Source organism: Paenibacillus methanolicus (assembly GCF_008124765.1).
GTDB lineage: Bacteria > Bacillota > Bacilli > Paenibacillales > Paenibacillaceae > Paenibacillus_Z > Paenibacillus_Z methanolicus.
Map to the genome: position 1 here is coordinate 346,029 of NZ_VNHS01000008.1, position 57,671 is coordinate 403,699.

Genomic DNA, 57,671 nt, shown 5'->3' on the forward strand with positions numbered 1-57,671 from the left:
TGGATATGCAGGTCGATTGCGTTCTGCACGTCCAGCTTCTCCGACTCCTCGATGAGCGGGCAGATAAAGTATGCTTGCCGCCCGAGATCTGTCTCCTGCCTAATAAAGCCGAGCACCCGGTCAAGCATGCTATGCTTCACCCAATAGGTCTTGATCGGCTTCCGCCCCTTCGGACGTTCGTTCAGCGTGGAGACGTCCATATCGCCGAAAGCCGTGATGGCGAGCGTGCGCGGAATCGGCGTCGCCGTCATCGTTAGCACGTCCGGGTTGAGGCCTTTGCGACGGAGTACGCTCCGTTGATTGACGCCGAACCGATGCTGTTCGTCGGTGACAACAAGACCGAGACTTTGGAAATGCACCGTATCTTGAATAAGCGCGTGCGTACCGACGATGATCTGAATGAGTCCCATTTGCAAACCTGCGAGTACGTCGCGTTTGCGGCGCTCGGTCATGCTCCCGGTCAATAGGCCAACTTCAACGCCTGCCGGCGCGAACAGCTTTTGCAAGGATCGATAATGCTGTTCCGCCAAAATTTCCGTCGGCACCATCAACGCGCCTTGATACCCCGCCGTCACGGTGGCGAATAAAGCTACGGCCGCGACAACCGTCTTGCCTGCGCCCACGTCGCCTTGCAGCAGCCGGTTCATGCAGCCGCTTGACCGCATGTCGATCAAGATTTCATTCACGACTTTCTTCTGCGAGTCGGTCAGCTCGAACGGCAAAGTCGCCGCGAATTGTCGGATGGCCTCCGCACCCACGACATGCGAAAGCCCCTGCACCTTCTGGCGTGTCAGCGCCCGGTAAGCCTGCAATTTCAGTTGAAATAGAAAAAGTTCTTCATACACGAGCCTTCGTCGGGCAGCTTGTCCCCTTTCGGCATTTTCCGGTTGATGCACGATGGCGACAGCCTCCTTGCGCGCCATTAAGCCATGTTTCTCGATGAGAGCGAACGGCAGTACTTCTTCGATCAAACTGCCGTATTGCGTCAGCGCCTGATGAATCGTCTTGCGTATCCATGACTGCGTGAGGCTGCCGCCCACAGAATAGACCGGCTGGACCGAGCCTGATCTCGAGGCGCCTCGGTCCGGAAATTCGGATTCCGCGACCGTAATTTGCAGCCTGCGCTGCTCCCACTTGCCCGTCATGACAATCTCTCGACCGGCGGTCAAGCTATCCTTCAGGAAATGCCGATTGAACCAGATCGCGTTCACCAGCACGCCATCGACCGCCACCCGGCAATTCAGCCGAGACTTGCCTTTACCAAATCGCGACAATAACGCATCGCTCATAATCTTGCCTTGAATGGTTACTTTCTCTCCATCCTTGGCTTCGCCTAAACCGCGAATGCGGTAATCTTCGTAACGAAACGGAAAATAGTCCAGCAAATCAGCCACGGTATGGACGCCAAAGGCGTGAAGCTCCTGTTCCTTCTGAGCACTCACGCCTTTGATTTGCCGGACTGATAGTTCATCCAGCTTCATGATAGCTAACCTCGCACTCGATTAATAAATATCGCCGCTGCGCCGGGACCGACGTGGGCGCCAATGACGGGACCGATCCACGTGTGATGAACGGCGCGAACATCCAGCTTCTCTTGCACGAGCCGGCCTAGTTCTAGCGCCAAATCCTTGACGTTCGTCCACGCAATCGTAAGCTCGACCGGATCGCGTCCGAAATCGCGCTCTACCAGTTCCAGGATCCGGGCAACCGCCTTCTTCTGGCCTCGAACCTTGTCGATGGCCGTGACTTCGCCCTCGTTGTCAATGCTCAAAATCGGCTTAATATTCAGTATAGAGCCGATGACTGCGGAAGCTTTGCCAATCCGCCCGCCCTTCTGCAAATACTCCAGCGTATCGACGATAAAATAAAGTTTCTTGTCCTGGTTTAGCTGCTCGATCTCATCCAAAATCTCCGCCTTCGACTTCCCTGCCTGCGCAAGCTTCGCGGCATGCACGACGAGGAGGCCGATGCCGTAAGTCGCGGATTTGGAATCGTATACGGAAATGTCGGCATCCCGCTCCAGCATCGATTGGCCGATCATGGCCGATTGGAACGTTCCGCTAAACTTAGCCGACAGGTGTATCGAAATAATCGATGCGCCCGGGTCTTCGTTCAGAATTCGTGCATACGTCTCCATGAACTCGATCGGCGATGGCTGTGACGTCGTCGGCAGCGATTGCGCGCGCTGAAGCTTTTCATAGAACTGTTCCGGACTAAGGGTAATGCCGTCCAAGTACGTTTCCTCGCCGAAAATGACTTTGAGCGGGACAAGATCAATGCCCAATTGATCGCGCATCTCGGGCGGGATATCAGACGTGCTGTCGGTTACGATTCGAACTTTGCTCACAACGCCACCCCCTATTCAACGGCAAACAAATATGGATACAGCGGTTGGCCGCCGGCGTGCACTTCCAGTTCCGCGTCCGGGTACTGCTCCATGATCCAATCCGAGAGCGCTTCGGTCTGCGAGTGATCCGCCTGTTCGCCGGTCAGAATCGTAACAAGCTCGCCCCCGTCTTCCATCATACGCGCCAGGAGCGCTTGACATGCTTGGGTCAAGTCCGGCAGCGCCGTGACGATGGATTTCTCGAGGATTCCGATATAATCGCCCTCGCGGATATCGATGCCGTCGATCGACGTATCGCGCACGGCATGCGTCACTTGGCCCGACACGACCTGCTTTGCCGCCTGCTGCATCGCTTCCGCGTTCGCCTCGGACGACTCTTCGTCGCGGAAGGCAAGTACGGCGGCCAGCCCTTGCGGAATCGTCTTCGTCGGAACGACGGTGATGCTGCGTTCGCTTAATTCCGCGGCCTGCTGTGCGGCGAGAATGATGTTCCCGTTATTCGGCAGCAAGTAGATATGTTCGGCGGCGAGCGTATCGATCGCGTTCACGAAATCTTCCGTGCTCGGGTTCATCGTTTGACCGCCGGAGAGCACGATATCGACGTTGTTATCCAGGAAAATGTTCTTGATGCCCTCGCCCATGGCGACCGCGATAATGCCGAACGAAGCCCATTCGTGCGCTTGCGATACGGATAACGAATCGATGGAAGCGCCGGTCAATACTTCAGGTACCGCCTTGCCAAGCTCTTCGTCCGCCACGCTGCCGAATCCGCCGTGCGATCCTTCTTCGAGAATATCGCGGTGCTGCTCGCGCATGTTCAGAATATGCATGTCCGTTAATTCGCCGTATGGCAGTGCCAGATTGAGGACGTCTCCCGGTCTGCGGGAATGGACGTGCACCTTGATAATTTCGTCGTCCGTGATGACGAGAATCGAATCCCCGTCCTTCGCAAGCGCCTTCTTGAACGCTTCTTCGTCGAATGGAAGCACCTTGCCCCCGCCGAGCTTGCGGTTAATGAAAAACTCCATATCGTATAAAAACTCGATCGCTTCCGTCGACAGACGGGACTGCGCGCTCGAAGGCTGAGTCGGCACAACCGGCTTAACCGCGGCGCGTTCCGCGCCAAGCGCCCCAACCTCCTCGGGTCTTGCCGCCTCCGTCGCGCCCCAGCTTTCAGACGCGATGTCGCTCGTCAACGCCCGCACGAAGCCTTCGTAGATAAACACGAGCCCTTGTCCGCCGGAGTCGACAACGCCTACTTGCTTGAGCACGGGGAGCAGATCCGGCGTACGCTGCAGCGCCTCATGCGCCTTGGCATGCACCTCTCGCATAAACTCCGTCACGTCCGGCGTTCTGCGCGCGATGGCGACCGCATGCTTGGCCGCTTCCTTGGCTACCGTCAGAATGGTGCCTTCCACCGGCTTCACAACGGCCTTGTAAGCCGCGTCGACGCCATGTTGGAAAGCCGCGGCGAGTTGGAGCGAGTTTATCTCCTCCGCGCCCGCGACGCTCTTGGAGAAGCCCCGGAATAATTGAGAGAGAATGACGCCGGAGTTGCCTCTTGCTCCCATCAGCAGCCCTTTAGAAAGCGCTTCCGCAACTTTGCCCACCGCTGGCGACGGTTTGCTCCGAAGCTCTTGTACCCCCGATGTCATGGTGAGATTCATGTTTGTGCCCGTATCGCCGTCCGGCACCGGAAATACATTTAAAGCATTAACGTGGTCCACGTTGCGATGCAAGCAATCGGCCCCCATATTCACCATGCTCGCAAAGTCTGAACCGTTTATATAACGTTTACTCAACGTTGATTCCCCTTCCTACCGAGATACCCGCACGCCCTGGACAAGAATATTGACGTCATCCACCTGAAGGCCGACGACATCGTTCAGCACATATTTCACTTTCGTTTGAATGTTATGCGCGACTTCGGATATTTTTGTTCCATAGCTAACGATGATGTACAAGTCTATAAGCAAGCGTTCGTTCTCCCGGCGCACTTCCACGCCGCGCGTCAAATTATCGCGGCCGAGAAGTTCCGTAATACCGTCTTTCAGCTGCTTGCGAGAAGCCATTCCAACCAGCCCATAACATTCCAGTGCCGCTGAGCCGGCAAGTACGGCGATGACGTGATCGCTAATGACGATGGTTCCTTGTTCCGATTGAAGCTGCAGAGGCATGGAAATCCACTCCTTCGTTTATGTATTATGGACTAAACAACATTGTACTATAAATATTGAAGATATTGAAGTCCGATCGTCGAATTTCGCCGATTTTCATCTCATTTCGCCCCTTTTGCAAGTCTTGATTGGTTGGGCGAACTATGTTATTATGTTTGAGTATGTTTATTTGCAACGGTTTTCAAGGAGGTGTATTCCATGTCTCGCAAATGTTACATCACGGGTAAAAGCCCAAGCACTGGCAACCATGTTTCTCACGCTAACAACAAAAACCGCCGTACTTGGGGCGTCAACGTTCAGAAAGTTCGCATTCTGGTTGACGGCAAACCAAAACGCGTATACGTCAGCACTCGTGCACTGAAATCCGGTAAAGTTACTCGCGTGTAAGTATCTTTCGCCATGGACAAAAGCACCTGATCCCATCAGGTGCTTTTTTTCATCTGCCCGCGAATGTAGCCGTCCACGTCCTCCGCAGGCGGCTGTATGGTTCCCGAGGCGGGATATGCGTCTATGCCGAGATTCGGCCCCGCAGCACGCGTTAGCTTTTTTGAAAGGTATTCAAAATCGCCTTGACAACCCCGCCCAAAAATTTTGGAAGCTTAATCGTATAAAACTTCATCCTCCACCCCTCCTAAGCATGCTCGACATCGCTCCGTCCCGTGTATTATACGTGATACCTTCCGCAGTGTGCGCGTTAAAGCGTTAGCGGCCCTGCCAGCTCTTTTCGAGTTGCTGGCAAACAAAAAAGGCTACAGGAACCTTCGTTCATGTAACCATCCTATGCGGGGGCCCACCCGCGTATTCCAACGCGAGAGCGCCCGTTAAATGATGTTTTGTAGGATCAGCAAAGCTGAAGCGCCCGCTCCATCCTGCTGCTGGCGGGCGTACTCCGCGACTGCCATCGTCAAGACGCCCATGAAATAGAAGAAAAGCGCGAGCGCGACGAACGCGATCCGTAGACCGAGCTTATGAAACTTGCGGAAGAACAACACGCCTAGCACGATCGCTCCAATCGAAAACAACATGCTGACGGGGAATCCAAAAAAGGTGAACAGCGACAGCAAAGTGCCGCTCCCCCAACTAAACAGCAGCAACAACAGCAGCGTTTTGATTCGCTCTCCCATGAGCTGACCCTTAGCGAAGCGCCGTTATTGCGGCCGCCCGGTCCTGCTCAGTGAAGATCGCATTGCCCGCCACGAGCACGTTCGCGCCCGCGTCGCGCACGAGCGGCGCCGTAACGGCGTTGATGCCGCCGTCGACCTGAACATGCATCTGGCTCAAACCGCGCTGCTCCAGCAGGCCTCTGAGCGCTTGCAGCTTCTGCACGGAGCCTGGAATGAACTTCTGCCCGCCGAAACCCGGATTCACGGTCATGATGAGTACCAGATCCAGATCGTCCAGCACATGCTCGAGCACGGAGATCGGCGTAGCCGGATTGAGCGCGACGCCTGCCGGCAAGCCGGCTTCTTTAATGAGATGGACCACCCGATGCAAATGCACGCAGGCTTCAGCATGCACCGTAATGCGATCCGCGCCGGCTTTAACGAATGCCGGGATGTATAGTTCCGGCTTCTCGATCATCAGGTGAACGTCGAACGGCAGCTTCGTTGCTGAACGAACAGCATCCACGATGAGCGGGCCGAACGTTAGGTTCGGAACAAAATGGCCGTCCATCACATCGATATGGATCCAGTCGGCTCCAGCGCGCTCAACATCCCGAATATCGTCAGCTAATGCGGCAAAGTCCGCCGAGAGAATAGATGGTGCGATGATCGACATAATTAGTACCTCCGCTTTTTCTCTTTCATCTCCGCCATGAACAATTTGTAATGCTCGTAACGGGTTGATTCGATCTTCCCTTCCGCTAGCGCATCTCGTACCGCGCATTCCGGTTCGTGAATATGAGTGCAGCCCCGGAATTTGCAACTTCCGGCCAGCTCTCGCATCTCTTTGAAGCAGCTGCCCAGTTCTTCGATGCCCAATTCAACGAAATCGAGCTGGCTGAACCCGGGCGTATCGGCAACGAACCCTCCGCCGACTTGGATCAACTCCACATGCCGGGTCGTATGCTTGCCTCGACCAAGCCGATTGCTGATGGCGCTCGTCTCCAGTTCAAGTCCGGGAACAAGAGCGTTCAACAGCGACGACTTGCCTACGCCCGATTGGCCCGCGAATACCGCCAAATGGCCTTGAAGCCGATCCCGGAGCGACTCGATGCCACCGTTCTGACGCGAGCTCGTCGTATAGACCGCATATCCGAGCGGCTCGTAGATCCGCTTGACCGCGTCCATCGCTATTTGAGCCTCTTCGCTATCCGGACCTTCCTCGGCCAAATCCGCTTTGCTCAGACAGAGCGCCGTAGGGATGCCGGCGTGTTCGATATGTACGAGGAACTTGTCCAGCAGCTGCAAATTCAGCGTCGGCTCCGTGACGGAGAAGACCAGCACCGCCAAGTCGATATTGGCGACCTGCGGCCGAACAAGCTCCGAAGAACGGGGGAGGATCGCATCGACGGTCCCCTCCCCGTTCTCCGTTGTACCGTAGCGCACGCGGTCTCCGACAAGCGGCGATTCACCGCGTTTCTTGAAGATACCTCTTGCCCTGCATTGAATAGGCGTAAACGATCCGTTCGTCTCTTGTCCTTCCGGAACGACGAAATAATAACCGCTGAGTGCTTTGACGATTCGGCCGACCGTGTCGTTATGGTTGTTCTCCTGCATTCGCGCCCCCGTTGTCGTTTGCCGTACCTTCTGACTGCTCTTCCGTGGTTGACTCATTGCCCGAATTCTGCTGGCCATCCGGGTCGCCCGTCGGCTCCTCCGACGACGGCGGCTCCGTGCCTGGCACCGTCTCCGGCGAGGATTCCGTGCCGTTCTTCACATCGTCGTACGTCTTCGAGAACGAATCGGTAAATTCGTTGTCGCGGTAGATCTTGACGATCGCTTCCGTATTCGGCCCCAAGACGACCTTGATCTGGAAGTTTCTCGTTTCGTTGATCGTCTTCTGTCCCCACTCTTGATCCTCGCCCCGCGCGTCGCTGTACACGATGCGAATTTTGCTGGACTTGCCCGCTACAGCAGGCGAGATTTGAATATTGTACGTGTACTCGATCGCTTCCTCCGGCAGACCGTCGCTGATCGTCAGCGTTACGGAAGCGCCTTTCGCGACCGGATCATTCGGATTGTAAGGATCCTGGCGGATGACCTTGCCCTTCTCGCCGTAGCTCGGCTCCCGCACCGTGTTCGCCGCATTGAATACGAGCCCTTTGTCTTGCAGCGCTTTGATGGCCTCGGACTCCGTATAGCCGATCAGATTCGGCATAGGGAACGTCTCTTGCCCTTTGCTGACGACAAAGTGGAATGTCTCCTTGTTCGGATCGAAATCCGTGTTCGGCGCCGGCGTCTGCCGCAAAATCGTCCCAGCTTCTTCGTCGCTGAATTCCGGATCGGAAGTGATCCGCTCGCTGGACACGCCAAGATCCACGAGCGCCGATTTAGCCTCTTCGAACGAGCGGCCCTTATAGTCGATCATTTTCTCCAACTGAGGCCCGTTGCTAACATACAGCACGACGAGCGATCCGACTTTAACCGTCTGATTGGTCGGCGACTGATTGTACACCTGGCCTTTCGGCACTTTCTCATCCATTTTGTAGATGACCGGATCTTTGACCTTCAGCCCCAACGCTTCGATTTCTTTGATGGCTTCCGTCTCGTCTTTGCCGACTACGTAAGGCACGTCGACTTCTTCGATTTCGAACCAGCCAAGCACGGTTCTCGCGCCCCAATAGACGAGCCCGATGATGATCAAGGTCGACAGCACCACGATCAAAGGCTTCACCCATTTGCGCTTGGGCGGGTCCTGCAGCCCTTTGCCATTCCAGCGGTCGGCCTTCTCCTCTTGAGCTTGCTCGCCTCTTCCCAAAGCTGGCGCGGCGCCGAGCGTGTCGCCCGCGATGCTCCCCCGAATGGCAGGCATGACGCGGGTCTCATCGAAATCGGCCGCATGATCGCTCGCGAACGTAATCTTCGGCTCATTTAACCGCTCCGGCTTCAAGCACGTCTCCAAATCCCGCAGCATCTCCGTCGCGCTGGAATAGCGGTCGGCCGGGTTTTTGCGCATCGCCTTCATAATGATGTTCTCGACGCTCTGCGGAATGTACGGATTGACCATGCGCGGTTCTTCGAACGTTTCTTGCAGATGCTTGAGCGCCACGCTTATCGGGCTTTCACCCAAGAATGGCAGCCTGCCGGTCAACGTCTGATAGAGAACGATTCCGAGCGAGTACAGATCGGATTTCTCGCCCGTGCTGACGCCCTTGGCATGTTCCGGGGAGAAATAATGAACCGAACCGAGCACGGAACCGGTCTGGGTAATCGTCGAGGAAGTCACCGCCCTCGCGATGCCAAAATCGGTCACCTTCACGCGACCGTTCTTGCCGATCAGAATATTGTGCGGTTTAATATCGCGGTGGATAATTTGATTGTGATGGGCATGTTCCAGCGCATCGCAAATTTGAACGGCGATATGCACCGACTCCTCCACCTGAAGGGGCGCGCGTTCTTGTATGATTTCATTTAAATTATGGCCTTCGATATATTCCATGACGATATATTGCGTATCGCCCTCTTCCCCAACATCATAGATGCTGACGACATTCGGATGCGATAAGGCTGCCGCGGACTGGGCTTCGCGCCGAAACCGGCGGATGAACTCCTCGTCGTGCGTATATTGCTGGCGCAGTACTTTTACAGCCACCTTGCGGTTTAGCAAAATGTCGTGGGCTTTGTAGACGAGCGCCATGCCACCGCCGCCGATGCGGGTGATGATCTCATAGCGTCCGCCTAATTCGTGTCCAATCATGTCGCTCACCCCTCTTGCTCCGTGTCACCCACATGGTGCAGCAGAACGACCGTAATATTGTCGTCCCCGCCTGCTTGAAGCGCCAGTTCGACGAGCCGCTCGGCTTTGGCGTCCAAGTCGTGATCGCCGCCTGCCAATATCGCGCTCATATCGTGATCCGCCACCATCGTGCTTAGCCCGTCGCTGCATAGCAGGAGCAGGTCGCCGTGTTCCCAATCGAAATCGATCAGGTCCACCTCTACCTGCTCGTCCGTTCCGAGCGCGCGCGTCAGCACGTTGCGGCGCGGATGATTCGCGGCCTCTTCCTGACTAATTTGGCCATGCTTGGCCAATTCGTTGACCAACGTGTGATCCTCGGTAAGTTGAACCAATTGTCCCTTACTCCATATGTATACGCGGCTATCGCCAATATGTCCGATAATACCGCCGTCTTGCCCGGCGAGCACCGCCACGACCGTCGTACCCATGTTATGGTACTGGTCGTTGCGGGACGCCATATCGTATACGACTTCGTTCGCCTGCAAAATGGCGCCGCGCACCAATGTCCGGCGCTCTTCGAGACTGAGCGTCGGCAGTTCGATGCCGCCGAGCGATTCGCGGAACGTATCGACGGCCAATTGGCTGGCGACTTCGCCAGCCAAATGACCGCCCATGCCGTCGGCCACGATGGCGACGGCACAGCCGTTATTTACATGTTGCGCCCAAGCGCGATCTTCGTTCACTAGCCGGATTCGCCCGATATCGCTGCGAAACGCGATGTTCATTCAACAATCACCCCGTCGTAGACTCCATATGTTTGGCCCGAAGCTGTCCGCACGCTGCCGCGATATCATGTCCTTGTTCTCTGCGGATTGTTGCATTTATGTTGTTGCGTTCCAGAATACGTTGGAATTCGAAAATTTGGTCGCGGGGCGTACGGACGTACCGGCGTTCCGGCACGTGGTTGACCGGGATCAAGTTGACGTGGCACAGCATATCCTTCAGGACGCTGGCCAGTTCCTCCGCATGCTCGTTCTGGTCGTTGACTCCGCCGATGAGCGCGTATTCGAACGTGATGCGGCGCCCCGTCTTCGCGAGATAATAACGGCATGCTTCGATTACATCCTCGAACGGGAAACGGCGGTTAACCGGCATCAGCTTCGAGCGAAGGACATCGTTCGGCGCATGAATGGAGATTGCCAGGTTGATCTGAGTGTTCTCTTCCGCGAATTTGTACATGCTCGGCACGATGCCGCTCGTCGATACGGTAATATGGCGTTGGCCGATGTTCAGCCCCTTCTCGTGGATCATCGTTCGCAGGAAGGTCATCGTCGCGTCGTAGTTCTCGAACGGTTCGCCGGAGCCCATGATGACGATGCTGGATACGCGCTCGTTCGTCGCGTCGAGCATCTGCTGCGCCACGACGACTTGCGCGGTAATCTCGCCGGCCGTCAAGTTGCGCTTCAACCCGCCGAGCGTGGAGGCGCAGAACGTGCAGCCGATTCGGCAGCCGACTTGCGTCGTGACGCAGATGCTGTTGCCGTAGCTGTGGCGCATGATCACCGTCTCGATCGCATGATTGTCATGCAGGCCGAACAGAAATTTGACCGTGCCGTCCTTCGATTCGAAACGCGTGATTTCGCTCAGCGTGACGAATTGGAACTCGTTAAAAAGCTTCTCGCGCAGCGGCTTCGGCAGGTTCGTCATTTCCTCGAAGCTGGTGACGCGTTTCACATACAGCCAGTCGAACAGCTGCCCGCCGCGAAATACGGGTTCACCGTTCTCTTTCATCCAATCTTGGAGCTGTTCGAGCGTATAGTCGTAGATGAATGGTTTCATCGAATTCACACCTATTTCTTTGCTTTTTTATTGGCCGCATTGCCGGCGGCCGCTATCGTTCTATATTACCACAAACGCCCATGACAGGCTACAAAGCCGGCACGGGCGCTGCAAGACTCGGTTATGGATGACTTAAGCTTGCTTGCGTCTCAGCTTCGCAATGTAGAACCCGTCGCTGCCAAAATGCTGCGGAAGCAGCTGCAGTTCGCCGCGGAAGTCGTCCGCGATAACGCCGGCCTCGCGCAGCGAGGACATTACGTCCGCCGGCCAGTCTGGGTCAAACTCGAATTCGGGCTGCTCGGCTAAAAACGCGGCCACTTGGTCTTCGTTCTCTTCGCGTGCGATCGTGCACGTGCTGTAGACCAGGCTTCCCCCAGGCTTAACAAGCTGGGCGGCTTCCCGCAGCAGCCGGCGCTGCACGCCCGCGATCTCGCCGACGTCGCCAGGCGACTTGGTCCACTTAATTTCGGGTTTGCGCCGAATGACGCCTAATCCAGAGCACGGCGCGTCAAGCAGCACCGTCTCGAACGAAGCGAGTTTATACTGCTCCGTCAACCGCCCGGCGTCTCCCGTCACGGGCTGCACCGATCGCAGACCCAAGCGGTTCGCTTGCTCTTCTATTAGCTTCCGCTTATGTTCGTGCACGTCATTGGCGATGACTTCGCCTGCGTCGCCCATCAGTTCCGCCAAATGCGTCGTCTTTCCGCCCGGTGCGGCGCAGCAGTCGAGCACGCGGGTCCCCGGCCGAGGCGCGCACACCTCCGCCACAAGCATCGAGCTTTCGTCCTGCATCGTCCACGATCCCGACGTATATCCATTCGTCAGCGCAAGATTGCCACCCCCGCGAACGACGATTCCCGCCGGGGCGAGCTTGGATGGTTCGGCTTCGAAGCCTTGCTCGGCCAATTCGCGCAACGCGTGTTCCCGCGATCCTTTGACGGTATTCACCCGGATGCTTGCATGTGGCGGCTCGTTGCCGGCCGCGCATATTGCTTCGGTAGTTTGAACGCCGTAAGCATCGATCCATCGGCTTACGATCCAATCCGGATACGATTGGCGAATGCCGATATCCGTTGCTGCTCCGCCCGATTCGGCCGGCCGCATGAGCTCCTCTTTGCGCCGAAGCAGATTGCGCAGGACGCCGTTAACCATCCCGGATATGCCAGAGTGTCCGCGTCGCTTGGCGATGGTCACCGCCTCATTGACGGCCGCGTGCGGCGGAACCCGATCGAGATAGCAGATTTGATAAGCGCTCATCCGAAGCAGCTGAAGCACCCACGGAGCGAGCTTGCTCCAACCTTTGGTCACAAGCCGCATCAGGATATCGTCTATCGTCCGCTGCCGTTGAATCGTTCCGTATACGAGTTCCGTCGCGAGCCCCGCATCCGGCCGGGACAAGCCCGCGTCCTGGAGCGCGCGGTTGAGCTGCAAATTGCTGTATGCTCCTGATTCGGCTACGCGGACAAGCGTCTCCAGCGCGACTTCGCGCGCGGTAAGCTGCCGCTTCGGCTTCGCGTCCGACTTGCCTTGTTTCGCAGGCGGCACGGCTTTGGTCGCGGATCCCCGTTGAGACTGATTCAGCGTTTGCGACGGCTTATGCCCTTGACGGCTGTTCTTTACGTTTGCGGCCCGGTTCCCGGTCCCGCTTTGCTTGGTGCCGCTCATGCCTGGTCACCGCCGAATACGGTACCCGGCGCGAGTTTTGCGCCTTTCAGCCACTCGGAAGCCGCCATCGCCTTCTTGCCCGCGGGCTGCACGGTCGTCAGCAGCAAGATGCCGTCGCCCGTCGCAACCTTGATCCCAAGTTCGTCCGCAGCGACAACATTACCTGGCGCGGCATTGCCGCCTCCTGCCGCAAGCGGATGGCACGCCCATATTTTGAACGTTTCGCCGCCGAGCATCGTGAAGGCGCCCGCCATCGGGGATAATCCCCGCACCTGATTAAAGATTTCGCGCGCGCCGCGGTTCCAATCGATCCGCTCGTCGTCCCGCTTTAAGTTCGGCGCATAGGTCGCTTCGGCGTCATCCTGCTTCTCCGCATGCGCTTCACCCGACTCGATCGCCGGCAGCGTGCGCATGAGCAGCTCCGCGCCAATCACGCTCAGTTTCTCGAAGATCGTTCCCGCGTTGTCCGTATCCGTAATCGGCAGCTCCGCCTTGCTAATCATATCGCCGGTATCCAAGCCTTCGGCCATATACATGATCGTGACGCCGGTCATCGCTTCCCCGTTCATGATCGAACGTTGGATCGGAGCGCCGCCCCTGTATTTCGGAAGCAGGGAGCCGTGTACGTTAATGCAGCCCAGACGGGGAACGTCCAGTACCGATTTCGGCAAAATTTGCCCGAACGCCGCCGTCACGATCAAATCCGGCTGCAGCCGAGCGATTTCCTCTACCGTATCCGAGGTGCGGAGGCGTTCGGGTTGATGAACGGCAAGCCCATGCAGAAGCGCCGCTTCCTTGACCGGAGGCGGCGTCAGCGTCTTCTTGCGTCCTTTCGGACGATCGGGTTGAGTCACGACGGCCAGAATCTCATGGCCCGCCGCGATCAACGCTTCCAGCGAAGGCACGGCGAAGTCCGGCGTGCCCATGAATACGATGCGCATGGGATCACTCTCCGCGTCCGCGCGTGCGCTGGGAAATGTCGTATATCGATTCCGCGATATCCGTGAACAGCACGCCGTTCAAATGATCGACTTCATGCTGGAACGCGCGTGCCAGGTAATCGTCCGCTACTAGTTCGAACGGGTTGCCGTTGCGATCTTGGCCTTTCAGCTTGATACGCTGCGATCTTTTCACTTCGCCGTTCAGGTTCGGGATGCTTAGGCAGCCTTCCGGACCGAGCTGTTCGCCGCTGCGTTCCACGATCTCGGGGTTCACCATCTCGATCAGGCCCTTCTCGTCCCCGACGTCGACCACGATCACGCGCTTGGAGATGCCCACCTGCGGCGCGGCCAATCCGACGCCTTCCGCGTCGTACATCGTAAGCGCCATATCGTCGAGCAATTTATGCAAATTGGAATTGAATTTCGTAACCTCGATCGCGCGCTCGCGCAGAACCGGATCGGGATCTTTCACAATAATACGGATAGCCATCAGTTGTTCCCTCCTGAATATGAAGACATGTCTAACGCCGATTTATAAAATGACTTGCGGATCGACGTCGACGCTTATTTGAACGCTTGCCTTATCCTGCGGGCGCGCAACGGCCGCGACCGCCACTCGCACGATGCCGACGGCATCGACATTTCCACGATATTTTACCATACATTGAAACCGATAGCGATCCTTGATGCGCGGGATCGAAGAAGCCACGGGGCCGAGAACTTCGATGAAGCGCGAGTTGAAACCGCCGCCCCCCGCCCCGGCTTCTTCGGCGGATTGTCGCAGCAAGCCTGCCAGCTTGTCGCCCGCGTTGATCACCTGCGGCAGTTGCTCATGCGACAACGTAATCAGAATGAGACGGCAGTACGGCGGATATGCCATTTGGCGGCGATGGCTTAGCTCCTCCTTGACGAAGGCATCGTAGTCGTGATGCTGGGCGGTCGTGATCGCGTAATGCTCGGGGTTGTACGTCTGTATGATCACCTCGCCCGGCAATCGATGTCGTCCCGCGCGGCCGGCGACTTGAGTCAGCAGCTGAAACGTCTTCTCCGCGGCGCGGAAGTCCGGCAGGTGCAGCGACGTGTCCGCCGCGATAGCCCCGACCAGCGTTACGTACGGAAAATCGAGCCCTTTGGCGACCATCTGCGTGCCAAGCAGCACGTCGGCCTTGCGTTCGCCGAACATCGTCAGCCATTTCTCGTGCGAACCTTTCTCGGTCGTCGTGTCCACGTCCATTCGAATGACGCGTATGCCCGGAAACAGCTTCGACAGCTCTTCCTCCACGCGCTGCGTCCCAGTCCCGAAGAAACGAATGTGCTCGCTCTCGCAGCTCGGGCACGCGGTTGGCGATCCTTCGGCATGGCCGCAATAATGACACCGCAGCACGCGCGACTTCTGATGATACGTAAGGGCGATGTCGCAGTGCGGGCATTGCGCGGTATACCCGCATGCCCGGCACATGACGAAGGTGGAATACCCTCTTCGATTCAAAAGCAAAACCGACTGCTCGCCCCGCTCCAACCGCAGCTTCAAGCCTTCATATAGAGGTCGGCTGAACATTGCCCGGTTGCCGCCTCGGAGCTCTTCCCGCATATCGACGATCGTCACCGGCGGCATCGGCTTGCCGCCGACGCGTTCGGGCATCGGCAGCAGCGCCGCGCCTCTGCCATCGCTCGATGCGTTCGTCAGCGCGGCGGCCGTATAGCTCTCGAGGGACGGCGTCGCCGAGCCGAGCACGACGGCGGCGCCATGCTGTTTAGCCCGTCTTACGGCAACGTCGCGGGCATGATATTTCGGACTTTCCTCTTGCTTATAGGAAGATTCGTGCTCTTCGTCGATAATAATCAACCCAAGCCGCTCGAAAGGCGCGAAGATCGCGGAACGCGCGCCGACTGCGACTCTGGCCCGCTTCTCCCGGATTTTGCGCCACTCGTCGTACCGCTCGCCGCCCGAAAGACGGCTGTGCAGCACGGCGACTTCATGACCGAAACGACCTTTGAACCGTTCGACCATCTGCGGCGTAAGCGAAATTTCCGGAACGAGGACGATTGCCTGTTTCCCTAGATCCAAACAATGCTCGATCGCTTGCAAATAGACCTCGGTCTTCCCGCTCCCCGTCACGCCATGAAGCAGGAATACGCGCGGTTCCGCGACGTCCAATGCATCGGCGATCTGGTCATACACCTTCTGCTGCCCTTCCATGAGCGTAAGCGGCTCCGTGCGGCGGAATGACCGGCCGGCATAAGGGTCGCGATTCTGCTCGACCTCTTGCATGACAAGCAATCCTTTGTCGGCCAGCGCTCGGACGGTAGACGATGTTGTCGACAACGTCTCGATCAACGCTTGCAGCGGAATCGGGTCTTCTTGCCCGATCATATAGCGCAGCACTTCGCGCTGTTTGGCCGCGCGGGCTGGAATAGCGGTTAACGCAAGTTCCGCTTCCTCCCGGTCGGCGGGAGGGAACACGGTGAGCACTTTGCGCACCGACAACCGGTCTCGTATCGCCGCCCGTTCAGTCAAGCGCCCTTCCGCAATCGCCGCCTTCACTTCGCGAGCCGCATCCGGGAATTTGGCCTGCAGCGACGCCAGCTTCGTCTCGCCGCCTTGCTGCCGAATGTAATTCATCCAGTCCGCTTCGAACAACGCAGCCTCCGCTTTGTCCGGCGCGATCGCGACGTAGGACTCCGCCTTTCCCTTGAGCGCGGACGGAAGCATAGCTTGCAGCGCGACCGTCATCGGACAGCAATATTTCTCGCTGATCCATTGCCCTAATTCGATCAAGTCGGGCGATAACGGAGGCATATGATCGAGTAGTTCCGCGATCGGCTTCAACTTCGAGCGGTCGACATCGGCCTGCTCCGCGGTCGCGATCACGAAGCCCTGGACGACGCGGCCACCGAACGGAACGCCTACCCTGCTGCCCGGCTCGACCCAACCTGCGAGTTCCTCCGGCACTTCATAGTCGAACGGCCTGTCGGTCTGCCGGCTCGGCACATCGACGATGACCCTGGCTATCATGCCCGTGCCTCCTTACCGCCCGCCCGCGCCACGATGTGGTCGATAATTCGCTCGGCAACCGCGCGTTTGGCGGATACGGGCATCTTGTCGACGAGCCCTTCCGGCCCATAGATGGCGACCGCGTTCGTGTCCACGTTAAATCCGGCGCCTTCCTGCGTCACATCATTGGCCACGATGAGGTCTAACCGTTTGCGCTGCAGCTTATCCATGGCGTAATGCTCGACATTGTCCGTCTCGGCCGCGAATCCGACCAGAAACTGCCCGGTCTTCCGCGACCCGAGCGTGGCCAGAATATCCGTCGTGCGTTCCAGTTCCAGCGTTAGCTGCTCGCCCTTCTTCTTGATCTTCGATTCGGACCGATGAACCGGACGGTAATCCGCGACCGCAGCCGCTTTAACGACGATGTCCGCATCCGGATACCGGGCGGTTACTTCGCGCAGCATATCCTCGGCCGACTCGACCCGGACGAGCCGAACGCTATTGTCCACAAGCTTCGCCGTCGTCCGTCCGGCGATAAGCGTCACGTCCGCGCCTTCTGCCCGTGCCGCCTCCGCGATGGCGAACCCCATTTTGCCCGACGAATCGTTCGTCAAATAACGGACCGGATCTAATCGTTCGATCGTGCCGCCCGCCGTAACGACGACCCGCTTGCCCGCAAGCCGTGGTTTCCGGCTGAACCACGTTTCCACCGCATGGACGATATCTTCCGGTTCGGCCAACCGCCCTTTGCCGACGTATCCGCAAGCCAGCTGTCCCGTTCCCGGTTCGATGAATCGTACGCCTCGATCGGCGAGTACCTGCATGTTACGCTCCACCGCGGGGTGGGCATACATATGTACGTTCATCGCCGGAGCCGCCAGAATCGGGGCCGTCGTCGCGAGCAGCGTCGTGCTTAACATGTCGTCCGCGAGTCCGGTCGCCAGCTTGGCCAATATATTCGCGGTCGCCGGCGCGATGACGACGAGATCCGCGCTGTCGGCCAAATGAATATGCGAGACGACCTCCGGCTCGAATTCATCGAACGTATCGAGGTAAACCGGATGGCGCGACAGCGTCTGAAGCGTTAGCGGCGTAATGAATTTTGTAGCCGATTCCGTCATAATGACGCGCACGTGCGCGCCGGCTTGAACGAGCTTGCTGCAAATGGATGCGGCTTTATACGCAGCGATGCCGCCCGAAATTCCAAGTACTATCGTTTTTCCCCTCAGCACCACATTTCGTCCCCTTCCGTTTGGAGGATGAATCGGCAGATGTATGCTTCTCTCTTTCGCAGCACGCTTGAACGAATTGACCGCGTGCCCGCGAGAAAACATGCCGCAATCCGGTGAAACGGCTGTCACCGTCCCTTGCGGCGAAGCGCGTTTCACTCTGGAGAATTCTAAACTCGTTTATAGACGCGATGCTTGTAAAGTCTTAGAATTCAAAAAAATAACAACCGCGGCGGGTTGTTATTGGTCTTGCTCATATCCAACTGTTACTCTTCTTTCTCCGGCACGTTCTCCACTTGCACGTAGTCGCTGTAAATCTCTTCCAGCGCTACGCCGACTTGCTTATGCGATCGCGGTCCGCGAAGGTCGGACTTGACGCCGTCGCGCAGCATGCGCGCGCGGCGGGAAGCCGCCACGACCAGGGAGTATTTGCTATCGACTTTCTTCATCAATTCGTCAATGGACGGATATAGCATCGATTCACCTCATTCATGCTTTCTCGGACGTGGTCTGCATCTCTTCGAGACCGGCCAAAAACCGATCCTTCCGGCAATGCTCCGCCGTTATGATACTCTGTATGCGATGACAAGCAGCGTCAATCTCGTCGTTGACGACCGCATAATCATAATACCGAATCAAGCTCATCTCTTGCTCGGCGACCGTCATGCGGTGGTTGATTACCTCGGCGTTCTCGGTGCCGCGGCCAACGATCCGCTGCTTCAGCTCGTCAAGCGAAGGGGGAAGCAAGAAAATAAAGACGCCTTCCGGGAACTTCTCTTTCACTTTAAGCGCGCCTTGCACCTCGATCTCCAAGATGACATCCTTGCCGGAAGCCAGCGTGCGATCGACGAAGTCGCGCGGCGTGCCGTAGAAGTTGCCGACGTATTCGGCGTGTTCGAGCAGCGCGTCGCGGGCGATCATGTCCTGAAACTGCTCGCGCGTCTTGAAGAAATAGTTGATGCCGTCGATTTCGCCTTGACGCGGCGTGCGCGTCGTGGCGGACACCGAATACACCAGGTCGCTTTGCTTATGACGCAGAACGGAACATACGGTTCCCTTGCCGACCCCGGATGGGCCGGATAATACGATTAACAATCCCTTATTCATAATACTCCCCGTCGCTATTCGTCGTGATCGTCGTCCTTGGTGGACAACCGATGCGCAACCGTCTCCGGCTGTACAGCGGATAAGATGACATGATCGCTATCCGTAATAATAACCGCGCGCGTGCGGCGGCCATAGGTTGCGTCAATCAGCATGTGGCGGTCGCGCGCCTCTTGGATGATACGCTTGATCGGCGCCGATTCCGGGCTCACTATCGAAATGATACGGTTGGCGGACACGATGTTCCCGAAGCCGATGTTGATTAATTTAATCGCCATGTCAGGTTCCCCCTCCGGTCTTCCTCCAGCATAATGGCTGCAAAGAAATAATTAAAGATACGCAAGAATGATAAGAAGCGGCGAATCTGCCATATGATAGAAAAAGCAGAACCATTGCACTATTCTTGACGAAAAAAGTCCGGAGCATACGTTCGACCTTCCGGCTTATGCGCAGCCCGCAAACGGACCGTTTGCCTGTCCAGGACATGGCTATCCCCGGAAGCGAGTGCATTCATTGATCTATCATAATTCATTTTCGGATGTTGAACAAGTGTAAAAGCGCTTGAAGGAGAAAAAACGAGCTCGCGCGATCGGCGGCCCGTTTCACTTCTTCTCTCTTCCTTATCAAGACACCGTGCCGCGGTATACTTCCGCCGCCGGCCCCGTCATATAAACGTGATTATTGTCTTCGTTCCACTCGATCAGCAGGTCGCCGCCCTTAAGCGAGATGACCGCCTTGCGGTCCGTATAACCGTTCAGCACGGAAGCGACGAGCGTCGCGCAAGCGCCGGTGCCGCATGCCAGCGTCGGGCCTGCGCCGCGTTCCCATACGCGCATGTCCGCATAGTCCCGAGAGCGCACGGTCGTGAACTCCACGTTGATTTTGCGCGGGAACATCGGATGCGCTTCGAGCTTCGGTCCCCATGTCGCCAAATCGAACGTAGACGCGTCATCCACGTAGATTACGCAGTGCGGGTTGCCCATCGATACGGCGGTGAAGCGAAATTCCCGCCCGTCGACCTCGATCGCCTCGTCCAGCACCGGGCTCGCGTCCACCGTCGTCGGGATCCGCAATCCGTCGAGGACAGGCTGTCCCATATCGACGCGAACTTGAACCGCCTTCCCGTTCTCCACCGTCAGCTGTACCTTTTGAACACCGGCTCCCAGCGTCTCGACCGTTATTTCTTCCTTGTCCGTCAGTCCGCTGTCATAGACGTACTTGGCGACGCAGCGGATCGCGTTGCCGCATTGCTCCGCCTCGCTGCCGTCGGAATTAATGATACGCATTCGGAAATCGGCCGACTCCGAAGGAAGAATATAAACCATGCCATCAGCGCCGATGCCGAAATACCGGTTGCATAATTCTTCCGCCAGCGCTGCCGCGTTAACTGGGAGCTCGGTTTCGCCGGCAATGACGATAAAATCGTTGCCGAGTCCATTCATCTTCGTAAAGTTCATCGTTTGCACTCCTTCAAATGTTGCGCGGTCGCTCTAATTTGCTAATAGCATATCGCAAAGAAAGTCGAAACGCTATTCATAAATTGGCGCATTATTTGCACTCTGTTACCGCGCTTCGCCATACGCCGTAACGCGGCAAAGCCGTCCCGCGCGCGGAACGGCTTTGCCTGCAAACTTAAGCGGCAGGCTTTGAAGGCGCGAACGGCCGCCCTTGGCTGCGATTGTTCTTTTTCTTCTTCTCCGTCGTGCCGAGCACGCTGCCGATGCCCATGAGGAATGTTGGGATGCCGGCGGCGACCAGGACAAGGCACCATTCGCGCAACCCGATCGGCACCGTCTTGAAGATCGGTTGGAGCGCCTCGATGTACAGCACGCCGATCATGAGGAGCAGGGAAGACAGAACCGCCAGCACGAGATATTTATTTTGGAAAATGTTGCGGTGGAAAATCGAGCGCGAGCTTCTGCAATCGAACACGTGGATCAGCTGAGCCATAACGAGCGTGGCGAACGCGACGGTCTGCGCTTCCACGAGCTTCGCCGGATTGCCCGGATCTTCGCGCAGCGTAAGCCAGAAGGCGCCAAGCGTGCAGACGCCGATGAGAATGCCGCGGCTGATGATTTTCCAACCGAGCCGTCGGGCGAATATATTCTCCTTGGCCGAACGCGGCTTGTGCTGCATGAGATCCTTCTCCGCCTGGTCGACGCCGAGCGCCATCGCGGGCAGTCCGTCCGTGACGAGATTGACCCACAAAATTTGGATCGGCACGAGCGGAAGCGGGAGACCGGCCATCATCGCCAGGAACATCGTCAAAATTTCGCCGACGTTGGACGCGAGCAGATAGCGGATGAATTTGCGGATATTCTCGTAAATGCCGCGTCCTTCTTCGATTGCGGAGACGATCGTCGCGAAGTTGTCGTCGCTCAATACGAGCGAAGATGCTTCCTTCGAGACGTCCGTGCCGGTAATCCCCATCGCGATGCCGATATCGGCTGCTTTGATCGCGGGAGCGTCGTTCACCCCGTCTCCCGTCATCGCCACGACATGTCCTTTGCGCTGTAGCGCCTTGACGATACGCAATTTATGCTCCGGCGACACGCGCGCGTAGACGTACACATTATCCACGACGCCGTCGAGCTTCTCGTCGTCCATCGCGGCGAGCTGCTGACCGCTGAGCGTCTGACCGCCGCGCGGGATGATGCCGAGCTGCCCGGCGATCGCTTCGGCCGTCAGCTGGTGATCGCCCGTGATCATGACCGTCTTGATGCCGGCTCTTCTGCAGGTCGCGATCGAATCCCGCACCTCTTTGCGCGGCGGGTCGATCATGCCCGTCAATCCGACGAAGATGAGCTGGCATTCCACGTCTTCTTCGGACTCGTGGCGATCGGTCTGGCGCAAATCCCGGTAAGCGAAGCCGAGCACGCGAAGCGCCTGCTGGGCCATCGACTCGCTCGCCGCATTCACTTTCTGCTTCAGCGTCGGCGTGAACGGAACCACTTTGCCGTCCCACAGCACGTAACTGCACTGCTCCATCAACACGTCCGGCGCGCCCTTCGTGCATACCAAGCGGCCGCCTTGATGGCTAACGAGAACCGACATCCGTTTGCGCTCGGAATCGAAGGAGAATTCCTTCTCGCGCTTGTACAAGCTCTCGAGCGACTTCGCCGACACGCCGAGCTTCGCCGCCAGCACGGTCAGCGCGCCTTCGGTCGGATCCCCTTTCAACGTCCACTCCTCGGCCGCGACTGCAGGCTGGCCTCGCTTGCCGCGCTTGGGCTCGTTGTCCGGCTCGTTCTGGATCAGCTGCGCATTGTTGCAAAGCGCCGCGACCTGGAGCAACCGGCGAAGCGATTGATCCTGCTTCACGTCGACCGGCTTGCCCGCTTCATAGACTGCTCCTTGCGGCTCGTAGCCTTCGCCCGTCACGTCCATTTCCCGGCCGCCGATCCACATCTTGGTGACGGTCATTTTGTTCTGCGTTAGCGTGCCCGTCTTATCCGAGCAAATGACCGACGCGCAGCCTAGCGTCTCGACGGAAGGCAGTTTGCGCACGATCGCCCTGCGTTTGATCATCCGCTGCACGCCGAGCGCAAGAGCGATCGTCACGATTGCCGGCAAGCCTTCCGGTATGGCGGCGACGGCAAGGCTTACTCCCGCCAGGAACATCTCGTACGGCGGCTGACCGTGCAGGATGCCCGCCGCGACGACCATGACCGTCAATCCGAGCGCGACGACGATGAGGATTTTGCCCAACTGTTCCAAACGGTGCTGCAGCGGCGTCTCCATCGATTCGGTCTGCTGAATGAGTTCCGCGATTTTGCCCATTTCCGTGGACATGCCCGTTCGGATGACGATCCCCTTCGCGGACCCCCTCGTTATCATCGTCCCCATGAAGCCCGTGTTCTTCTGATCGCCCAGCGGGATGTCGTCGGCGGCGATCGGTTGGCTATGTTTATTGACGGGCACCGATTCGCCGGTCAGCGCGGATTCCTCCGCATAGCAGCTGCTCGTCTCGATCCATCGCAGATCGGCCGGAATCCGGTCGCCGCTTTCCAAGAAGACGATATCGCCCGGCACGAGCTCGCTCGCCGGAATCGCCTTCACCGTGCCGTCGCGGAGCACTTTGGCCGCCGGCGCGGACAATTCCTTGAGCGCCCGCAGCGACTTCTCGGCGCGGAACTCCTGGATAAAACCGAGAATGGCGTTAATGACGATGATCGCCACAATCGTGATGGCGTCCAAATACTCGCCCAGCAGACCGGATACCAGCGTCGCTCCAAGCAGGACCAGCACCATGAAATCTTTGAACTGATTGAAAAACAACGCTACCGGCGAAACTTTCTTCCCTTCGGAAAGCTCGTTGCGCCCCCCGCTGACAAGCCGCTCCCCCGCTTCGGCCTGCGAAAGCCCGGAGTCCAGCGAAGCGCGCAGCGTCTGCGCAAGCTCCTCCGTCCCCAATTGATGCCACTTCCGTTGTTCCATGCCGCGTCTCCCTCCCGTTACTTGCCGCCGCTAGGACAGCCTTCATGCCTAAATCTATTCGGACAACCCGCAAAATATCCCAGACCGGCCTTAAGTTTTTGGCCAATCTATGGCATGATAGGGAGATGACATACGGTTAAAGGAGAATTCAAACGCCATGGCACTAGACGGAATCGTAACACGTGCCGTCGTGCGCGAGCTGCAAACGCTCGTCGGCACGCGCATTCATAAAATACATCAACCGACCGACCATGACCTCGTGATGCAAATACGAGGCGGACAGACGCCGGGCAAGCTTCTGATCTCGGCCAATCCGACCTACCCGCGCATGCACTGGACCAACCAATCGTTCATGAACCCGCTGGAAGCGCCGATGTTCTGCATGCTGCTGCGCAAATATTGCGAAGGCGGCCAGATCGAAGAGGTGCTGCAAATCGGCACCGAACGCATCATTCATATTCGCGTGCGCCAGCGCGACGAGCTCGGGGATATCGCGCTCAAGACGATCGTCGTCGAGCTGATGGGCCGGCACAGCAACATTATCCTGCTTGATCATGCGACCGGCACGATCCATGACGGCATCCATCACGTAACGCCCGCCATCTCGAGCTACCGGATCGTCATGCCTGGGGCCGCGTATACCGCTCCGCCGGAGCAAGGGAAAACCGACCCGTTCGCCGTGCAGGACGAGACGTCCTTCTTGGCCGCGCTAGAGCGTCCGTTGGCGCAAACCAAGGATGATGAGGAGGCGCCGAAGCCGCCTTCGAACTTGGAGCAGCTGCTCGTCGCGGCATTCAGCGGGGTGAGTCCGCTGCTGGCCAGAGAGATTGTGCATCGCGGCGGAGCGTCTGGCGCGACGGATGCGCCGGACGCCGAGAGCGGCAAGGCCGTGTGGCCAGTCTACCAATCGATGATGGCCGAATTCGCCGCTCATCGCTATTCGCCGAACATCGTGGAGCCCGGCGAAAGCGGACAGCCGCGCAAGTCCGTCTTCTCGGTCGCGCCGCTCACGCATCTTGCGCATGGCAACGCGCAGACGTTCGATTCCATCAGCGGCTGTCTGGAAGCCTATTACGGAGACAAAGCCGAGCGGGATACGGTGAAGCAGCGCGTATCCGATTTGATTCGCTTCCTGCAGAACGAGCGGAATAAGAACGCCAAGAAGATCGAGAAGCTGCAGGAGACGCTGGTCGAGGCGAGCGGAGCGGACAAATACCGCATTCTCGGCGAGCTGCTAACGACTTACATGCACCAATTCCAGCGCGGGGACGCGTCGGTCGAAGTGATCAATTATTACGACGAAGAACAAAAACCCGTCGCGATCGCGCTCGATCCGCAGCTTTCGCCTTCGGAGAATGCCCAGCGCTACTTCAAACGTTATACGAAGCATAAGAATTCCTTGGAAGCCGTCGCCGTTCAGATGCAACAAGCGCGCGAAGAAATCGTCTACCTGGACGCCTTGCTTCAGCAGTTGGAGAGCGCGTCGCTAGCGGACATCGACGAAATCCGCGAGGAACTCGTCGAGCAAGGTTATTTGCGAGACCGGGCCAAACGCGGCGCCAAGAAGCGCAAGAACGCCAAGCCGGCGCTGCTGTGCTACACGTCGAGCGAAGGCATTCCGATCTACGTCGGCAAGAATAATACGCAGAACGATTTTTTGACGAACAAGACGGCGGGGCCGAACGAAACGTGGCTGCATACCAAAGACATTCCGGGTTCGCACGTCGTCATTCGGGCCACCGAATTCGGGAACGCCACGCTCGAAGAGGCGGCCATGCTCGCGGCGCATTACAGCCAAGCCCGCTCTTCTTCCCTCGTGCCGGTCGATTATACGCTGATTCGCTACGTCAAAAAGCCAAGCGGCGCCAAGCCCGGCTTTGTCATTTACGATCATCAGAAAACGTTGTTCATTACGCCGGACGAGCAGCGCATCAAATCGTGGCCGTCCGTGACCAAGTAGCCATCGCCTAGATTGTCCCAAAGACAAACAAGGCTACCGTCTCCCTGTTCGGGAGCGCGGAAGCCTTGTTTGTCTTGCTGTTATTTCGCGCTGCATTCTCATAATCGCTTAGACCCGCCAAGCCGGGTTCAGCTGCTTTAGCACGGCCGCATCCACCGTACGGTGGCCGATCGGTCCATGGAAAACGTCCTCGCCGGCGCGAACGCCGTGGAAATCGGAGCCGCCCGTAACAATGAGTCCGTACTGGCTCGCAAGCTTGACGTACTTCGCTTCATCCTCGGGGGCGTGATCGGAGTGATAGGCTTCGATGCCTTCCGCCCCGGCGCGGATGATGTCTTCCACTAGCGAGTCGTTGCCATAGAGGCCGGGATGCGCAATCACGCTCGTGCCGCCCGCCTCCCGAATCCATTCCAATGCCTCGAACGGCGACAAGCGCGAAGCGCTCGCGTATGCCTGAGCTCCCGCTGCCAAATACTTCTCGAATGCTTCCTGCGTGGAACCGACCGCGCCTCTAGCCACGAGCACCGCAGCGATATGGGGACGTCCGATCGTCCCGCTGTCTTTCCCCGCGCGGCGCGCCTCGGCCATCACGTCCGCCATCGTGATCGCGATGCCCAGCTTGCCTAATTTCTCCAATATCAGCTCGTTGCGCCTGTTCCGGCCGTTCAACAGCGTTCCGAGCTTCTCCCGCCAACGGTCGCTGCGCCAATCCGTGTAATACCCGAGGATGTGGATGTCGCAGCCTCCGGCGTACGTGCTGATCTCGACGCCCGGGACGACCGCGATGCCAAGCCGCTCCCCTTCGTTCACGGCTTCCTCGACGCCATCGACCGTGTCATGGTCCGTTATGCCAACAGCCGCCAGCCCTGCGGCTTTGGCCATTCGCACATTGTCCGCCGGACGCTGCAAGCCGTCCGATGCGGTCGTATGCGTATGCAGATCCGCCAAGTTTACAGCCATTGCTTCAAATCCCTCTCTCTTAAGAAAGTCAAGAACGTGACGGCCGAGATCGGCAGCAACGCCGACTTCAAGTAGATCGAATAAAATTGCCGCTTGAACGTCATATCCGTGAGCGGAATCGTGTGGATCAACCCGAGCGCGATCTCGTGCTTGACCGAAGAAGCAGACAGAAACGAAACGCCGAGCCCTGCTTCGACGGCAGATTTGACCGCGCCGGTACTACCCAGCTCCATGACGATCTTCAACTTGGACGGATCGATATCGTGTCTGCGCATTTGCTCCTCCATGACTAGACGCGTGCCGGAGCCTTGTTCGCGAAGTACGAACGGGTATGCAATCGCGTCGGCGATCGACACCTCCGCGGCCTGCGCCAACGGATGCGATTTGTCCACGACAAGCAGCAATTCGTCGCTCATGACAGCTTCCGTATGGATATCCGTATGGTTGACTGGTGCTTCGACCAGTCCAAAATTCAACTGGTGCCCCAAAATATCTTCCAAAATTTGAGACGTATTCATGACTTTCATGCTAATGGCAATATGCGGAAACTCCTGGCCGAAAGGACCCAGCAGTCGCGGAAGGATATATTCGCCGATGGTCAGGCTGGATCCTAGCTGCAACCTGCCTTTCAGCTGTTTCGTGAATTTGGACATATGCGCGTCGGTTTCCCGGATCAGCTCAATGCTCCGCAAGGCGAAAGGCATCAGTGCGCGGCCGGCTTCCGTCAGATCGATCCTCTTGGTCGACCGCTGAAGCAGCTTCGTGCCGAAATAGTCTTCCAGCGATTGAACCTGCATCGTGACGGCCGGCTGAGTCATGTGCAGCGCCTGAGCGGCTGCGGAGAAGCTCCCCCGTTCGGCGACGGTATAGAATATATGCAGCTGGTGAAAATTAAGGGCCATCGATGCTACCTTCCTTCCTATCTATGCCCTCCATTATACAGGCTGACCGAAAAGTAAAAAAGCATGCGTCACGATCCTAACGCATGCTTGTCCGTTATTTCCGTTTTCGGCTATTCTTGATCAGCGTCATTCTTCTAGAATGGCGAAGCCACGAATAATAGGATTTGAGATCCCGCAGTTCGATCGTCTCGGACATCCGTCCGAGGAACGTCACGACGATCATCTTATGCAGCGGGTTGCCGGCAATGTCCGTCTCCTTCTCCAACGTGGTGAATTCCGCGACGAATACCAGATCATCATCAATTAAATATACATCCTGCTCGTTTCGGTAATACGGCTCGATTCTTCCTTGTTTCAAGCACTGCCATAAAAAGCCGGCAATGTCCTCGAATCCCGTCTTCTCGCTCTCAACACGGTCGGCCCAACGGCTCTTGGCATGGTTCGTGATGACAATATCTGCAACTTTCTTGTCGCCGAGAACGACGTGAAAAGGTTCGTACGTGCTCCATCTTTCCGTCATCTTATCTTTCATCGCGATCCACCCCTCCTTAAGAAGCAGGCCTTATTATCTATATTTATACACGATTTCATTTTATCATGCCTGTCCAAGATTTCAACTCAAAAATAAAGTTAAACCAATATTGTAATAATATGGATTGATGAGGAAAAATAGACTTCCGCTTCCTAAAGAGGCAGCGGAAGTCTATCAATAAGAGCCGCTATCGGGCTTACAGGCTGTAAAACCGGGTCTTGTCCGGTACGCCTTGCGTATATTCGGTCTTAATTTCATTGCGATACGAACGTTCAATCCTTCTGACGAAGGATAGGCGCTGCATGTTGCGGACGGTTTCATCCGCTCGGTCGGCGTTCATGTACATGACCACGTAATGCATCTTGCGGGACATATAATGGACGCTACCGTATTTCTCGAGCGTACGGGCAGCTTTCAAATCGCTAACCCATACGATATAACCGACTCGCTCTGAAAACTGCATTCTCTTCCCCCCATGTTCCCCGCGTTAACCGCAGCCTCCCGAGCCACAGCCGCACGACCCGCCGCTACCGCAGCCGCCGCCGGCCTTCTCGTTGCCCGGCACCTTGATCGTCTCCGAGATCGAGCCGGCTAATTGGGTGGCCACCTCATGAAGCAGCTCGTCCAACGCCTTCTCGGCAGCCTTGAACCGGCTCACGCTCGGAATGGCGTCCAGCTCTCGCTGAATCGACTTCACCTTATCTTTGGCGGCGTGAAAATCCGGATGAAACCGGCCGAAACGCTCCGTCTCCTCGAAAGCTTCCTTCGCTTTCGCAAAACGCTTCATTTCGCGTTGAATCTGCTCGTCTTGCTCGACCAACGTTTTCAAATATAAATATTCGGCCATTTCGGCCGATTGGTTAATCATATCGCCAAGCTCGTATGCATCAAGCATCATTCGACCCATGTCGTATGCTTCTACGCGGTGATCGGCGTCGTAGAATGGCTCGCTCCATGCCAGCTGCGCATGCTCATCCGTTGACATTGCTTGCATTTCCCGCCCACTCCCTTCCTCGTTGCCGCCGGCCTCGGAACGGGCCGGAACAATCGAACGTTATCGCAGGTTTACAATACGATAAACTTCTATCATCATACCATATGACCGATCATGAGAGGAAGCACTACCGGCCTCAATATTTGGTAAACTCCGGGATAACGAGCATCATTTCGTCCCACATATGGGGCGCGAGCAGCGTTCGTTCCACTTGGCCGTCCAAGCTGAGATCGCCGGTAACGCGCCATCCCTCCTCGTCTTCGACGAGCTTGTCCGGAATGAACGGCACGGCTTGCCCTCTTATATTAAGCTTAACCGCCGTACGCCAAATTAAAGCGCGTTCCACCAGTTCCCTGCGCGTCGAAGGATGATATTGCCTCATCTGGCTTCGCCATGTGACCGGCACGCTGTCGAGTCCCTGGAAAAGGGCCGCCGGATCGGAAGGTCTGAGCTCCGTCATCTCTTTAGTATCATGCGGAAGCACGACCGGTCTGTCTTCGGGCGCAGCCGGCGCCGGACATTCTTTGTTCTCGTTCTTCGAGAGCAGAGCATCGAATGTACGCGACTTTGCCGTTTCGCGCATTTCCCCCGAACCTTCGCTCATCCAACCCTCGATGGCCATGACCAGCGCAAGCGGGACTGCTTCGCCGTTGATTTGGTTTAGAAAGGTAAAAATCCGCTCGCCCGATATGCCCGATTCCGCCGCCTTTCGGAGCGGATCCGCCTCTAGCCGGTAGACGCCGACGACGTCCGACGACACGCGCCTTGCAATCAACTCCAAACCGAAAGCCGCGTACTGCGGGCCTTCCCGAGGAACAAACACATCTCCGTCGGGCGCGATTTGCGCGTACGGCGGTCCGGCCGAATCGCTCGTAGCTTCGCCCAAGTCAACGACCCATCTGTAGACATGTTGACCGCCTAAAGTTACCGCCTTCTCCATCCAGCCCAGGCTAGTCATCAGGCGGCACCAGTCGAATATCGCCATCGCGAACCGTTCCTCGAGGTGTGCCGGCGAACACCATTGCAAGGCAGGCCAGCCGAAGACAAAAGCAGCCGCATTGGCAAGCGAAGGTACTGCAGCCGCATATTGATCCGTCCAAAAGGCGACTAGGGCGGATTCCCGTTTCGCTTGCGTTTGATTCAACCATGAAAGCAATCGGCGCGTTTCTAACCGACAATCTCGACCTTCAAGCACGAGCCACCCTTCATGCAAGGCAAAATCAAGAAACAACGCATATGGGAGCGGGCAACTCGGTTCGCGGGCGGCCAGTTTGAGCTGCGCAAGGTCATACTCCTTCATGGCGAGCGCCCGGACTACCTTCTCGATCGTGCGTTTCGGCCAACTGCCCTTGGACGTTTGCGCAAGCCCGCAATTCACAAGTTCCGCCACGCCGTGCATCAGTCGTTCTCCCAGCGGCAGAGGCGATTCTTCTTCGATGGCGTCCAGACTGAATTGCAGCGTGCTCTCGTCCACGGCGATCGGGTGCAAAGTCGGGTACACCTCCCTCCAACAACGCCGGAATTGAGCCCCCGGCATCATAAACACCTTGTCTCCCCAGCCCTTGCGATAACTCTTCAGCAGTCCGGCCAGCTCCAGTTCGATCAAGCCAAGGCGATATTCCGCCCCGGAACAGCCCGGATGGACATGACGAAGCAGCTGCTCGTCGCGAAACGGCAGCATGCCGAATTGCTTCATAAGGGATTGCAGCGTCTGTCTTCCGTTCGGACTCAAACATTCGATGCGTTTCCTTGTTTCGTCCACCTTCAATTCGCTCCCATTCCTTCCAACTCGCCGCCTGCCGTGCCCAAGAGCGGCTTCTCCCACTTCGTCACCTCGTATTGGTACCCTTGCTCCAAGAGGAACAACTGCCGCCGGCGCGCGAATTGCGTTTCTTTCGTTCCATCGGTCACCAAGGTATAGAACCAAGCGGCATTCTCGCCCGTCTTCGGCCGCAAAATACGTCCGATCCGCTGCGCTTCCTCTTGTCTGGAGCCATAGCTCCCCGATACTTGTATGGCTACGGCGGCATCTGGAAGATCCACCGCGAAATTGGCGACCTTGGAGACGACGAGCACCGGAATATCTCCCGATTTGAAGCCGGCATACAGCCTTTCGCGTTCGGCATGCGGCAGCTCGCCGCTTAGAACGGGCGCGTTCAGCCTCTCGCCGATCTCGTGCAGCTGGCGCAAGTATTGACCGATTACCAGCGCGGGTTTGCCCCGGTGCCGCTCAAGCAGCCTTGAGACGGCTTCCGTCTTCGCCTTGTTCTCCGCCGCGATTCGAAGCTTCTCCACGCCGGCCGCCTCCTCGTAGGTAGATCGCTCTCCATCGGGGAGCGGGAGCCGGATTTCCGAGCAAGTAACCTCCGCGATCCACCGCTGCTCCTCGAGCGCTTTCCACGGCATGTCGTATCGCTTCGGACCGATCAGCGAGAACACGTCGGTCTCCCTTCCATCCTCGCGGACGAGCGTTGCGGTTAGTCCAAGCCTCCGCGTCGCCTGGAGGTCCGCCGTCATGCGGAAGACGGGAGCGGGCAGGAGATGCACTTCGTCGTATATAATCAGTCCCCAGTTCCGCTCGTTAAAAAGTCGCATATGCTCGAATTCATCGGTTTTCTGCTTGCGGTGCGTCAAAATTTGGTACGTGGCGATCGTGACCGGCTTTACTTCTTTCGCCTTCCCCGCGTATTCGCCGATGTGCTCGTCCCCGAGCGTCGTCTTGTCCAGCAACTCCTGCCGCCATTGCTTGACGGAGGTAACGTTGGAAGTCAGGATGAGGGTGTCGCAATGCAGGCGGCTCAACGCCCCGATGCCGATCAGCGTCTTGCCTGCGCCGCACGGCAGCACGAGCACGCCGCTGCCGCCGTCCATTCGCTCCTCGCAGTAGAACATGTCCACGGCCCGCTTCTGGTAGTCCCGCAGCCCGAACGCTTTGCCCCCTCGCGTCACCTCCCGCATCTGCACGTTTAAGGATTCGCCGTGCCTATATCCCGCCAGATCGATGACCGGATAGCCGATCCTCGTCAGTTCTTGTTTAAGCGCGCCGCGCATTTCCGGACTCGCTATGCGCTCCCCATCGCCGGATTCGTTCAGCATTCCTGCCAGATAGGGGATTGCCATTAGCTGCTCCATCAGTTTTTCCTCTCCGCGCAGACGCAGAAGGCCATCTTCGCCGCGGATGAGTTTCAGTTGGCCGTATCGTCCCATCAACGTGCGGATATGCGACGTTACTTTTTGCGGAAGCTCGTAACAGTTATAGCGGCCAAGCTCGCCGATGACTTCATCGGCCGACATGCCGGCTACCGCCGCGTTCCAAAGGGACAAGGGCGTAATTCGGTATGTATGGACGTGGCCCGGTCTTTTGGTCAAATCCGCAAACCGGGATAACGATTGGCGGGCGGCCTCGGCGTCGCGGTGCCGCTCGTCCAGCAGAACCGTCGAATCCGATTGCACGATAAAAGGCCGGTCTTCGCGCTTCAGCACGTTTCATCCACTCCTTATGGGCACATTCGCTCCATCTTTTCTAGTCAGTATGAAATGAACCGTCCGGTTTTATTCCTTTTAGAAGCATAAAAAACGCATGCCGTCTCGGCATGCGTTCATTTAGCGCGCTTACTCATTCACAAGGAATCGTTACCGTATACTCGCCGGTTCGCGGTGCTGCTGCTCCGATATGCTGCTTAGCGCCTCGCCCGCTTCGTTCACGAAAATTTCGCGAACCGCCAAATCGCCGATCGACACGATGCCGAGCAGATTGCCGTTCTCGACGACGGGCAGCCTGCGGATCTGACTGGTTGCCATAATTTTGGCGGCTTCATCCACGGAGATGTCCGGCTGAATGGAGCGAATGTCCGTCGTGATCACTTCGGAAACGGCCGTCGAGCCGGAATGTTTGGCCGCATATCCGCGGATGACCAGGTCACGGTCGGTCACGACCCCGATCAGCTTCTCGCCTTCGACGACCGGCACGAAGCCGATATCGTGATTTTTCATAATCGTGGCCAGTTCGAAAATATTATCTTGGGTCGTCGCGGTCACGACGTCTTTGGACATGATCTCCCGTACTTTCTTCATTGCGATGGTCCCCCTCGTCAGCAGGTGGCATGCTTCTGCCCCGAACGTTAGCTTGAACCGGGCGGGCATTCGCCATGCATCGACGGGCGGTGGGAGTTTTAAGCTGGCTTGGAGCCCGCGAAGTCTTCCGCCATCGCGATCATGAGTCGGGCGGATACGAGCATGGCTCTTTCGTCCACGTTGAATCTCGGATGGTGGTGGGGGAACGTTGCGCCTGCCTCTTCGTTGCCGGCGCCAACGAACATGAAACAGCCTTTGGTCTCCTTCACGTAATACGCGAAATCCTCGCCGGCCATAATTAATGAAGACTCCCGAACGGCCTCCTCGCCGAATTGCTCGTGCGCAACGCGGAAAAACCGCCGCGTCTCTTCTTCGTTGTTCACGACCGGCGGATAGCCCATCCGATAATCCATCTCCGACTTCGCGCCATACAGCTCGGCCGTGCGAGCCACCACTTCTTCCAGACGCTTGCGGATGCCATAGCGCGCCTCTTCCGTAAAACTGCGGACCGTCCCCTTCAAGTGGCAGCGCTCCGCGATGACGTTTGCGGTCGTACCGGCTTGTATGGAACCAACGGTCACGACGGCCGGTTCTAGCGGATTGACGTTGCGGCTGACGATCGACTGCAGCGCCTGGACAAGCGCCGAACCGACGAAGACCGTATCGACCGTCTCGTGCGGAAGTCCGCCATGCCCGCCTCGGCCGACAAGCTCGATATCGAATTCGTCCGCGGATGCCATGAACGGGCCGCTGCGGGTCGCGACGGTTCCGTACGGGAACGGCGTCCACAGATGTACGCCGTATATGGCATCCACGCCATTCAACGCCCCATCCCGAATCATATCCAGCGCGCCGCCTGGCGTGACTTCCTCCGCGGGTTGGAACAACAGTCTCCGCTCGCCCTCGAAGTCGCCGTCCAGCGACGCGTAATAGGAAGCTATACCTAACATAGTCGCCGTATGGGCATCATGTCCGCAAGCATGCATAATGCCGGGCACGGTCGACGCATACTCGCATGTTTTCTCGTCTTGAATCGGCAGGGCGTCAATATCCGCCCGAAGCGCGACTACCGGCCCTTGCCGCTTGCCGCGTAGCACGGCCACGATGCCGTAACCGCCGACGCCTTCTTTGAATTCGCAACCGATTGCCCGCAGCTGCTCCGCGATCCATGCCGACGTCCGGCTCTCTTGAAAGGAAAGCTCGGGATGGCGATGCAGGTAACGGCGCCACGCGACAATACGGGGATAGACGGTTTGCAGATATTCCTCCACGGGATTAACTTCGCTCATGCCTACAAACCTCCTCGCCCTGTCTTTCGTTTGTCCTCTATTGTACCAGATGCCCGTTCGCTCTCGAAAGTTGTTTTGGGCGATCGGCGTTCCATTTTTCGTTAAACTGTCACTTTTGCCCTATTTCGAGCGTTGGCGCAAGGCTTGCACTGGAAAAGGAAACATACTATCATGGATAAAGAAACCTGCCCTGAAGCCGGAAAACGCTTCACTGCGCTCTTGGCTTAACTTTAAGGAGGATCATCCATGATTATCGAGAATACAGGACTTAACGGCCTGACTAGCGACCTTGCTCACCTTGATGAATCCGCGGAGAAAGTCGGGTTTGTCCGTTGGCAATGGGAATATTATCGCGCTACATACGACTTGAAGCTGGAAGACCGCGCGAACCACGCCGAGTACTATCTGCGGATCAGCACGCGCGCGATCGAAGGCAAATTGGAATCGGCGCATGCCGTACTTCAGCTGGAATCCGTCTACATCGGACGAGCTACTTTCCCGCACGGCCTGGAATACGAATCTCCGGTGCCTCAACAGATTCTTAACGCGGCTACGCAGCGTTTGCAAGAACTGAAGAAGCTCCTTGCCTAGTCGCGAGACAACATTATGAAGACAAAAACGAACGGCCTGCGCGGCAGGCCGGATTTTTTGCTTCTCGTCCTCATCCTCCTGCTCGTCGGGTTTGGGCTGGTTATGGTATTCAGCGCAAGCTCGAACATGGCACTGATCAACTATAACGACCCCTTCTATTTCGTGAAGATGCAGTTCTTATGGGCTGTTCTTGGCACGTTCATGATGCTGTTCATCATGAATATCCCCTATATCGCCTTTAAGAAAGGCTTCCTGCTTTATTTCATTCCGGCGTTCATCATGTTGATTTTGGTCGCGATTCCCGGTATCGGCGAAATACGCAATGGCGCGCGCAGCTGGTTCGGCATCGGCGGACTCGGGGTACAGCCGACGGAATTTATCAAGCTGGGGCTTATTTTATATTTAGGGGCGCTGATCGCCAAGAAGGGCGAGAAGATTCGGGATCTCAAAAAAGGCCTCTTTCCGATTTTCATTATCGTCGGCGCGATATGCGGCTTAATTATGCTGCAGCCCGACTTAGGCGGATGTATCGTAATAGCGGGTACTTCGTTGCTTATCATCGTGGCCGGCGGAGCAAACCTAAGACAGCTAATATTCGCCTTGACGATCATCTCGCTATTCGTTGCGGTCGTCGTCAGTATTTCGATGATGAGCAACCCCGAAGGATGGCAATATCGAATCGACCGTTTCACCGCGTTCCTCGACCCGACATCCGACGAGCAGTATACGACGTTTCATCTCTCGCGTTCCCTGCAAGCATTGGGACACGGAGGGGTGACGGGAACCGGATTCGGCCATAGCGTGCAGAAGCTCACGTATTTGCCTTATGCCTACAGCGATTTTATCTTCTCCATCATTGCCGAGGAGTTCGGCTTTATCGGAAGCACGCTGTTCCTAATCGTCTACCTGCTATTCATTTGGCGCGGTCTCATCGTGGCGGTACGCTGTCAAGATTCCTACGGTACGATCGTTGGCGTTGGCATCGTGAGCTTGATTGCGATTCAGGCCATCGTTAATATCGGCGGCGTTACCGGCGCGATGCCGCTCACCGGGGTTACGCTGCCATTCATTAGTCACGGGGGATCGTCTCTCCTTGTCACGTTGATATCGATGGGCGTGCTGCTTAGCATTTCGCGCGACCATAACAAGCCGGATCGGCAGACAACGCGTACGACCAAAAAGTCGCGCACAACCGATTCCAATCCGCAACGAAGAAACCTCCGTCCTTTATAGGATCGGAGGTTTCTTCGTTTGTTCGCTTATTTGACCCGATTCAATTCGTCGAGCTCGTCGTCTTTGAACGCGACGCCATCGACTTTCACGTTCACTTCCACGACATTCAATCCGGTCATGTTCTCCACCGCTTCGCGAACGTTGTCTTGCAAGACGCGGCACACTTCATGAATAGGAATGCCGTATTGCACAATAATACGCAGATCGATCGCCGCTTCCAACTGGCCAACTTCTACGGATACGCCCTTCTGCACGTTCTTTCCGCTTATCCGTTTGGCAAGCCCTTCGGAGATCCCGCCCGACATAGCGGCGATACCCGGTGTTTCCAGCGCTGCAAGTCCCGCGATGGTGGCGACTACGTCATCTGAAATACGAATAATGCCCGTCTGAAGATCCTCTGTCATGCCACACACTCCTCTTTCGCCTTATGTTACCATTGTAATGGAATAAGGGAGCCTTAAGCAAGCGGCGAGCGGCTGAAATGGAAGAGTTTACATGCAAATCGATTTTGGTTATAGTTTAAAAAGGTTTCCCTAAAACTGGAACGGGGGGTTCGATTATGAACCAAAAATTGTTTTTCACGGCGCTGATTGTTCTATTCCTCCTTAGCGGGGTGAGCCACTATGGACATTGGGGAACGATTCCCGAGTTTATTCTGTCCGCGCTCGCCATCTTGTTCGTAGCCGGCTTCCTCGGCAAAGCGACGGAGAGCGTGGCCCATTACGCCGGCCAACGGCTTGGCGGATTCCTGAATGCGACATTCGGCAACGCCGCCGAACTGATCATCGCGATTTTCCTTGTTCGCGCAGGCGAATTCGAGATGGTCAAAGCTAGTATCACCGGCTCGATTATCGGCAACTTGCTGCTCGTCCTAGGACTTAGCGTCTTGCTTGGCGGTCTGAAATACAAGGAACAGACGTTTAACGTCCAATTGGCCGGGCATAACTCCTCGCTCATGATTTTGGCGGTCATCGCCTTGTTCATTCCGGCGATCTTCGTATCCGCCGAGCATTTCACGATCGATCAAGACCGAACGTTGAGTATCTCGATCGCAGCCATTCTGATCATCGCGTATATCCTGTGGCTTATCTTCTCGATGATTACGCATAAATCCATCTTGGCGGACGAAGAAGTGACGACGCCGGATCACGGCGAAGAACCAGCTTGGTCCAAAACCATGTCGATTGTCTTCCTCGTCGTCGCCACCGCCATGACCGCGCTCGTCAGCGAATGGCTCGTGCATACGCTGGATTCGTTCAGCGAACGGTTCAGCCTCTCCGCCATCTTCGTCGGTGCCTTCCTGATCGCGATCGTCGGCAACGCGGCCGAACACAGCGCCGCCATCTTACTCGCGATGAAAAACAAAATCGGCGCGGCCGTCGAAATTGCCGTGGGCAGCAGTCTTCAGATTGCTTTGTTCGTCGCACCCGTTCTCGTCTTCGTCAGCATGCTGTTCGGGGAGACGATGGACCTCGTCTTCACGACAATCGAACTGGCCGCCATTGGCGTCGCCGTATTCATCGCGACCTCGATCTCGCGGGATGGACGGACGAATTGGTACGAAGGCGCGCTGCTGCTGTTCGTTTACGTCATCCTTGGCTTTGCCTTCTATTTGGTCTAAGCCTAGAAATTTAAAGCCGTTCCGATATGGAACGGCTTTTTGCGTATCAAATAAAAAAGGCAGTCCTTGCGACAAGAGTACTGCAGCTGATGAACTCGCAGTACTCTACACGTCAAGAACTACCCTTTATTGTTCAGCGCCTCGTACAGCACCGCCAAATTCCGCTCGAGCTTGCTGATAATTTCTTTTCCTTCCGCTTCCCCTACCAAGCCGGCGCGAACCGCAAAATCAACTTCGCGCGAAAACCCGTACATCTGGGTGTCCAATACTTCCTCGTACAACGGACATTTGCGCGTCGCCAAGTTTTCCATCTGGACTTCAATCAGCTTTTCGATTTTATAGGCATCTTCCTGAAGGAGATTGAGCGCTTTTTGGTTCAAATGGATAATTACCTCGGATGAAGACATCGTACTCCCCCTTGTGCATGTATTGCTCGCCGTCTTCTATATCTTTTATATTAAACAAAAAGTACCTTTTGCACAAGGACAAAACAAACAAAGCGCCCGGCAGTAGTTCTGCCGAGCGCCGCAATCTGGCGAATTGATTATTCCGAGACGACCGTTACGTTCAGGTTATGCTTCGCGAACACTTCGGCCATTGCGCCTTTCGCTTCATCTGCGTCCGGACCGTGAACATGAAGTTCATATGCATGGTTGCCAACCAAAGTCGTGAACAAACCGAGGATGCTCTTCACATCGATATACTTATTCTCAGCTTGAAGTACGATGGATGACCGGAATTTATTAGCCGTTTGGGAAATGTCTACGATCGCTGCATTATTGGACATGCGAATCCCTCCATGATTAGATACTAAAATTCAAACGCTTTCTTTCACTATACCCTTATTCTGGATTCCGTTCAAGAGGGCCCTGCAATTACTTCAAATTTTCCGGATTCAGCCCTTCTAGCTCCGGAACGACGAAGATACCGTCCTTGCGGATGAGTCGATCGTCAAAGTAGACCTCTCCGCCGCCGTAGTCCGACCGTTGGATGAGCACCAGGTCCCAGTGGACGGCCGAACGATTGCCGTTATCCGTTTCTTCGTACGCTTGGCCTGGCGTAAAATGCAGGCTGCCCGCGATCTTCTCGTCGAACAGGATATCCTTCATCGGATGCAGGATATGCGGATTGAAGCCGAGGCTGAATTCCCCGATATAGCGCGCGCCTTCGTCGGTGTCCAGAATTTCGTTCAACTTGGCCGTATCGTTCGCCGTCGCCTTCACGATTCTGCCATTCTCAAAGGTGAAGGAGACGTTCTCGAACGTAACGCCGGAGTAGACGGATGGCGCATTATATGTAATCGTTCCCTGCACGCTGTCCCGAACCGGGCAGCTGAATACTTCGCCGTCCGGGATATTTCGGTGGCCGGAGCATTTCTTCGCGCCAATGCCGTTGATCGAGAAGGTAAGATCCGTGCCCGGCGCAACGATGCGAACCTTATCGGTCTTGGACATGAGTTCTGCAAGCGGGTCCATCGCTTTGTCCATCTTGGCGTAATCCAGGTTGCACACGTCAAAATAGAAATCCTCGAACGCCTCGGTACTCATATTAGCGAGCTGCGCCATCGATGCATTCGGATAACGGAGTACGACCCACTTCGTGTGTTTGACGCGCTGCTCCGAATGTACCGGGTGACGGTAAAGCTTCTCATAAAGCATCATATTCTCGCCCGGCACGTCGGAGAGTTCGTTGGCATTGTCGCCTGAACGGATCGCGATATATGCTTGCATGTTCTCCATCCGCTTCAGGTCGAAGGATGCCCACAATTCGATTTGTTCTTTCGTCGCGTGCTTCAGCAGCGTGCGGAGAACAGAGCGATCGCTCGTCTCCACGAATGGCCGACCGCCTCGCTTCGCTACTTCTTCGATAAGCAACTTCGCGAGCTCACGCTCCGAGCCGATCATATCAATCAATACATTGTCACCCGGCTGTACGTCAATGGAGTACCCGGCCAGGTTCGATGCGAGTACCTGTAAACGGCTGTCGCGCATAGAAGTCCACATCCTTATCCAACAATTTAACTCCTATATCCTATCACGTTTGAATGCCGGATGCACTTACCTGCGCAGGTCCGGCTTGATCTCCATCGTGAGCTGGCGCGATTCCGAATAGGTCCTGCCTTCTCGCTTATAATGAAGCACCGTATCCTCCGTTAACTTCCCCGGCAGCAGCTTCTTGCGGTCAATAACGAGCCGGTAAGTCGTTTCGACGGACAGCGACTGCAGCATCTCGTTCATCTGCCTGCGCAAGACGCGAATCTCCTCTTCGGTCTTCGGCGGCAGCGTACTTCCTCCGCGGGGGCCGTCCAATCGGCGTACTCCCGAGCGGATCGCGTCATCGAAAGCGGCCTTGAGCGTGCGTACCCACCGTTTGCGCGCTAACTCCGAATCCGCATACATGACAAGCATCGTGGATCGCGCGTCGGACTCCGCCTGCTTCACCTCCGTCCTTCTCGCTTCCGCTTGGACTTGGCTGAGATAAGCCATAGGGTCGCGTACCGTATACTGCTCGACTTGTTTAACCGAAGACGCTTCCAGCCGAATCTGATCGTGGTGTTCGACCTTCCCACCGAAGCGAACGATATCCGTCACGCGTTCTCCGGTCTTCATCCCGCTTTGACCGCTGAAGCGGTATGCGTCGATGCCGGACAATCCCGACACGGATAAACGCAGCAATTCCTTCGGTTCCTTCTCCACAAGCGGCCGCTCGCCGCAAGCCGGCAGCAAGAGCGCCGCAAGCCAAATACCGATCGCCGCCGCGACATATTTTCGGCTATCCCTCATACGCATCGAACCTTTCCTGTCGAATGACTGATCGCACATAGCGTCTGTATCCAGGTGGTTCCTTATGCGGGAATGCGCGCTGCCGCTGAAATGTCCTCATAAAACACAAAAACACGGGCGCTTAGGGCCGTGTTTATCGATGTCTGACTATGAAGCGACAATAATCCGGTTTCTTCCGCTGTTTTTTGCTTCATATAAGGCCATGTCGGCTTTATAGAAAAGCGACTCTACGCTAATTTTTTCATCTTCGAACGTCCATTCCGAAATGCCGCACGATACGGTAACGCTCGGATGCGTCCCCTGTTCCACCCTCGTTCGAATGCGTTCGGCGATGCGGAAAGCCTGCTCGGAACGGATCTGAGGCAAATAGACCGCCAGCTCTTCGCCGCCCCATCTCGCCGCGATATCGCTTTCGCGTATACAGGAGCGAATCACGTCGCTGACGCCGATCAGAATTTGATCGCCGACCAGATGGCCATACGTATCGTTGACCTGCTTGAAATGGTCAATGTCCACGACGACGAGCGAGCCGCAAGGATCTTTGCGCTGTTTCGATTGGATCCGTTCGTTCAAATAATGACGGGCATGCAGTCCGGTCAGATTATCGGTGATGACCATGCGTCTGACCTCGGCATGAAGCGAAGCGTTCGATATGGCAAGTCCGATATGCGTCGTCAATACTTGGAGGAGTTTGTAATTATCATACGAGAAGAAGTTCGGCGACGTGTGAGTCACGATTATGACGCCGACGATCGAAGCGCCGTCCATAATGGGCGCCGCGATAATTGATCGCGATCCGGTCTCGTCCATGAATTTGGAAGCCACCAGTTTTGTGTTCCAGTAATCGGACGTGATGACCGGTTCCTTCGTCCGGTGCACAATGCCGGCGTATCCATAGTCGAGCGGCACCGAATCTTTCATTAGGTAGGGCAAGTTGCTGGCCACATATTGGAAGACATCCTTCTCCCGGTTGAGCTGAAGAACGCAGCAATGATCGGCCTTGAAAATATGCAGCAGCTCGTTCATCGTGAATTCGAAAATCTCGCTCAGCCGCAGCGACTGGTTCAACCGCTTGGTCAGCTCGTTAATCATTTGCAGCTCGGTAATCAGCACGTTGGATTGCTCATACAGCTTCGCGTTCTCGAATGCGGAGCCTGCCGTTGAAGCGATAAGCGTAAAGGCCTTGAACTCAGACTCATCCCAATGTCTGCTGCTGAAACTTACGCCGAGCACGCCGTATACCGCTTGTTTGCCGCTCATCGGGATCGCCAGCCGGACGCAACCGCTCTTCAGTTGATCCTTAAGGGGCACCCCTTCGAGAAAGGCGCGGGAGTATAAATCATCCGGGTCGTTGCGCATGAGCAGCGGTTTGATCCGCGCATCGCCGTTCACGAAATCCTGGGATAGATATAAATTAAAATCCGCATACGGCGTATAGGACTCGATGTAAGCTAAAAGTTCCCTAATCACCGCCGAGACATCATTCTGATCGTGGAGCCGCTTCCCGATTTCCAGCATGGCTTCCCGTCTTGTCGCTTCCGTCTCCGCCGCGTGCTGTTTGTACAACGCCTCTCTCATCCGAATATGATCGAAGCGAGCCTCCAATATAGAACGAAGATGAAAAGCGACGGGCTGGAACGCGCTCTGCTGCTTCGCAGGAAGTTCCACCCACTCCTCCGTCGCGGACCAGACGAGTACGCCTAGCAACTCATCGCCGGAGCGGCTTCTTAACGGCTCGGCCGTGCAAGTTATTCCCTCTTGCCGTCGACCCGTCGCGGCGACTATCGCGGCGATCCTGCTGCGATCCCCCTCCGACTCCAACGTCGCTTGCGTGCAGGCGATTAAGCGACCCTCGGCGTTATAAAGTGCCGCTTGAATCTTCTCTAACCAATAATCGCCGTTCTCGCTTAACCATTGTTCGAAGCTCTCCAGCATGATTTCCGCCGCCGCCGGCGCATCCAGGGACGCCGCTGGCAGAACGGCCGCCTTCATGGACGCCGGCGTATCGCCAAAAGCGCTGGCATCAGCGCGATAATCCTCCGTCCGTCCAGATGGCATCGATTTATTCATATTCGCAGCACCCGCCTGAATATTGTGTCTATGGTTCTATGAGTATCATAGCTTAATTTGGGAAAATGTGCACTAGAATAGTCATATAATACTAGTTGTTCCGCGCAAATTTTAACTAATTAAGGTTATGTTCGCGCAAGGCTTTGTACTTGACAACACCTTTCGGATTTAATAAAATTTATAGATGAATATTGGTTCGGTTTTGTGTCACCCTCACGGAGGCTGTCGCTGTCAGGTCAGCGGCTGAACTTACCTGCCAGATGAACCCGAAGATGGTTCTTCTCGACAGCACTCGGCGAAACTCCAATTTTCGAACATAACTATTGAAAAAGGAGTGTCACGACACATGGCACGCTATACAGGTCCTAAATTTAGATTGAGCCGCCGTCTGGGTATTTCCCTGAGCGGTACTGGCAAAGAATTGAAACGCGCTTTCCCTCCAGGTCAACACGGCCCTAACCAACGCAAAAAGCTGAGCGGTTACGGCGTACAATTGATGGAGAAACAAAAACTGCGCCACATGTACGGCGTAAACGAAAAACCTTTCCGCAACCTGTTCGACAAGGCTGCTAAAATGAAAGGTAAATCCGGCGAAAACTTCATGGTTCTCCTTGAAAGCCGCCTGGACAACCTTGTTTACCGTCTTGGTTTCGCGGCTTCCCGCGCTGGCGCACGTCAGCTCGTTTCCCACGGCCACGTTACCGTAAACGGCAAGAAAGTCGACATCGCTTCCTACTCCGTAGCAGTAGGCGACGTAATCGGTCTTCGCGAGCGCAGCCGCGGTCAGAAGTCGGTTAAAGAAGCACTGGAAGGCCGCAACTTCCTTCCAAACTACCTGGAATTCAACGACGCTGCAGTAGAAGGCAAGTATGTTCGCCTTCCTGAGCGCGCTGAGCTTCCGCAAGAAATCGACGAGAAGCAAATCGTCGAGTTCTACAGCCGTTAATAAGTCTGGGCTGTCCGCCGCATTCGTTCGCGAATGCGGAAGGACAGCCCCTTCTTTATTCTAATTCTAATCGAGGCATCTAATCGCGTTCTTCCTCCGCAGAAGCCCCCGGACTTGGAGCGAGCGGGATAACCGGCGTCTGCTGCGGTGCCGAATGCATCGCCGCCGGCACTCTGCCTTTGGTCAACCCTTGAATAAGCGCGTTCACATCCAGGCCGGAAACATTCTTCAGCATCTCCGGCGCGGTCGCCATCAAGGAGGTGACGTAATTGCTGATTCTCGCGGCGCCTTCCCCATGTCCGGTATCCACCACCGTCAGCTTATTGATGCCTTTGATCGGCTCCGCCACTTTACCGGCGAGCTCCGGCAGCATTTTGACAACGATATCGAGCACGGCCGCCTCGCCGAATTTCTCGAACGCTTGGGCAAGCTTCTCTTTGGCCTCGGCTTCCGCTAACCCGCGCAGCCGGATGACTTCCGCTTCGGCCGTTCCTTTCGCTTTCTCCGCCTCCGCGACCGCAAGCCCTTCCAGCCGTTTCTGCTCCGCATTCGCCCGCGCCTCGGCCTCTATGCGATATTGCAAAGCATCGGCCTCCCGCAACCTTTTCGCTTTGTCCGCCTCGGCGGCCTGCTCGACGGCATAACGTTCCGCGTCCGCCTTCTTCTTCACTTCTGCATCGTATTGTTTCTCGCGGCGCAAAATTTCTTTCGCTTCCAAATCAATCTCGCGCTCCTTCCGAACAAGCTCGACTCGCATTTGCTCTTCCACGACGGATTGTTTGGCCTTTGCTTCTTGAATGGCGTAAGCTTGATCCGCCTCGGCTTTGGCCGTATCCTGCTCCCGTTTAAAAGAGGCGACCTTCAGTTCCTTGTCTTTATCCGCTTCGGCTATGTTGGTATCCCGCAGCAGTTCCGCCTTTTGCCCTTCCTCTTCCGCTCTCGCCTTTTGGATTCTCGCATCGCGAATCGCTTGCGCTTCCGCGATGTCGGCATCCCGCTTCACCGCCGCGATGCGCGGCTTGCCGAGCGCTTCTAAGTACCCGTGCTTATCGCGCACGTCTTTTATCGTGAAGGACACGATCAAGAGCCCCATTTTCTTCAAATCGCGGGCGGCGACGCCCTGCACTTCTTGCGCGAATCTGTCCCGGTTCCGATACACCTCTTCGACCGTCATCGATCCGAGTATCGCGCGTAGATGCCCTTCCAGCACTTCTTGCGCTTCGACCTTCAACGACTCGACTGGCTTGCCCATGAACTGCTCGGCCGCCGTCGCGACATCCTCGATGGAACCGCCGATTTTGATAATCGCGACACCGTCGGCCAATACTGGAACACCTTGTTCCGTATACACTTCCGGCGTGGAGACGTCCAGCTTATGGGAGAGCAACGACAGAAATTCCGCCTGCTGAAAGATTGGAAGAATAAACGCGCCACCGCCGCGCACGATTTTAATCCGACGGCCGGAATCGTCCGATGCCACGTTCGCGCTCCCGAGGAAAGAACCGGTTACGATCATCGCTTCCTCCGGTCCCACGGTCTTGTACCGCGCCCAGAACGCGAGGCCTAACACGACGATAACGCCAACGACGATCGAAGGTATCAATAGATAATCTGGCATGATGAATTTCCACCCTTCTCATTCAAGTTGTCTTCAGTAGGAGATGAACTAGAAATCGACTTTCGATACGAGCAGCGTGCCCTCTTGCGCATTGACCTCGACCACGACGACTTTGGAGCCCGCCGGAATGGATTCTCCCTCGTAACCCGACGCGATATGATGGGTGACCCCTCCGCCGATCTTCAACGTGACTTCTCCGTATCCTCCCGCGGGAACGGGGACCAGCACTTCCGCAAGCGTCCCGGCAAGGTCGCGAATGGAGTACCCGACCGAATTCTCGCTCCTCTCCATCGGCCGGATATAGAGAAAATACAAGCCCGCTGCCGAAACTATCGCAATGAGGATCGCAATCGTAACCGTAGACGCAGGCCCCGTGCCCGCATAGCGGTGCAGAAGAAGCCCCGCGCCCCCGAATACGGTTATGCCGCCGACGATCGCCGTAGGCTGAAACACCTTATGACCGTCCAACGATAGAAAGTCCAGCGCGCCGTCCAGCGCGAGACTAAGCCAATCGCCAAGTATGACGCTAACGAGCGCGAACAAGATTCCACCAGCCAAACAGGACCAGAATAACGCCTCCATATGCCCTCCCGCTAATCCATTTATTTGAAGCGATTCCTGATTTTAATTACGCGCGTTATCCCCGCAAAGTTGCGTATATTCACGAAATATTTTAGCGTTAAAAGAAAAATCGCGAATCGAGAACCCCTACGTTTTCGTTAAAATTCGGCAGCGGTTCCTGATATCCACCGTCGATTTATGCTATAATTACAACTGTTAATCGGAGGAGGAATCGATCTATAGATGGATGAAGACCGTCAGCAGAATGCAAAAGGATACAGCGGATGGCGGACGTTCGGCGTCGTAACGCTCATTACGTTAAAATGGCTATTCATTTTTGGATTATTAATTGGATTACTGGTCGGCGGAGCCTTGACGGGTTATGTCGCCGCCCTTGTCAAAGACGATCCGATCCGTACGCGGGCCGAGATCGAAGCGCAAGTCAACGAGAATGCGATCACCGGCTTTGCTTATTTCAATGACGGGCAAACGCCGATCGGTCAGCTGCGAACCGAAGAAGACCGGCGGTTGATCGAGGAGAAAGATATTCCGCAGCTCATCATCGACGCGGTGCTTGCGACGGAAGACAACAACTTCTACGAGCATATCGGCGTCGACATCAACGGTCTAGGACGCGCGGTCAAGCAGAAGGTGCTGAACGAGGACGTGCAGACCGGCGGCAGTACGCTCACCCAGCAGCTTGCCAGACGCGTGTTTCTGAATTTGGACAAGACGGACAGCCGCAAAGTAAAGGAGATTTTCCTCTCGCTCCGGCTGGAGCGGTTCTTGACCAAACCGCAAATTTTAACGGCTTACTTGAACAAGGTGCCATTCGGTACGGGCGCGAACGGCTATAATTTGTACGGCATTAAAGCCGCCTCCAAAGGCATCTTCAACATTGCCGATCTGAATAAGCTGAATATCGCGCAAGCCGCATACTTGGCGGGTCTCCCGCAGCGGCCGTCGGCATATACAGCGTTCACGAGCAAAGGTACGTTCAACGAGAAGAACTTCAAACTCGCGATGGACCGTCAGAAGATCGTTCTCTCCCGCATGCTGGAGACGAAGCGAATTACGCAAGCGCAGTATGACGAGGCGATCGCTTTCGACATCAAGAGCTCGCTAGCTCCGCTTACGAAGAAAGCCTATTCCACGTTCCCTTATCTCATGCTGGAGACGGAACGACAGGCAGCGGAAATCCTGCTCATGCAGAAGGATCCGAACCTGACTTTGACCGACGTCCGCAAGAAGGAGAACGCGACGCTCGTCGAGGAAGCCCGACAGGAGCTGCTGCGCAACGGATACCGGATTTATACGACGATCGACAAAAAGGTGTACAATCTGATGCACGCGATCGGCAAAAACCCTGACAATTTCTCGCCCGACAGCAAAGAGAAAGGCGTCGAGCAAATTGCCGCGATTATGATCGACCACAAAACCGGCGCGATCCTCGGCATGCTGGAAGGCCGCGATTTCTATGAAGAACAAATGAATCATGCTACGCAAATGACGCGTCAGCCAGGCTCAACCATGAAGCCGATCGCGGCTTATCTGCCGGCGATCGAGAAAGGCCTCGTCCAGCCAGGGAGTATACTGGACGACGCGCCCGTCGTCTTCAAGGATGGCGTCAAAGGGTTCCATATTCCGAAAAACTCGGATAACAAGTATCACGGTCTGGTGACGGCCCGGGAAGCGCTCAACCGGTCGCTCAACCTGCCGGCGCTGAAAGTGTTCAACGATAAGGTCACGATCGCCGAAGCCTGGAATTTCTCGCGAAAGCTCGGGATTACCACGCTCCAGCCGGAAGACGAGTATGCGCAGACCGGCGTTATCGGCGGCCTTAGCGTGGGCGTATCCGTCGAAGAGTTGACCAATGCTTACGGCGCCATCGCCAACAACGGGATATTCAACGACGCTTACATGATCAGCCGCATTACCGATTCGGAAGGTCACACGATCTATGAACACAAACCCAAGCCGCAGCGCGTCTTCTCCGAGCAATCGGCGTTCCTGATGACCGACATGCTCCGTACCGTCATCTCGGACGGCAGCGGCACGGGCCATAGATTAAAGAACGAATACAAAAACTACAAAAAAATCCCGATCGTCGGCAAAACGGGCTCCACCCAGAGCTACGGCGACGTCTGGTTCGAAGGCTTTACCCCTGACGTTACGCTTGGCGTATGGGCTGGTTACGAGAAGCAGATCAATACGCTCTCCAAGGCCGGCCGAGCGCGCGCAAGACAGATCTGGGCTCAAATTATGAACGACGTGACGGAAGCAAGACCCGATCTGTTCCCGACCAAGGAATTCAAGAAACCGGACAATATCGTCAAAGCGACCGTCTCGAGCGTCAGCGGCAAAAAGCCGACGGAATTGACGCGTTCGATGGGCATGTTGGTGACGGATTGGTTCAACAAGCCTTACTTGCCGAAGGAATCGGATGACGCCTTAATCAAGATGGCCTACATTCCGTATAACGGCGTTAACTACGTCCCGCAAGCGACCACGCCATCGGATATGGTTCGCGAGCAAGTCGTGGTGAAACGGGAGAAACCGCTGGATGTCCTTATGGCGGAAATCGAGAAGGCGCAAGCCAAGCTTCCGTCGGACAGCAGACGTCCAATGAGCTTCTACCTGCCCATGGATGCGAAGCTTGACGCGCCGTCCAAGACCGATCCTCGCACGGATGACGGCGTAGCCCCTTCACCGCCGAGCAACGTACGTCTGGAGTTGATACAAGGCAATGGCGCCTTCCGCATCACGTTCGCGGCTTCGCCGGAGAAAGATGTCGTCGGCTATCGATTATATCGCTCTGCGAGCGCGCAAGCCTTCAAACGCAGCGGCACCCCGGTACTGACCGGCGAAGAAACGCGATTCGTCGATTATATTACGGCTGGCGTTCATTACGAATACTACGTCACCGCTGTCGACGTGGGAGGTCATGAGTCTGCTCCAAGCATCATCATCACTTCCAACGGGCAACAAATCGGCGGCCCTCCTTCCGACCCGGCTGACCAAGCAGAGCAAGCAAGCGAGGGGGATGGGGCTATCCTGCCGAATACCGGCAATGGCGCCGTTGATACAGACCCGCCGCAAGCGAAGCCCGTGCCGCCGACCGGTCTGAACGCGATCACGACTTCTCTCGGCGTTCGCATTGAATGGCAGCCGAACCCGGGTGGGGAGCAGGTAACCGCGTACAATGTGTACTATAGTTCGGGAAGCGACGGCAATTACCAGATGCTCGCGACCATTGCGGACACTAAATTCGATTACATCGTCTCCAACGTAACCGGCATGTATTTCGTTACCGCCGTCAATGCGGCTGGAGAATCCGATGGTTCAGCTGCCATAACGGTAGGCACCCTATAACAACAACGAAAAAGCTTCCATCCCGTTCGAGGTATGGAAGCTTTTTGTTATTAACAATTATGGATAATAGCGATTAATCTTCGATTGTCGACAGGTCGCCGGTTGGCAAATTCAATTCCCAAGCCTTGAGTACCCGACGCATAATTTTGCCGCTGCGAGTCTTCGGCAGTTTGTCTTTGAATTCGATCTCGCGCGGCGCCGCATGAGCCGATAAGCCGTCTTTGACGAACTTGGCAATCTCGGCCTTCAGCTCGTCGGATGGACTGAAGCCTTCGCGAAGCGCGATGAATGCTTTGATTATCTCGCCGCGCATCGGATCCGGCTTCCCGATGACGCCTGCTTCGGCGACGGCCGGATGTTCGACGAGCTTGCTTTCCACCTCGAACGGTCCTACACGCTCGCCAGCCGTGTTAATAACATCGTCGATACGGCCTTGGAACCAGAAGTAGCCATCCTCATCCTGATAGGCGGAGTCGCCGGAAATGTACCAGCCCGGAATGCGGAAGTATTCTTCGTACTTCGCCGGATTGTTCCAAATTTGACGCATCATCGAAGGCCATGGCGTCTTAATCGCCAGATTGCCCATCCGGTAAGGAGGAAGCTTGTTGCCGGCGTCGTCGATAATCGCCGCTTCCACGCCCGGCAGCGGCTTGCCCATCGAGCCAGGTTTGATATCCATGCACGGATAGTTGCAGATCAGCTGACCGCCCGTCTCCGTCATCCACCACGTATCGTGTATGCGCTGGTTGTACACCTTTTGACCCCAGCGTACAACTTCCGGGTTAAGCGGCTCGCCAACGCTCAATACATGCCTCAGGCTGCTCAGGTCGTATTGATTCACGACATCGTCGCCAGCGCCCATCAGCATGCGGAATGCGGTTGGCGCGCTGTACCAAACGGTAACTTTATATTTCTGGAGCGTCGTGTACCAGTCCTGCGGGCTGAACCGACCGCCGCGAATGACGTTCGTCGCGCCGTTAAGCCATGGGGCGAAGATGCCATAAGACGTGCCGGTGACCCAACCCGGATCGGCCGTGCACCAATAAATATCGTCCGGCTGCAAGTCAAGTACGACCTTACCCGTGAAGTAGTGCTGAATCATGGCGTTCTGGGCGTGCAGCACGCCTTTCGGCTTGCCCGTCGAACCCGAAGTATAATGGATAATGAGGCCGTCTTCGCGGCCGAGCCACTCGATCTCCGCTTCTTCGGAAGCACCAGCCATGAGGGCATGGTAATTCGCGATTCCCTCTTCTTCGGGCACCTCGTCGCCAACGACGATGATATGCTTCAAATCCGGAAGCTCGCTGCGAAGGATGCGCGGCAGAAGCGCCGGCGTCGTCACAATCGCGACCGCGGCGCTGTCCTGCAGCCTGTCCCGTACGGCGGTTTCCATGAATGCCTCGAACAACGGCCCGACTATCGCGCCGACTTTCAGGATACCGAGCAAACTCGTATAGAGCTCCGGCGTGCGCGGCATAAAAATGAATACCCGCTCGCCTTTGCCGATGCCCAGATCGCGGAGCACGTTCGCGAACTTGTTCGATTGCTTCGAAATTTGTTCGTATGTGTACGTCTCATCGCGTTTCGCATCGCTGTAATATAACGCTATTTTCCCCCCTCTGCCTTGTTCGACATGCCGGTCGACCGCCTCGTAAGCCATGTTCACTTTGCCGGTTTCGTGCCAAGAAAACTGCTGTTCCACCTGCTCGAAATTAAACTGCTTGTACGTTTCTTCGTAACTTGCCATGTTGGAGCCGGAAGCCGATGCCGGAATCCGTTCTTGATGCATGTTTACCATACTCATCATCCTCCCAAACATTATAAAGGCAGTCGCCTGAACGCATCCCCTTGCAGGGACACATCCACTTTGAAGCAGCGAAATTACGCGACTTTTCACGAATTGAGTCGAGCGTTCGCAGAAGAATAAAGAATGCGCTTTCATGATTATACCACAGCTGCTGGTCATTCATCCATTCTTTTCATAAAACCAAAACCGTGTTATAAGTGTAAATAGCAGTTACTTGTCCGATTCGTAACCGGACAAAGTGCGATGAAAGGAGCTATGACAGTTGGAACATCGCAAGGTGATGCATTCGGAGCGTCTCCCCTATCAGAACCGCGACATCATCATCGAAGGTCCGGTACCCGCCGAGGATCTCGCGCGTTACGCGCTTCATCCGGATCTCGACGCATTCCGAAGGCCGCCCGAACAGCATAAAGCGCTCATTGAAATCGCCGAACTGGCTGAAGGACGGATCATAGTCGCCCGCGATGCGGAGACGATCGTCGGTTACGTGACGTTTCACTACCCGGACGAGCTGGAGCGCTGGTCGGAAGGCGGCATGGAAGATCTGATCGAGCTTGGCGCCATTGAGGTGGCGGACAGCTACCGCTCGCTTGGCCTGGGCAAACGGATGATCCGGACGGCGTTCGAGGATGACCAGTTGGAGAATGCCATCGTGTATACGACCGAATATTACTGGCACTGGGATTTGGAAGGCACCAAATTAAACGTATGGGATTATCGTTCGATGATGGAGAAGCTGATGCAGTCCGTCGGGATGGTCTGGTTTGCCACGGACGATCCGGAAATCTGCGCGCATCCGGCCAATTGCTTGATGGTTCGCATAGGCAAGGACGTTCCGCTCTCCTCGGTTGAGCAATTCGACCGCGTCCGATTCCGGCAGCGGTTCATGTATTAATGAGGAGGACGATGGGACGATGACGGCGAATGCCGTATTTATACATCATCCGGGCGCTGCCCGGTACCAATTCCACGACGATCACCCTTTTCACCCCAAACGGCTGCCGCTCGCGGCGGACTTGCTGCGGGAATCCGGCGCGCTGCAAGACGGGCATCTGCTGACGGCCGACAGCATCGACGACAGCGTGTTAGCGTTGGTCCACCGGCAAGATTACATCGATGCGGTACGGGAACTAAGCGCGGCCGCGCCTGCGCCTAGTTGGATCGAACGAGCCGAACGATATGGACTACGGTCCGAAGACACGCCCTTCTTCGAAGGCATGCATGCAGCGGCCGCGGCGATTGCGGGCGGATCGCTCAAAGCCGCAGAGATGGTCGCCTCCGGTCAAGCGCTACATGCTTATCATATGGCCGGCGGACTTCACCATGCCTTCCCCGAGCGAGGCGCCGGCTTCTGCGTCTACAACGATGCCGCCGTGGCAATTGCGGCCGTTCGCCAGAAATACGGGATGCGAATCTTGTACGTCGATACCGATGTGCATCATGGAGACGGCGTGCAATGGGTGTTCTACAACGATCCGGACGTCTGTACGTATTCCATACACGAGACGGGTAAATATTTATTCCCCGGCACGGGCTTTGTCCATGAGCGAGGGAGCGAGCACGGGTTCGGCACAAGCTTCAACATCCCCGTCGAGCCGTATACGGAGGATGAGTCTTGGCTGGAGAGTTTCCGGCTCTCGCTCGAAAAAGTAACCGCTTCCTTTAAGCCGGACATGATCGTTAGCCAGCATGGATGCGATGCCCATGCGCTGGACCCGCTCTCTCATGTTCATTGCAGCATGCGTATCTATCAGGCGATGCCGGCCATTATTCATGAGCTCGCTCACCGCTATTGCGGAGGCCGCTGGGTAGCCATCGGCGGCGGCGGCTATGACATTTGGCGCGTCGTACCGCGAGCATGGTCGCTCGTCTGGATGGAGATGACGAATCACCCCATCAGCGCCAAGCTCGCCGCAGCAGGTCATAATGAGCCTCTTCCGGCTTCCTGGATTGAACGATGGGCTGCCGAGAGCCCGGAGACGTTGCCGACGCACTGGCTTGACGAAGTCGACGGCTGGACGCCGATGCCGCGCCGATCGGAAATTACCGAACGGAATCGCCATACCGTTCAAATCGCGCTGCAGCATCTATAGAACAAAAGAAAGGCTAGCCGACGAACTCGCGAAGAGTCGTCATGGCTAGCCTTTGTCCTTTACATATGCTGAATCATATCATCGATAATCTTGTGGGAATTAACGGAGGCCTCGACCGTAAACTCGGCGAAGTTCACGTGAGCCGAACCGTCGGCCTTGTCCGACATCGCGCGAATGACGACGAATGGAATCTCGTTCATCGCGCATACTTGCGCTAATGCCGCGCCTTCCATCTCCGCGCATGCGCCGCCCAGATCCTCGTAGAGCGAACGCACCGTATCCCGCGAAGCGATGAATTGGTCGCCGGACAGCACCTTCCCCTGCACGCTCCGTCCCGGGAAATGGCGCTCGCTGGCGGCGATCGCCAGCTCGACGAGCGAGGCATCCGCTTGCCATTCCGAGACATCTTGGAATGGAATATGACCGCGAGCAAAACCGAGCGGCGTTACGTCCATATCATGCTGCAAGCAGCTTGACGAAACGACGATGTCGCCGATATTCAAGTCCGGATCGACTGCGCCTGCAACGCCCGTGAACAGCACGCAATCGACGCCCCCGTCGATCAACAGCTGCGTGCAAACCGCGGCATTCACTTTGCCGACGCCGGACTTGCAGAACACGACTTCGCGGCCATGGAACTTGCCTTCCACGTAAGTAATGCCGGCTTTCGTGAAGGAGCCTGTCTTCTCCACATGCTGATGAAGAAGCTCGATCTCTTCGACCATCGCTCCGATAATGCCAATTTTCTTAAAGTTGCTCGTCATTATTTGGCGCTTACCGATTGACGTTTGACGATTTCGTGCGGAAGCACGACTTTCGCATGGTCAACGTTTTCCTTCTTCATTAATTTGGTGAGCAAACGCATGGACACGGCGCCGATATCATACATCGGCTGCGCGACTGCCGTCAGCTGCGGACGTACCATCGATGCCATGCGGCTATTGTCGACGGATATAACCGACATATCCTGCGGTACTTTCAATCCGGAATCCTGGATGCTGTGAATCGCGCCGATCGCCATCTCGTCCGTTGCCGCGAATACGGCCGTCGGACGGTTCTCCAGACCGAGGAAATACTTCATGGCTTCAGTACCGGATTCATACCGGTAGTTGCCGATACGTACCAAGTCCTCGTCGTAGGTGATGCCGGCAGTCTCGAGCGCGCGCTTATATCCTTGGAAACGCGCAAAACCGTTAGCCGGATCTTGCAGCGTGCCGCTGATCATGCTGATCCGGGTATGCCCTTCGTTAATCAGAGCTTGTACCGCATCGAATGCAGCCGCTTCGTGATCGATGTCTACGGATGGAATCAGTCCGTTCTCGTCCGTCGTCGCACAGAGGACAATCGGCACGTTCGCGGTCTTAAACGCTTGCAAGTGCTCGTCCGTCACGGCGCCGCCCATGAACAGCAGGCCGTCGACCTGCTTCTCCAGGAGCGTGTTGATGACGCGGATTTCTTTCTCTTTGCGCTTATCCGCGTTGCACAAAATGATGTTGTAATGATACATATTCGCTATGTCTTCGATTCCGCGCGCCACTTCCGCGAAAATCGCGTTCGAAATATCGGGAATGACGACGCCAACCGTCGTCGTCTTCTTGCTAGCCAAGCCGCGCGCAACGGCATTCGGGCGGTATCCGAGTCTCTCTATGGCTTCGAATACTTTCTTGCGAGTCTGCGGCTTCACGTTCGGGTTGTTGTTCACGACCCGCGAAACAGTCGCCATCGAAACGCCAGCTTCTCTTGCTACATCATAAATGGTTACCGTCACGGTCCTTCTCTCCATTAGTTCAAATTTTCAGCTCTCGCTCCGCATTACTTTACCGTAATGATACGACAAAATATTACTTTTCGCAATGATTCAGCATGATGTTGATCTAATGGCGAGGAGGTAATATTCTCTATTTGTCGTTAGGTTTGCAGTATGCCTCGGCTTAGCTGCTTCAGCCGTTTCTGAATGTCTGCAACCCAGGCTTCGTCGCCGGTGGATCGCGCCACGGCGTATAGGTCGAGCAGCATGTTAATCCGCTCTTCGGTGAGCGGCTTCACGACCGCCGGATCCGTGCTTTTGCGCGCCTGATACGCTTCGACGAGCAAATCGGCCAGCTCATTCACTTCATTGAATAAATAAGTTTGTTTCTCGGGTTTCGCTCCCAGCTGGCCGATGAGGCCGGTCAGGTCGGGTTTGACTTCGGAAAATACTTCACTGCGGTTACATGTAGGGCATGTATAGATCGGGACATTGTCGATTTCAACCTTACCCGAGTAAATGACGGTTCGCAGCTTCATAGGCATTACATCGCCGCATTGACAATGCTTTTGCAAATTGGCCAACTCCTTCTCGTCTTAAGCTGCCGGTACCCCGCTAGCTCCAGTTCTTGACGATAAGGTATTCGACCGGATACGTATAAAGTCCTGCATTTCGGAATTTTGTAATATTTTCATGCCGGTGAACAAGAAGGATGCGATTACGATGCCCATTTTCTCCACGCGCGGCGGACGAATGGAACGGCTAGGAAGGTTACCGCAAGCGCGGCCCCGATCGTATCATTGCGCAAATCCTGGATATCGGGCGAACGACCTCCTACGAAAGATTGATGGTATTCGTCCGTAATGCCGTACAGCAGACATAAGCATACGATCAGCGCTTTAACCGTAAGTCTGTCGCCTCGACTTCCAAATCCGTAATCGAACGTAATCGCCAAAACGAAATACGCGACGAAATGCCCCCAATCAAAACTGCTCATCGCGGGGAAGAGCGCTTGAAACCAAGGCAGAAACGTGTTCATCTCGTCTCCCGTGCGCGAAGAAAGCGAAAAAATGATTCCCATCCACAGAAGCGCGGGCACGAATCGCAGCAGTCGGCGGCTGCGCGCCGCGACCTTCTTATCCTGCCGGTTGGCGGTTTGCATGGCAGGTATCGCCTCCGTTACAATATGGTACAAGGTGAAACGGCAATCTCCGTCGTTCAAGACGGAGCTCGTTTCATTCCGATTAAAATACAAGAGGATTGATAGACGAGAAAGTTATCCATGCTTGTATTTGAACTAATAGGTTGTCTATCCTTATAAGGAGGTAATGAATCCATGAGTTTGCAAGGAAAAACCGTGATCAGCCTGCTCGATGACGAGTTCGAAGATTTAGAATTGTGGTACCCGGTATACCGCGTCCGCGAAGAAGGCGCGACCGTCCTGTTCGCGGGACCCGAGAAGGGGAAAACCCACATCGGGAAATACGGCGTGCCGGCGACGGCCGACATGTCCTTCGATGAAATCGACAGCTCGCAAATTGCCGGCATCCTCGTGCCGGGCGGCTGGGCGCCGGATAAACTGCGCCGCTACCCGAAGGTGCTTCAGGTCGTGCAGGAGCTCGACCTTGCCGGCAAACCGATCGGGCAGATCTGTCATGCCGGCTGGGTACTGATCTCCGCCAAAATTTTGCAAGGACGCAAGGTCACGTCGACGCCGGGTATTCGCGATGATATGGAGAATGCCGGCGCAACCTGGATCGATGAGCCGGTCGTCGTGGACGGACACTTGATCTCCGCCCGTCGTCCGCCTGATCTTCCGCCATACGCGAAAGCATTCGTCGACGCGCTGGCAGCTGTTCAATAACAGGTATTAGGCGTTACGTCGAATGCTGACCGGCGGTCGCCTCGCGTTCCGCCAATTGATTGAAATCGTGAAGCAGCTGCTTCACGGCTTCGCTGGTCCGGCAGACCATCAGGTCGTCGAACAATCTACGGCTGTTTTGCTGTTTCATGCAAAGCAGCCGTTCTTTTATGGGCAGAATGGAATTCGCGGACATGCTAAGTTCATCCACGTCAAGCGCCAGCCAAATCGGAAGCGCGCGGATATCGCCGGCAAGTTCGCCGCATACGCCAACATGGATGCCGCCGCGCTTGGCCGCTTCGACAGTCGTCTTCAGCATACGCAGCACGGCCGGATGATAAGGTTCGTATAGATGGGAAATCTGATCGTTCATCCGATCCACCGCCAGCGTGAATTGGACCAGATCGTTCGTTCCGATACTAAAGAAGTCGACCTCGTCGGCTAACAAATCCGCGATCATGACCGCTGCCGGAAGTTCGATCATGATCCCCACCTCGATATCGCTGCGGTGCGGAATGCCTTCCGCCACCAGCTCGCGCTTGGCCTCTTCCAGCAGCGCGTTCGCGCTTTGTACTTCCTCCACCGACGAAATGAGCGGATACATGATTTTGACTTCGCCATATGCGCTAGCCCGCAGGATCGCTCTCAATTGCGTCTTGAACAAATCCGTCTTGTCCAGGCAAATTCGGATCGCGCGATAACCGAGGAACGGATTCTCCTCTTCCGGCAGCTCGAAGTAATCCAGCTGCTTATCGCCGCCGATATCGAGCGTGCGGATAATGAGCGGACGTCCAGAAAGTTTCTCCGCCACGCTCCGGTAAACGTCGAATTGCTCTTCTTCCTTCGGCAGCCGATGACGATCCATGTACAGAAACTCCGTTCGGAACAAACCCACGCCGTACGTCCCGCTCCCGAGCGCGATATCCAATTCCTTGAGCGAACTGATGTTGGCCGAGAGCTCCATCTCTTTGCCGTCCGGGGTGACCGGCCGTATCGATGCGATGCCCTTCAGGCGATGATTCGCTTCCTGCTGTCTGCGCTGCAGTTCGGCGTAGCGTACCGTCAATTCCTCGTTCGGCTCCAA

The 57,671-nt window shown here is 56.1% G+C and carries 54 protein-coding genes (2 of these 54 cut by a window edge); 10 read left to right on the top strand and 44 right to left on the bottom strand.

The window, feature by feature from the left end; translation table 11 throughout:
• The 4 genes in view from recG to BCM02_RS21875 are tightly spaced (at most 54 nt apart) and all read right to left on the bottom strand, a layout consistent with a single transcriptional unit that may run on beyond the window.
• A protein-coding gene (gene recG / locus BCM02_RS21860; protein WP_148931258.1) for an ATP-dependent DNA helicase RecG crosses the window boundary here: on the bottom strand, window positions 1–1,481 show its 5' portion. 568 nt of this gene lie to the left of the window's left edge; only the first 1,481 of its 2,049 coding nucleotides appear in the window; the start codon lies at window positions 1,479–1,481; its stop codon lies off the left edge, out of view.
• Between the two features lie 5 nt (window positions 1,482–1,486).
• Entirely contained in the window at window positions 1,487–2,347 is an 861-nt protein-coding gene (locus BCM02_RS21865) for a DegV family protein (RefSeq protein WP_148931259.1), read from the bottom strand.
• Window positions 2,348–2,358: 11 nt separating this feature from the next.
• A complete protein-coding gene (locus tag BCM02_RS21870; RefSeq protein ID WP_148931364.1) occupies window positions 2,359–4,110 on the bottom strand; it encodes a DAK2 domain-containing protein in 1,752 nt (583 codons plus the stop codon).
• A 54-nt stretch (window positions 4,111–4,164) separates the two neighbouring features.
• Complete coding sequence (locus BCM02_RS21875) at window positions 4,165–4,524, bottom strand: Asp23/Gls24 family envelope stress response protein (RefSeq protein WP_148931260.1); 360 nt, start codon at window positions 4,522–4,524, stop codon at window positions 4,165–4,167.
• Between the two features lie 198 nt (window positions 4,525–4,722).
• On the opposite strand from BCM02_RS21875, the gene rpmB reads away from it, so the two are divergent.
• Window positions 4,723–4,911, top strand: coding sequence for a 50S ribosomal protein L28 (gene rpmB, locus BCM02_RS21880; protein ID WP_148931261.1), 189 nt, complete (start codon window positions 4,723–4,725; stop codon window positions 4,909–4,911).
• A gap of 151 nt (window positions 4,912–5,062) precedes the next feature.
• Here rpmB and spoVM read toward each other — a convergent pair whose 3' ends face one another.
• From spoVM to BCM02_RS21965, 17 genes are all read right to left on the bottom strand, one after another.
• Window positions 5,063–5,143, bottom strand: a complete 81-nt coding sequence (gene spoVM, locus BCM02_RS21885) for a stage V sporulation protein SpoVM (protein ID WP_148931365.1) — start codon at window positions 5,141–5,143, stop codon at window positions 5,063–5,065.
• A gap of 202 nt (window positions 5,144–5,345) precedes the next feature.
• On the bottom strand, window positions 5,346–5,648 hold the full coding sequence (locus BCM02_RS21890) for a hypothetical protein (RefSeq protein ID WP_148931262.1): 303 nt from the start codon (window positions 5,646–5,648) through the stop codon (window positions 5,346–5,348).
• Window positions 5,649–5,658: 10 nt separating this feature from the next.
• Complete coding sequence (rpe, locus tag BCM02_RS21895) at window positions 5,659–6,303, bottom strand: ribulose-phosphate 3-epimerase (protein ID WP_148931263.1); 645 nt, start codon at window positions 6,301–6,303, stop codon at window positions 5,659–5,661.
• A 2-nt stretch (window positions 6,304–6,305) separates the two neighbouring features.
• Window positions 6,306–7,244, bottom strand: a complete 939-nt coding sequence (gene rsgA / locus BCM02_RS21900) for a ribosome small subunit-dependent GTPase A (protein ID WP_148931366.1) — start codon at window positions 7,242–7,244, stop codon at window positions 6,306–6,308.
• Window positions 7,225–9,384 (bottom strand): Stk1 family PASTA domain-containing Ser/Thr kinase, encoded by a 2,160-nt coding sequence (gene pknB / locus BCM02_RS21905; protein ID WP_148931367.1) that lies wholly within the window; start codon window positions 9,382–9,384, stop codon window positions 7,225–7,227. The genes rsgA and pknB overlap by 20 nt, the downstream gene beginning before the upstream one ends.
• 5 nt (window positions 9,385–9,389) lie before the next feature.
• A complete protein-coding gene (locus BCM02_RS21910) occupies window positions 9,390–10,148 on the bottom strand; it encodes a Stp1/IreP family PP2C-type Ser/Thr phosphatase (RefSeq protein WP_148931264.1) in 759 nt (252 codons plus the stop codon).
• 7 nt (window positions 10,149–10,155) lie between these two features.
• The gene (gene rlmN, locus BCM02_RS21915) at window positions 10,156–11,202 is read right to left on the bottom strand and encodes a dual-specificity RNA methyltransferase RlmN (RefSeq protein WP_148931265.1); all 1,047 of its coding nucleotides are present in this window, start codon (window positions 11,200–11,202) and stop codon (window positions 10,156–10,158) included.
• A gap of 132 nt (window positions 11,203–11,334) precedes the next feature.
• Window positions 11,335–12,867: a 16S rRNA (cytosine(967)-C(5))-methyltransferase RsmB gene (gene rsmB, locus BCM02_RS21920; protein WP_148931266.1), complete on the bottom strand. Its 1,533-nt coding sequence runs from the start codon at window positions 12,865–12,867 to the stop codon at window positions 11,335–11,337.
• Window positions 12,864–13,808: a methionyl-tRNA formyltransferase gene (fmt, locus tag BCM02_RS21925; protein WP_148931267.1), complete on the bottom strand. Its 945-nt coding sequence runs from the start codon at window positions 13,806–13,808 to the stop codon at window positions 12,864–12,866. The genes rsmB and fmt overlap by 4 nt, the downstream gene beginning before the upstream one ends.
• A 4-nt stretch (window positions 13,809–13,812) precedes the next feature.
• Window positions 13,813–14,298, bottom strand: a complete 486-nt coding sequence (gene def, locus BCM02_RS21930; RefSeq protein WP_148931268.1) for a peptide deformylase — start codon at window positions 14,296–14,298, stop codon at window positions 13,813–13,815.
• A 42-nt stretch (window positions 14,299–14,340) separates the two neighbouring features.
• Entirely contained in the window at window positions 14,341–16,824 is a 2,484-nt protein-coding gene (priA, locus tag BCM02_RS21935; protein ID WP_148931269.1) for a primosomal protein N', read from the bottom strand.
• Window positions 16,821–18,035, bottom strand: coding sequence for a bifunctional phosphopantothenoylcysteine decarboxylase/phosphopantothenate--cysteine ligase CoaBC (coaBC, locus tag BCM02_RS21940; RefSeq protein WP_148931270.1), 1,215 nt, complete (start codon window positions 18,033–18,035; stop codon window positions 16,821–16,823). Before coaBC ends, priA begins: the two co-directional genes overlap by 4 nt.
• 263 nt (window positions 18,036–18,298) lie before the next feature.
• Complete coding sequence (rpoZ, locus tag BCM02_RS21945; RefSeq protein WP_148931271.1) at window positions 18,299–18,508, bottom strand: DNA-directed RNA polymerase subunit omega; 210 nt, start codon at window positions 18,506–18,508, stop codon at window positions 18,299–18,301.
• Between the two features lie 13 nt (window positions 18,509–18,521).
• Window positions 18,522–19,139 (bottom strand): guanylate kinase, encoded by a 618-nt coding sequence (gmk, locus tag BCM02_RS21950; RefSeq protein WP_148931272.1) that lies wholly within the window; start codon window positions 19,137–19,139, stop codon window positions 18,522–18,524.
• Window positions 19,140–19,153: 14 nt separating this feature from the next.
• Window positions 19,154–19,414 carry an extracellular matrix/biofilm regulator RemA gene (gene remA / locus BCM02_RS21955; RefSeq protein ID WP_020615370.1) on the bottom strand — a complete coding sequence of 87 codons (261 nt, stop codon included), beginning with the start codon at window positions 19,412–19,414 and terminating at the stop codon, window positions 19,154–19,156.
• 345 nt (window positions 19,415–19,759) lie between these two features.
• Window positions 19,760–20,593, bottom strand: a complete 834-nt coding sequence (gene dapF, locus BCM02_RS21960) for a diaminopimelate epimerase (RefSeq protein ID WP_148931273.1) — start codon at window positions 20,591–20,593, stop codon at window positions 19,760–19,762.
• Between the two features lie 175 nt (window positions 20,594–20,768).
• On the bottom strand, window positions 20,769–23,573 hold the full coding sequence (locus BCM02_RS21965) for a calcium-translocating P-type ATPase, SERCA-type (RefSeq protein WP_148931274.1): 2,805 nt from the start codon (window positions 23,571–23,573) through the stop codon (window positions 20,769–20,771).
• A gap of 157 nt (window positions 23,574–23,730) precedes the next feature.
• Between BCM02_RS21965 and BCM02_RS21970 the strand changes: the two genes are divergently transcribed.
• Window positions 23,731–25,533, top strand: coding sequence for an Rqc2 family fibronectin-binding protein (locus tag BCM02_RS21970; RefSeq protein ID WP_148931275.1), 1,803 nt, complete (start codon window positions 23,731–23,733; stop codon window positions 25,531–25,533).
• Between the two features lie 108 nt (window positions 25,534–25,641).
• On the opposite strand, the gene BCM02_RS21975 is transcribed toward BCM02_RS21970, so the two are convergent.
• The 9 genes from BCM02_RS21975 to BCM02_RS22015 all read right to left on the bottom strand — a co-directional run bounded on the left by BCM02_RS21975 (window position 25,642) and on the right by BCM02_RS22015 (window position 34,284).
• Window positions 25,642–26,493 carry a PHP domain-containing protein gene (locus tag BCM02_RS21975; protein ID WP_148931276.1) on the bottom strand — a complete coding sequence of 284 codons (852 nt, stop codon included), beginning with the start codon at window positions 26,491–26,493 and terminating at the stop codon, window positions 25,642–25,644.
• Window positions 26,484–27,395, bottom strand: coding sequence for a selenium metabolism-associated LysR family transcriptional regulator (locus BCM02_RS21980; protein WP_148931277.1), 912 nt, complete (start codon window positions 27,393–27,395; stop codon window positions 26,484–26,486). The genes BCM02_RS21975 and BCM02_RS21980 overlap by 10 nt, the downstream gene beginning before the upstream one ends.
• Before the next feature lie 94 nt (window positions 27,396–27,489).
• Window positions 27,490–27,927, bottom strand: coding sequence for a hypothetical protein (locus tag BCM02_RS21985; protein ID WP_148931278.1), 438 nt, complete (start codon window positions 27,925–27,927; stop codon window positions 27,490–27,492).
• Between the two features lie 196 nt (window positions 27,928–28,123).
• Entirely contained in the window at window positions 28,124–28,390 is a 267-nt protein-coding gene (locus BCM02_RS21990; protein WP_148931279.1) for a YlbG family protein, read from the bottom strand.
• A 24-nt stretch (window positions 28,391–28,414) separates the two neighbouring features.
• Window positions 28,415–28,921 carry a YlbF/YmcA family competence regulator gene (locus tag BCM02_RS21995; protein WP_246183499.1) on the bottom strand — a complete coding sequence of 169 codons (507 nt, stop codon included), beginning with the start codon at window positions 28,919–28,921 and terminating at the stop codon, window positions 28,415–28,417.
• Between the two features lie 136 nt (window positions 28,922–29,057).
• On the bottom strand, window positions 29,058–30,683 hold the full coding sequence (locus tag BCM02_RS22000) for a helicase-associated domain-containing protein (RefSeq protein WP_148931280.1): 1,626 nt from the start codon (window positions 30,681–30,683) through the stop codon (window positions 29,058–29,060).
• 2 nt (window positions 30,684–30,685) lie between these two features.
• Window positions 30,686–32,404 carry a DNA repair helicase XPB gene (locus BCM02_RS22005; protein ID WP_148931281.1) on the bottom strand — a complete coding sequence of 573 codons (1,719 nt, stop codon included), beginning with the start codon at window positions 32,402–32,404 and terminating at the stop codon, window positions 30,686–30,688.
• 150 nt (window positions 32,405–32,554) lie between these two features.
• Window positions 32,555–32,995, bottom strand: a complete 441-nt coding sequence (locus tag BCM02_RS22010) for a CBS domain-containing protein (protein WP_148931282.1) — start codon at window positions 32,993–32,995, stop codon at window positions 32,555–32,557.
• A gap of 98 nt (window positions 32,996–33,093) precedes the next feature.
• Window positions 33,094–34,284, bottom strand: a complete 1,191-nt coding sequence (locus tag BCM02_RS22015; RefSeq protein ID WP_148931283.1) for a M20 metallopeptidase family protein — start codon at window positions 34,282–34,284, stop codon at window positions 33,094–33,096.
• A 246-nt stretch (window positions 34,285–34,530) separates the two neighbouring features.
• Between BCM02_RS22015 and BCM02_RS22020 the strand changes: the two genes are divergently transcribed.
• Window positions 34,531–34,875, top strand: coding sequence for a YugN family protein (locus tag BCM02_RS22020; protein WP_148931284.1), 345 nt, complete (start codon window positions 34,531–34,533; stop codon window positions 34,873–34,875).
• 15 nt (window positions 34,876–34,890) lie between these two features.
• Entirely contained in the window at window positions 34,891–36,108 is a 1,218-nt protein-coding gene (gene ftsW, locus BCM02_RS22025; RefSeq protein WP_148931285.1) for a putative lipid II flippase FtsW, read from the top strand.
• 26 nt (window positions 36,109–36,134) lie between these two features.
• Here ftsW and BCM02_RS22030 read toward each other — a convergent pair whose 3' ends face one another.
• A complete protein-coding gene (locus tag BCM02_RS22030) occupies window positions 36,135–36,512 on the bottom strand; it encodes an Asp23/Gls24 family envelope stress response protein (protein ID WP_148931286.1) in 378 nt (125 codons plus the stop codon).
• A gap of 155 nt (window positions 36,513–36,667) precedes the next feature.
• On the opposite strand from BCM02_RS22030, the gene cax reads away from it, so the two are divergent.
• Complete coding sequence (gene cax / locus BCM02_RS22035) at window positions 36,668–37,729, top strand: calcium/proton exchanger (protein WP_148931287.1); 1,062 nt, start codon at window positions 36,668–36,670, stop codon at window positions 37,727–37,729.
• 119 nt (window positions 37,730–37,848) lie between these two features.
• On the opposite strand, the gene BCM02_RS22040 is transcribed toward cax, so the two are convergent.
• The 5 genes from BCM02_RS22040 to BCM02_RS22060 form a co-directional block, all read right to left on the bottom strand.
• Window positions 37,849–38,136: an Fpa/YlaN family protein gene (locus tag BCM02_RS22040; RefSeq protein ID WP_148931288.1), complete on the bottom strand. Its 288-nt coding sequence runs from the start codon at window positions 38,134–38,136 to the stop codon at window positions 37,849–37,851.
• A gap of 137 nt (window positions 38,137–38,273) precedes the next feature.
• On the bottom strand, window positions 38,274–38,516 hold the full coding sequence (locus BCM02_RS22045) for an HPr family phosphocarrier protein (protein WP_148931289.1): 243 nt from the start codon (window positions 38,514–38,516) through the stop codon (window positions 38,274–38,276).
• A gap of 88 nt (window positions 38,517–38,604) precedes the next feature.
• On the bottom strand, window positions 38,605–39,720 hold the full coding sequence (locus BCM02_RS22050) for an aminopeptidase (protein WP_148931290.1): 1,116 nt from the start codon (window positions 39,718–39,720) through the stop codon (window positions 38,605–38,607).
• A 66-nt stretch (window positions 39,721–39,786) separates the two neighbouring features.
• Window positions 39,787–40,518: a hypothetical protein gene (locus tag BCM02_RS22055; protein WP_148931291.1), complete on the bottom strand. Its 732-nt coding sequence runs from the start codon at window positions 40,516–40,518 to the stop codon at window positions 39,787–39,789.
• Between the two features lie 141 nt (window positions 40,519–40,659).
• Window positions 40,660–42,582 carry a sensor domain-containing diguanylate cyclase gene (locus BCM02_RS22060; RefSeq protein WP_148931292.1) on the bottom strand — a complete coding sequence of 641 codons (1,923 nt, stop codon included), beginning with the start codon at window positions 42,580–42,582 and terminating at the stop codon, window positions 40,660–40,662.
• A 346-nt stretch (window positions 42,583–42,928) separates the two neighbouring features.
• Between BCM02_RS22060 and rpsD the strand changes: the two genes are divergently transcribed.
• On the top strand, window positions 42,929–43,528 hold the full coding sequence (gene rpsD / locus BCM02_RS22065; RefSeq protein WP_148931293.1) for a 30S ribosomal protein S4: 600 nt from the start codon (window positions 42,929–42,931) through the stop codon (window positions 43,526–43,528).
• Window positions 43,529–43,607: 79 nt separating this feature from the next.
• On the opposite strand, the gene BCM02_RS22070 is transcribed toward rpsD, so the two are convergent.
• Both BCM02_RS22070 and BCM02_RS22075 read right to left on the bottom strand, forming a co-directional pair.
• The gene (locus BCM02_RS22070) at window positions 43,608–45,146 is read right to left on the bottom strand and encodes a flotillin lipid rafts scaffold protein FloT (RefSeq protein WP_148931294.1); all 1,539 of its coding nucleotides are present in this window, start codon (window positions 45,144–45,146) and stop codon (window positions 43,608–43,610) included.
• Window positions 45,147–45,194: 48 nt separating this feature from the next.
• A complete protein-coding gene (locus BCM02_RS22075; RefSeq protein ID WP_148931295.1) occupies window positions 45,195–45,728 on the bottom strand; it encodes an NfeD family membrane protein in 534 nt (177 codons plus the stop codon).
• A gap of 222 nt (window positions 45,729–45,950) precedes the next feature.
• Between BCM02_RS22075 and BCM02_RS22080 the strand changes: the two genes are divergently transcribed.
• Window positions 45,951–49,079, top strand: coding sequence for a penicillin-binding protein 1A (locus BCM02_RS22080; RefSeq protein ID WP_148931296.1), 3,129 nt, complete (start codon window positions 45,951–45,953; stop codon window positions 49,077–49,079).
• Between the two features lie 73 nt (window positions 49,080–49,152).
• Here the strand turns inward: BCM02_RS22080 and acsA are convergent, their stop codons facing one another.
• Entirely contained in the window at window positions 49,153–50,877 is a 1,725-nt protein-coding gene (acsA, locus tag BCM02_RS22085; RefSeq protein ID WP_148931297.1) for an acetate--CoA ligase, read from the bottom strand.
• A gap of 271 nt (window positions 50,878–51,148) precedes the next feature.
• Here acsA and BCM02_RS22090 point away from each other — a divergent pair, with 271 nt between their 5' ends.
• Window positions 51,149–51,781 (top strand): GNAT family N-acetyltransferase, encoded by a 633-nt coding sequence (locus BCM02_RS22090; RefSeq protein ID WP_148931298.1) that lies wholly within the window; start codon window positions 51,149–51,151, stop codon window positions 51,779–51,781.
• Window positions 51,782–51,800: 19 nt separating this feature from the next.
• Complete coding sequence (locus tag BCM02_RS22095; protein WP_148931299.1) at window positions 51,801–52,979, top strand: acetoin utilization protein AcuC; 1,179 nt, start codon at window positions 51,801–51,803, stop codon at window positions 52,977–52,979.
• 59 nt (window positions 52,980–53,038) lie between these two features.
• Here BCM02_RS22095 and BCM02_RS22100 read toward each other — a convergent pair whose 3' ends face one another.
• The 4 genes from BCM02_RS22100 to BCM02_RS22115 all read right to left on the bottom strand — a co-directional run bounded on the left by BCM02_RS22100 (window position 53,039) and on the right by BCM02_RS22115 (window position 55,888).
• Entirely contained in the window at window positions 53,039–53,743 is a 705-nt protein-coding gene (locus tag BCM02_RS22100; protein WP_148931300.1) for a 5'-methylthioadenosine/adenosylhomocysteine nucleosidase, read from the bottom strand.
• Complete coding sequence (ccpA, locus tag BCM02_RS22105) at window positions 53,743–54,747, bottom strand: catabolite control protein A (protein ID WP_148931301.1); 1,005 nt, start codon at window positions 54,745–54,747, stop codon at window positions 53,743–53,745. Before ccpA ends, BCM02_RS22100 begins: the two co-directional genes overlap by 1 nt.
• Before the next feature lie 140 nt (window positions 54,748–54,887).
• Window positions 54,888–55,265 (bottom strand): hypothetical protein, encoded by a 378-nt coding sequence (locus BCM02_RS22110; protein ID WP_342791327.1) that lies wholly within the window; start codon window positions 55,263–55,265, stop codon window positions 54,888–54,890.
• A gap of 179 nt (window positions 55,266–55,444) precedes the next feature.
• The gene (locus tag BCM02_RS22115; RefSeq protein ID WP_148931303.1) at window positions 55,445–55,888 is read right to left on the bottom strand and encodes a VanZ family protein; all 444 of its coding nucleotides are present in this window, start codon (window positions 55,886–55,888) and stop codon (window positions 55,445–55,447) included.
• Between the two features lie 174 nt (window positions 55,889–56,062).
• Here BCM02_RS22115 and BCM02_RS22120 point away from each other — a divergent pair, with 174 nt between their 5' ends.
• Window positions 56,063–56,590 carry a type 1 glutamine amidotransferase domain-containing protein gene (locus BCM02_RS22120; protein ID WP_148931304.1) on the top strand — a complete coding sequence of 176 codons (528 nt, stop codon included), beginning with the start codon at window positions 56,063–56,065 and terminating at the stop codon, window positions 56,588–56,590.
• 13 nt (window positions 56,591–56,603) lie between these two features.
• On the opposite strand, the gene ptsP is transcribed toward BCM02_RS22120, so the two are convergent.
• A protein-coding gene (gene ptsP, locus BCM02_RS22125; RefSeq protein WP_148931305.1) for a phosphoenolpyruvate--protein phosphotransferase crosses the window boundary here: on the bottom strand, window positions 56,604–57,671 show its 3' portion. It continues 687 nt past the right edge of the window; 1,068 of the gene's 1,755 nt are visible here — the last part of the coding sequence; its start codon lies beyond the right edge, outside the window; it ends in the stop codon at window positions 56,604–56,606.

What these genes read in the sequence shown, in the direction of transcription:
- rsmB (WP_148931266.1), bottom strand. Translation starts at nt 12,867, where the DNA reads ATGAGCGGCACCAAGCAAAGCGGGACCGGGAACCGGGCCGCAAACGTA.
- rsgA (WP_148931366.1), bottom strand. Translation starts at nt 7,244, where the DNA reads ATGCAGGAGAACAACCATAACGACACGGTCGGCCGAATCGTCAAAGCA.
- BCM02_RS21890 (WP_148931262.1), bottom strand. Translation starts at nt 5,648, where the DNA reads ATGGGAGAGCGAATCAAAACGCTGCTGTTGTTGCTGCTGTTTAGTTGG.
- BCM02_RS22095 (WP_148931299.1), top strand. Translation starts at nt 51,801, where the DNA reads ATGACGGCGAATGCCGTATTTATACATCATCCGGGCGCTGCCCGGTAC.
- gmk (WP_148931272.1), bottom strand. Translation starts at nt 19,139, where the DNA reads ATGAATAAGGGATTGTTAATCGTATTATCCGGCCCATCCGGGGTCGGC.
- BCM02_RS21995 (WP_246183499.1), bottom strand. Translation starts at nt 28,921, where the DNA reads ATGCAAGCAATGTCAACGGATGAGCATGCGCAGCTGGCATGGAGCGAG.
- BCM02_RS22045 (WP_148931289.1), bottom strand. Translation starts at nt 38,516, where the DNA reads ATGTCCAATAATGCAGCGATCGTAGACATTTCCCAAACGGCTAATAAA.
- spoVM (WP_148931365.1), bottom strand. Translation starts at nt 5,143, where the DNA reads ATGAAGTTTTATACGATTAAGCTTCCAAAATTTTTGGGCGGGGTTGTC.
- rpe (WP_148931263.1), bottom strand. Translation starts at nt 6,303, where the DNA reads ATGTCGATCATCGCACCATCTATTCTCTCGGCGGACTTTGCCGCATTA.
- rpsD (WP_148931293.1), top strand. Translation starts at nt 42,929, where the DNA reads ATGGCACGCTATACAGGTCCTAAATTTAGATTGAGCCGCCGTCTGGGT.
- priA (WP_148931269.1), bottom strand. Translation starts at nt 16,824, where the DNA reads ATGATAGCCAGGGTCATCGTCGATGTGCCGAGCCGGCAGACCGACAGG.
- BCM02_RS22055 (WP_148931291.1), bottom strand. Translation starts at nt 40,518, where the DNA reads ATGCGTATGAGGGATAGCCGAAAATATGTCGCGGCGGCGATCGGTATT.
- rpmB (WP_148931261.1), top strand. Translation starts at nt 4,723, where the DNA reads ATGTCTCGCAAATGTTACATCACGGGTAAAAGCCCAAGCACTGGCAAC.
- rpoZ (WP_148931271.1), bottom strand. Translation starts at nt 18,508, where the DNA reads ATGCTATATCCGTCCATTGACGAATTGATGAAGAAAGTCGATAGCAAA.
- BCM02_RS22080 (WP_148931296.1), top strand. Translation starts at nt 45,951, where the DNA reads ATGGATGAAGACCGTCAGCAGAATGCAAAAGGATACAGCGGATGGCGG.
- BCM02_RS21970 (WP_148931275.1), top strand. Translation starts at nt 23,731, where the DNA reads ATGGCACTAGACGGAATCGTAACACGTGCCGTCGTGCGCGAGCTGCAA.
- BCM02_RS21990 (WP_148931279.1), bottom strand. Translation starts at nt 28,390, where the DNA reads ATGCAGTTTTCAGAGCGAGTCGGTTATATCGTATGGGTTAGCGATTTG.
- BCM02_RS22100 (WP_148931300.1), bottom strand. Translation starts at nt 53,743, where the DNA reads ATGACGAGCAACTTTAAGAAAATTGGCATTATCGGAGCGATGGTCGAA.
- BCM02_RS22050 (WP_148931290.1), bottom strand. Translation starts at nt 39,720, where the DNA reads ATGCGCGACAGCCGTTTACAGGTACTCGCATCGAACCTGGCCGGGTAC.
- BCM02_RS22115 (WP_148931303.1), bottom strand. Translation starts at nt 55,888, where the DNA reads ATGCAAACCGCCAACCGGCAGGATAAGAAGGTCGCGGCGCGCAGCCGC.
- BCM02_RS21875 (WP_148931260.1), bottom strand. Translation starts at nt 4,524, where the DNA reads ATGCCTCTGCAGCTTCAATCGGAACAAGGAACCATCGTCATTAGCGAT.
- cax (WP_148931287.1), top strand. Translation starts at nt 36,668, where the DNA reads ATGAACCAAAAATTGTTTTTCACGGCGCTGATTGTTCTATTCCTCCTT.
- BCM02_RS22015 (WP_148931283.1), bottom strand. Translation starts at nt 34,284, where the DNA reads ATGAGCGAAGTTAATCCCGTGGAGGAATATCTGCAAACCGTCTATCCC.
- remA (WP_020615370.1), bottom strand. Translation starts at nt 19,414, where the DNA reads ATGGCGATTAAATTAATCAACATCGGCTTCGGGAACATCGTGTCCGCC.
- pknB (WP_148931367.1), bottom strand. Translation starts at nt 9,384, where the DNA reads ATGATTGGACACGAATTAGGCGGACGCTATGAGATCATCACCCGCATC.
- BCM02_RS21985 (WP_148931278.1), bottom strand. Translation starts at nt 27,927, where the DNA reads ATGAAAGATAAGATGACGGAAAGATGGAGCACGTACGAACCTTTTCAC.
- BCM02_RS22060 (WP_148931292.1), bottom strand. Translation starts at nt 42,582, where the DNA reads ATGAATAAATCGATGCCATCTGGACGGACGGAGGATTATCGCGCTGAT.
- BCM02_RS22120 (WP_148931304.1), top strand. Translation starts at nt 56,063, where the DNA reads ATGAGTTTGCAAGGAAAAACCGTGATCAGCCTGCTCGATGACGAGTTC.
- BCM02_RS22075 (WP_148931295.1), bottom strand. Translation starts at nt 45,728, where the DNA reads ATGGAGGCGTTATTCTGGTCCTGTTTGGCTGGTGGAATCTTGTTCGCG.
- BCM02_RS22110 (WP_342791327.1), bottom strand. Translation starts at nt 55,265, where the DNA reads ATGAAGCTGCGAACCGTCATTTACTCGGGTAAGGTTGAAATCGACAAT.
- BCM02_RS21870 (WP_148931364.1), bottom strand. Translation starts at nt 4,110, where the DNA reads ATGGTGAATATGGGGGCCGATTGCTTGCATCGCAACGTGGACCACGTT.
- BCM02_RS21965 (WP_148931274.1), bottom strand. Translation starts at nt 23,573, where the DNA reads ATGGAACAACGGAAGTGGCATCAATTGGGGACGGAGGAGCTTGCGCAG.
- acsA (WP_148931297.1), bottom strand. Translation starts at nt 50,877, where the DNA reads ATGGTAAACATGCATCAAGAACGGATTCCGGCATCGGCTTCCGGCTCC.
- BCM02_RS22010 (WP_148931282.1), bottom strand. Translation starts at nt 32,995, where the DNA reads ATGAAGAAAGTACGGGAGATCATGTCCAAAGACGTCGTGACCGCGACG.
- BCM02_RS21975 (WP_148931276.1), bottom strand. Translation starts at nt 26,493, where the DNA reads ATGGCTGTAAACTTGGCGGATCTGCATACGCATACGACCGCATCGGAC.
- def (WP_148931268.1), bottom strand. Translation starts at nt 14,298, where the DNA reads ATGGCTATCCGTATTATTGTGAAAGATCCCGATCCGGTTCTGCGCGAG.
- BCM02_RS22030 (WP_148931286.1), bottom strand. Translation starts at nt 36,512, where the DNA reads ATGACAGAGGATCTTCAGACGGGCATTATTCGTATTTCAGATGACGTA.
- BCM02_RS21910 (WP_148931264.1), bottom strand. Translation starts at nt 10,148, where the DNA reads ATGAACATCGCGTTTCGCAGCGATATCGGGCGAATCCGGCTAGTGAAC.
- BCM02_RS22040 (WP_148931288.1), bottom strand. Translation starts at nt 38,136, where the DNA reads ATGTCTTCATCCGAGGTAATTATCCATTTGAACCAAAAAGCGCTCAAT.
- ftsW (WP_148931285.1), top strand. Translation starts at nt 34,891, where the DNA reads ATGAAGACAAAAACGAACGGCCTGCGCGGCAGGCCGGATTTTTTGCTT.
- fmt (WP_148931267.1), bottom strand. Translation starts at nt 13,808, where the DNA reads ATGCGCATCGTATTCATGGGCACGCCGGACTTCGCCGTGCCTTCGCTG.
- rlmN (WP_148931265.1), bottom strand. Translation starts at nt 11,202, where the DNA reads ATGAAACCATTCATCTACGACTATACGCTCGAACAGCTCCAAGATTGG.
- dapF (WP_148931273.1), bottom strand. Translation starts at nt 20,593, where the DNA reads ATGAACTTTACGAAGATGAATGGACTCGGCAACGATTTTATCGTCATT.
- BCM02_RS22070 (WP_148931294.1), bottom strand. Translation starts at nt 45,146, where the DNA reads ATGCCAGATTATCTATTGATACCTTCGATCGTCGTTGGCGTTATCGTC.
- BCM02_RS22020 (WP_148931284.1), top strand. Translation starts at nt 34,531, where the DNA reads ATGATTATCGAGAATACAGGACTTAACGGCCTGACTAGCGACCTTGCT.
- BCM02_RS21980 (WP_148931277.1), bottom strand. Translation starts at nt 27,395, where the DNA reads ATGGCCCTTAATTTTCACCAGCTGCATATATTCTATACCGTCGCCGAA.